Here is a 55432-nt window from a genome sequence, read left to right on the forward strand (position 1 = left end):
TTTGAGGCTCGCAGAGCCGAGTTCTGCCGATCCCCGCCAAGCCGAGCAACGCAGCGAACCCGAAGGGCCGCGTAGCCGGGTGCCCGGGGAGATCGCCAAGGGGGGCTGGGCAAGCAGCCCCCCTTGGCTCGCCGTGAAGGCGAAAGGCGGATTTAGCTGCCGCGCGATGTCGAAAGCGTCCAACTGATTGTGTTCTTCTTCACGTTGGCCCATCACAAAAACATCGAAAAGCGTCCTCCCTGAGTGTTCCTTTCAGGGATGCGTCTTTCGGTGCCCTCAACAAAGCATACTGCCAGGCTGAAATATCGAGAAACCTGTTTGGTGGGAACCAATTTTTGCGCTTTTTATCTTATCCAGTCGATGGGATTATCTCGCCCATCGCAGGTGAGGTGACTATGCAGTGGCGTAACAGCAAGGACAGATTCGGCTGGCTGGCAACGAGCCTGCACTGGGTCATGTCGGTGATGGTCGTAGGGCTTGCAGCGGTTGGTCTGTGGATGACCAGCCTCAACTATTACAGCCCCTGGTATACCAGTGCGCCGTTCTGGCACAAAAGCGTAGGGCTGGTGTTTGCGGCTCTGTTGCTGGTTCGTCTGCTTTGGCGCTGGTTGTCTCCGGCGCCGGCAGCGTTGCCCACTCACTCGCGCGTCGAGCGAATGGCAGCAGGCACTGCGCAGTGGCTGATGTACGCCGCTATGCTGATCATTGTGATCAGCGGCTATCTGATTTCGACCGCCAAGGGTAGCGGCGTCAGCCTGTTTGGCTGGTTCGACGTGCCGGCGCTGATCAGCGGCTTGCCGGAGCAGGCCGATCGGGCAGGTGCCGTGCACTACTGGCTGGCGCTCGGGTTGCTGGGGCTCGCCGGGCTGCATGCGCTGGGCGCGCTCAAGCATCACCTGATCGACAAGGACAATACTCTGCGGCGCATGCTCGGCATGCGGCTGCGCAACTCGACGGAGAATGGCAAATGAAGAAACTGATGGTTGCAGCCACCCTCGGTGGTTTGATGATGGCAGGTGGCCTGGCGCAGGCCGCGGACTACCAGATCGACAAGCAGGGGCAGCACGCCTCGGTCAACTTCAAGATCAGCCACCTGGGCTACAGCTGGATCTACGGCCGCTTCAACGACTTCGACGGCACCTTCAGCTGGGACGCTTCCAAGCCCGAGGCGAGCAGCGTCAACGTCACCCTGAGCACCGCCAGCGTCGACACCAACCACGCCGAGCGTGACAAGCATATCCGCAGCGCCGACTTCCTCAATGTCGAAGAACACGGCACTGCCACCTTTGCTTCCACCGGCATCGAGATGACTGGCGAAAATACCGCCAAGGTCACCGGCGATCTGACCCTCAACGGTGTCACCAAACCGGTGGTGCTGGACGCGCGCTTCATCGGCGAAGGTGACGACCCGTGGGGCGGCTATCGCGCCGGCTTTGATGCGACCACCACACTGAAGCTGGCCGATTTCGGTATCACTTACAACCTCGGGCCGGCGTCTGAAACCGTCGACCTGATCATTACTGTCGAAGGTATTCGCCAGTAATCGCGGTAACTAGTTCATGTGTGCTTCAGGGGCCTTCGGGCCCCTTTTTTTGAGCTTCAAGCTGCAAGCTGCAAGCAAAACCCGTGCGGGGTCCCATCGCGGGGGATTATTCAGGCGGAGGTAGCTGCTCGACGCTACGGACACTCTCAGGACGCCGCCGCCCATCCGGTTCTGCTTGCAGCTTGCCGCTAACAACTTACATCTTGAGGCTTGCCGCCTCCTTAACCCAGGCGTGCGCCTGCTGCAGAATCCAGTCGCGGAACGCCAGCAGCGCAGCCGATTCGGCCTTGCGCTCGGGGATCACCAGGTAGTAACCGTTGTCGGTTTCGAAGCTGCGTGGGCAGGGGCTGATCAGGCGGCCGTCTGCCAGTTCCTGGCGGATCAGAAATGGCGGGATCAGGGCGATACCCATGCCGTGCATCGCGGCTTGCGCGAGCATTGAGAACAGTTCCAGTCGGGTACCGTTGAGGTCGTGCTCGACGCGCATGTCGGCGGCGGCGAACCACTGGCGCCAGGCGTAGGGGCGGGTGGTCTGCTGCAGCAGTGGCAGTTGGGCGATGTCCTCGGGCGTCAGCTCGCGGGCAGGAGCGATCAGCGCCGGGCTGCACACCGGAATTGGCGCCTCGGGCATCAGGTAGTGGGTTTGGGTGCCAGACCAGTCACCATCGCCGAAGTAGATCGCGGCATCGAATTCGGTATCGGCGAACAGGAACGGCCGCGTACGGTTGGTCATATTGACGGTGATCTGCGGATGCTGGCGCAGAAAGTGACTGAGCCGCGGCAGCAGCCACTGGGTACCGAAGGTGGGGACCAGGGCCAACTCCAGCGTGGCGGTGCCCTGATTACCCATCACCGACAGGGTGTCGCGCTCGACAGCATCCAGCCGGCTGGCGATTCGACGGCTGTATATCTGTCCGGCGTCAGTCAGTTTCACACCGCGGCGGGTACGGCGAAACAGTTGAATATCAAGGAATGCTTCGAGGTTGGCGATCTGGCGACACACCGCGCTCTGGGTCAGCGAGAGTTCCTCGGCAGCCTTGGTGAAGCTCTCATGGCGAGCGGACGACTCGAAGCAGATCAGGGCCTGGGTCGGGGGGATCTTGCGGCGCATGGGGCGGGCTCCTTCGGAGCAGCGATAAGCTATAAGTATCAAGCGGCAAGCTGTCCGTGCGCTGAGCCGGGGTTGCTTGCAGCTTGCGGCTTGTCGCTATGCAATTGTTCGGAGTTCCAATTTAGCACAGGTATCTGCATAAAAGACGCTTGTTTGCTGGTTTCTCTGTGCGTAGAGTCACTGACACATTATGGTTCCCCAGTGGAACCCCATCACCCGTAAAACGAATATCGGAGAGCTCATGGCCGCATCCAAGGCAAGTTTCAACTGGGAAGATCCGCTGCTGCTGGATCAGCAACTGACTGAAGAAGAGCGCATGGTGCGTGACAGTGCACGCCAGTACTGCCAGGACAAACTCATGCCGCGGGTGCTGAACTCGTTCCGTAACGAGCAGACCGACGTGGAAATTTTCCGCGAAATGGGCGAGCTGGGCCTGCTGGGCGCAACCATTCCGACCGAGTACGGCGGAAGCGGCTTGAACTATGTCTGCTACGGTCTTATCGCCCGTGAAGTCGAGCGCGTTGATTCCGGTTACCGTTCGATGATGAGCGTCCAGTCCTCGCTGGTGATGGTGCCGATCAACGAATTTGGCAGTGAAGAGCAGAAGCAGAAGTATCTACCCAAGCTGGCCAGTGGTGAGTTCATCGGCTGCTTCGGCCTGACCGAGCCGAACCACGGCTCCGATCCGGGCTCCATGGTCACCCGTGCACGCAAGACCGAGGGCGGTTACCTGCTCAAGGGTGCCAAGATGTGGATCACCAACAGCCCCATTGCTGACGTGTTCGTGGTCTGGGCAAAAACCGACGACGACGTCATCCGTGGCTTCATTCTGGAGAAGGGCTGGAAAGGTCTGAGCGCGCCGGCGATCAAGGGCAAGGTTGGCCTGCGTACCTCCATTACCGGTGAGATCGTGATGGAAGACGTGTTCGTTCCGGAAGAAAACATGCTGCCGCACGTGACCGGTCTGAAAGGTCCGTTCACCTGCCTGAACTCTGCCCGTTACGGCATCTCCTGGGGTGCGCTGGGTGCGGCCGAGTTCTGCTGGCACACCGCTCGTCAGTACACCCTGGACCGTCTGCAGTTTGGTCGTCCGCTGGCGCAGACTCAGCTGGTACAGAAGAAGCTGGCTGACATGCAGACCGAAATCACCCTGGCTCTGCAAGGCTGCCTGCGTCTGGGCCGCATGAAGGACGAAGGTACTGCCGCGGTGGAAATCACCTCGATCATGAAGCGCAACTCCTGCGGCAAGTCGCTGGACATCGCCCGCGTTGCCCGCGACATGCTGGGTGGCAACGGTATCTCCGACGAGTACGGTGTGATCCGTCACGTGGTCAACCTGGAAGTGGTCAACACCTACGAAGGTACCCACGACGTCCACGCGCTGATCCTCGGCCGTGCGCAGACCGGCCTTCAGGCGTTTTTCTAACGCCTGAAGGCAGCTGCAAGCTTTAAGCTGCAAGCGACAAGCCGTTCTGAGTTGGTTCGGCTTGTCGCGTTCTCCTCACGCTGCATTGGCGTACCGCTAGTACCCTTATCTTCGTATCCCGCACGGCCAGCTTGTGGCTTGAAGCTTGCCGCTTGAAGCTTGGAGCTAAAGACATGAGTGCATTATCCGGTTTGCGCGTCCTCGACCTGTCCCGCGTGCTGGCTGGCCCATGGGCCGGGCAGATGCTGGCGGATCTGGGCGCGGATGTGGTCAAGGTCGAAAGGCCGGGGGCGGGTGACGATACCCGTGCCTGGGGGCCGCCGTATCTGCGTGATGCCGATGGTCGCGATACCTCCGAGGCGGCGTACTTTCTGTCGGCCAACCGCAACAAGCGCTCGATTACCATCGACTTTACCCAGCCCGAGGGGCAGCAACGGGTGCGTGAGCTGGTGCAGCGCGCAGATGTGCTGATCGAGAACTTCAAGGTTGGCGGGCTGGCGGCCTATGGGCTGGATTACCAGAGCCTGCAGGCGCTCAATCCGCGCCTTATCTACTGCTCGGTGACCGGCTTCGGCCAGCAGGGTCCTTACGCCAAACGCGCAGGCTATGACTTCATGATTCAGGCCATGGGTGGCCTGATGAGCATCACCGGCAAGGCCGATGGGGAAGAGGGGGCAGGGCCGGTCAAGGTCGGCGTGGCGCTGACCGATATTCTCACCGGGCTCTACGCCAGCAATGCCATTCTCGCCGCACTGGCTGAGCGTGAGCGAAGCGGTCAGGGCCAGTACATCGATCTGGCGCTGCTGGATGTGCAAATCGCCTGTCTCGGCAATCAGGCGCTGAACTATCTCACCACGGGCGTGCCGCCCAAGCGGCTGGGCAACGCTCATCCGAACATCGTTCCGTATCAGGATTTCCCGACCGCCGATGGTGATTTCATCCTGACGGTGGGTAACGACGGCCAGTTCCGCAAGTTCTGCGAGGTGGCGGGGCACCCGGAGTGGGCGACTGATCCGCGCTTTGTCAGCAACGCCTCACGGGTTGCCAACCGCGCCGAGCTGATTCCGTTGATCCGCCAGGTGACGGTATTTCGCACCACCGCCGAATGGATTGCAGCGCTGGAGCAGGCGGGTGTGCCCTGCGGGCCGATCAATGATCTGGCGCAGGTGTTTGCCGATCCGCAGGTGCAGGCGCGGGGTACGCGCATTCGCATGGCCCACCCGCTGGCCGGTGAGGTGGACCTGGTCGCCAACCCGATCAGACTGTCGCGCACGCCGGTTGACTACCGGCGCCCGCCGCCGCTGCTGGGTGAGCACAACAGCGAGGTGTTCGCTGACTGGCTCAGCGACTGATCGGCCGCTCGCGTCTCTGCGCGCGGGCCAGCCGTCTGCTTTCCTCCTCCCGCTCTTCCAGCACGTCCTGCACGTAGCTGATGTGCTCGCCGGCGATGCGTCTGGCATCGTCGGCGCGGCCCTGCATGATGGCGTCGAACAGCGCCTGATGCTGCCCGACCAGCATCCGCCGGGTTTCGCTGCGCAGCGCATACATGCCGCCGATATTGGTTACCACATTGCGTTTGAGCAGGTCGAACAGGCCGCGAATGGTGTGCAGCAGCACCAGGTTGTGGCTGGCTTCGGCAATTGCCAGGTGAAAGCGCGCGTCGGCGGCGCCTTCCTCGGCGCGTGACGCCTTGCCCTCGCGGGCGTAGCAGGCCTGCAGGGCGTCAAAGGCGCTCTGCAGGTGCTGGCGGTCCAGATCGGTAGCGCGCAGCGCGGCGTAATAGGCGCAGTCGGCTTCCAGCGTGTGGCGGAACTCCAGCAGGTCTCGGTGCGCTTCCGGATGACCTTCGAGCAGGCTGAGCAGGGGATCGCTGAAGCTTGAACCGAGTGAATCGCTGACATAGTTGCCGCCGCCCTGGCGGCTGATCAGCAAGCCCTTGGCGACCAGTTTCTGTACTGCCTCGCGCAGCGACGGGCGGGACACGCCGAACTGCTCGGCCAGCGCGCGCTCGGCCGGCAGGCGCTGCCCCGGCTGCAGCGTGCCTTCAAGAATCATGGTTTCCAGTTGCTCAACGATGTTGTCCGACAGTCTGCGCTGTCGAATCTGACCTACTTCCATTGTTGTTCCTTTGGTCTGACCAATCGCCTGTAGAGGGTAACCAGCATGACCTTTACAGGCAACCCGTCAGGATTGATCTATACCAAAGTCTAGCGTTATGGGTTTGACATGGCTCTGGTGCTTTTTTAATCTGGTCATTCATTTTTGTAAATTGGTCTTACCAATTGGTGCTCGACCGCCAATAACAACTACAGGAGCGCTCCATGTCTTCCGGTTTCCTTGCCCTCATGGCTTTTGCCCCGATCCTGCTTGCAGGTGTATTGCTGATCGGTCTGCGCTGGCCGGCGCGTCGCGCCATGCCGCTGGTGTATCTGCTCAGCGCCGGGATCGCGCTGTTTGTCTGGGATATGAGTTTCAACCGGGTGCTGGCGTCGACCCTGCAGGGCCTGGTCGTCACCGTGGGGGTGCTGTGGATCATTTTTGGCGCGATACTGCTGCTGAACACCCTCAAGCATTCGGGCGGTATCACCGCGATTCGTGCCGGGTTTACCACCATCAGCCCTGACCGCCGCATTCAGGCGATTATCATCGCCTGGCTGTTTGGCTGCTTCATCGAAGGTGCGTCCGGTTTCGGCACCCCGGCGGCGATTGCCGCGCCGCTGCTGGTGGCGATCGGTTTCCCGGCGATGGCTGCGGTACTGATGGGCATGCTGGTGCAAAGCACGCCGGTGTCCTTTGGTGCGGTCGGTACGCCGATCATTGTCGGGGTCAACACCGGGCTGGATCACGCCGCGATCAGCGAGCAGCTGGCCGCTAACGGCTCAAGCTGGGACGCCTACCTGCAGCTGATCACCAGCCAGGTAGCCATCGTGCATGCGCTGGTCGGTACGGTCATGCCGCTGGTTATGGTCATCATGCTGGTGCGCTTCTTCGGCAAGGACAAGAGCTGGCGCGCGGTATTCGAGGTGCTGCCGTTTGCTCTGTTTGCCGGCCTGTCGATGACCATTCCCTATCTCATCAGCGGCCTGCTGCTCGGCCCCGAGTTCCCGTCGTTGATCGGTGGTCTGGTCGGTCTGGCAGTGGTGACCAGCGCCGCGCGTTTCGGTTTTCTGGTACCCAAGCGTCAGTGGGACTTTGCGCCCCGCGACAGCTGGCCGGAGGCCTGGATGGGTACCGTCGAGATGAAGCTGGAAGAGCTGACTGCGCGCCCCATGAGCAGCTTCCGTGCCTGGCTGCCCTACCTGCTGGTTGGTGTGCTGCTGGTGATCAGCCGGGTGTTCCCCGAGGTCAGCACCGCGTTCAAGTCGGTGGCCATCAACTTTACCGATATTCTTGGTGAGACCGGTGTCAGCGGTGGGGTTCAGCCGCTCTATCTGCCGGGCGGCATTCTGGTGATGGTGGTGATTGCGACCTTCTTCCTGCATCGCATGAAGGTCCGTGAGCTGGGCAAGGCGCTTGGCGAGTCCGGTGGGGTGCTGCTGAGTGCCGGCTTCGTATTGCTGTTTACCGTGCCAATGGTCCGCATCCTGATCAACTCCGGAGTGAACGCGGCAGACTTGCCAAGCATGCCGATTCTGATGGCCCGTTATGTAGCCGACAGCGTCGGTGGCATCTACCCGTTGCTGGCGCCGACCATCGGCGCACTGGGCGCGTTCCTCGCGGGCTCCAATACCGTCTCGAACATGATGTTCAGCCAGTTTCAGTTTGGCGTGGCCAGCAACCTTGGTCTGTCGACCGCGTTGATCGTGGCGGTGCAGGCCGTGGGGGCTGCTGCCGGCAACATGGTGGCGATCCACAACGTGGTGGCTGCCTCAGCAACTGTGGGGCTGCTCGGCCGTGAGGGGACCACCCTGCGCCGGACTGTCTGGCCGACTCTGTACTATGTGCTGATGACTGGTCTGATTGCGCTGTTTGCTGCCTATGTGCTGGGTGTCAGCGATCCGCTGATGGCTGGCTGATGTGTTGACTGCTCGCGCCCCGGCCCTGGCTGCCGGGGCGTTGCCCGTTGAAGAACCGATGAGAGTTTGCTGATGATCATTTCTGCCTCGACCGATTACCGCGCCGCCGCCCAGCGCCGACTGCCTCCCTTTCTGTTTCACTATATCGACGGTGGGGCCTACGCCGAGCACACGTTGAAGAAGAACGTCGAGGATCTGGCCGGTATTGCCCTGCGCCAGCGGGTGCTGAAGAACATGTCGGAGCTGAGCCTGGAAACCCGTCTGTTCGATGAAACCCTGAGCATGCCGGTAGCGCTGTCACCGGTTGGCCTGACCGGCATGTACGCCCGCCGCGGTGAAGTTCAGGCGGCGCGCGCAGCGGCTGACAAGGGCATTCCCTTTACCCTGTCGACCGTCTCGGTCTGTCCGATTGAAGAAGTCGCACCGGCGATCAGTCGCCCGATGTGGTTCCAGCTCTATGTGTTGAAGGATCGCGGATTCATGAAGAATGCGCTGGAGCGCGCCAAGGCCGCCGGCGTGACCACCCTGGTGTTCACCGTCGACATGCCGGTGCCCGGTGCGCGCTATCGTGACGCGCACTCGGGCATGAGCGGCCCGAACGCCGCGATGCGTCGTTACCTTCAAGCTGTGACCCATCCGCGCTGGGCCTTTGATGTGGGGCTGCTTGGCAAACCGCACGACCTGGGCAATATCTCCGCCTACCGAGGTAACCCGACAGGCCTGGAAGATTACATGGGGTGGTTGGGTGCCAACTTCGATGCGTCCATCTCCTGGAAAGATCTGCAGTGGATTCGTGACTTCTGGGACGGCCCGATGGTGATCAAGGGCATTCTCGATCCGGAAGACGCCCGCGATGCGCTGCGCTTTGGTGCCGACGGCATCGTGGTATCCAACCACGGCGGCCGTCAGCTCGATGGCGTACTGTCTAGCGCGCGCGCGTTGCCGGCGATTGCCGATGCGGTTAAAGGTGACCTGAAGATTCTGGTCGACTCGGGTATTCGCACAGGTCTGGACGTCGTCCGTATGCTGGCGCTCGGCGCCGACTGCACCATGCTCGGCCGCGCCTTTATCTACGCGCTGGCGGCTGATGGTGAGGCGGGCGTGAGCAATCTGCTGGAGCTGATCGAAAAAGAGATGCGGGTGGCGATGGTACTGACCGGTGCCAAATCCATCAGTGAGATCAACGCCGATCTGCTGGTGCGTGAACTGCAGCATTTGAGCAAGTAATACGGAGATAGCATGAGCCTGCCTGCCGATTTTCTGACCGGCGCCCGTCGCCTGATTCCGCCCGAGCGGCTGTTCGACGATCCGCTGTCGACTCTGGCGTTTGGCACCGACGCCAGCTTTTATCGGCTGATTCCCAAACTGGTGGTGCGGGTCGAGTCGGAGGCGGAGGTGGTGCGTCTGTTGCATCTGGCCACCCGGCATAAGGTGCCGGTCACTTTCCGTGCGGCCGGCACCAGTCTGTCCGGGCAGGCGATCAGTGACTCGGTACTGATCGTGCTGGGTGATTACTGGAACGGCCGCGAGATTCGCGACGGTGGTAATCAGATTCGCCTTCAGCCCGGCGTAATCGGCGCGCAGGCCAACGCGGTACTGGCGCCGCTGGGGCGCAAGATCGGGCCGGACCCGGCTTCGATCAACGCCTGCAAGATCGGCGGCATCGTCGCCAACAACGCCAGTGGCATGTGCTGCGGCACGGCGCAGAACAGCTACCAGACGCTGGCTGGTATGCGTCTGGTGCTGGCCGATGGCACCGTGCTGGACAGCGAAGACGAACGCGGTGTGGCGGCCTTCCGCCAAAGTCACGGCGCGCTGCTTGAGCAACTGGCCGAGCTGGGCCGCGAAACCCGCGCCAATACCGCGCTGGCCGAGCGGATTCGCCACAAGTATCGGCTGAAGAACACCACCGGTTTGTCGCTTAACGCGCTGGTCGATTTTGACGATCCGCTGGATATCCTCACCCACCTGATGGTCGGCTCTGAAGGCACCCTCGGTTTTATCAGCTCGGTGACCTACAACACCGTGCCCGAATACCCGCACAAGGCCAGTGCGCTGATCGTGTTTCCGGATGTGGACACCTGCTGCCGCGCGGTACCGGTGCTCAAGCAGCAGCCGGTGGCTGCGGTGGAGCTGCTGGATCGCCGCAGTCTGCGCTCGGTGCAGAACCAGCCGGGCCTGCCGGACTGGGTCGCCGCGCTGTCGGACGGCGCCTGCGCGCTGCTGATCGAGTCGCGCGCCGCCAGCCAGTCGCTGCTGCACGAGCAACTGGCGCAGATCCGCGCGGCGCTGGCCCCGTTCCCGATCGAGCAGCAGGTCGATTTCACCGAAGATCCGGCGGTCTCCGGCCAGCTGTGGGCGATCCGCAAGGGCACCTTCCCGGCGGTCGGTGCGGTGCGCGCGACCGGGACCACCGTGATCATCGAAGACGTTACGTTCCCGGTGGAGCAATTGGCTGCGGGCGTGCACCGGTTGATCGCGCTGTTCGAGAAGCACGGCTACGACGAGGCGATCATCTTTGGCCACGCGCTGGAGGGCAACCTGCACTTTGTGTTTACCCAAGGGTTCGAGGACCCGGCCCAAGTCGCCCGTTATGAAGCCTTCATGGGCGATGTGGCCGAGCTGGTCGCGGTCGAATTCGGCGGCTCACTGAAGGCCGAGCATGGCACCGGCCGCAATATGGCACCGTTCGTCGAGCAGGAGTGGGGCAGCGACGCCTATCAGTTGATGTGGCGAATCAAGCGGCTGCTCGACCCGCAGGGCATTCTCAACCCGGACGTGGTGCTGTCCGATGACCCGCAGATTCACCTGAAAAACCTCAAGCCGCTGCCGGCCGCGCACGACATCGTCGACAAGTGCATCGAGTGCGGGTTTTGTGAGCCAGTCTGCCCGAGCAATGGCCTGACCCTGACGCCACGCCAGCGCATCGTCATCTGGCGCGACATACAGGCGAAAAAGCGCGCGGGTATCGATACCCGTGAGCTGGAAGCGGCTTACCAATACCAGGGCATCGACAGCTGCGCCGCGACCGGCCTGTGCGCCGAGCGCTGCCCGGTGGGCATTAACACCGGTGATCTGGTGCGCGAGCTGCGCGCCTCGCAGGCCAACCGCCCTGACAGCGCCGCGTGGCTGGCCAAACACTTTGCTGGCGCGCTCCGCGGTGTGCGCTTCACCTTGCGCGCTGCAGACCTGGCCCACCGTCTGCTCGGTGCGCCGCGTCTGCAGCGCTGGAGCGAGGGTGTGCGCAAGCTGTCTGGCGAGCGCCTGCCGAGCTGGACGCCGGCGCTGCCGCAGCCGGTCAAACTGATTCCGCCGCTCGAGCAATGGCAAAGCGGCAAGCCGCGGGTGGTTTACCTGCCGGCCTGTATCTCGCGCAGCATGGGGCCGGCGCGCAGCGACAGCGAGCAGATGCCGCTTATCGACAAGACCCGGGCGCTGCTGGAAAAGGCGGGCTATGAAGTGGTACTGCCGGCGCAGCTCGATGGCTTGTGCTGCGGCCAGCCGTTTGCCTCCAAGGGCTATCCCGAGCAGGCCGAGGCCAAGCGCAACGAGCTGCTTGCAGCGCTGCGCGAGGCTAGCCGCAACGGTCAGGATCCGATCTACTGCGACACCAGCCCCTGTACGCTGAGTCTGATCAATGGCAAGGCCGATGGGTTGGATATCTTTGATCCGGTGCGCTTTATCCGAACCCATCTGTTCCAGCGACTGGAGTTCACTCCCCAGGCCGGGGCGGTCGCGGTGCACGTAACCTGCAGTACCCAGCATCTGGGCGAGGGGCAGGCGCTGATCGAGATTGCCCGGCGCTGCAGTACCAACGTCGTGGTGCCGGAAGGGATTCACTGCTGCGGCTTTGCCGGCGACAAGGGCTTCAACCTGCCCGAGCTGAATGATCATGCACTGCGGACGCTCAAGCCGGTGGTGCAGCATTGCAGCGAGGGGGTATCAACCAGCCGTACCTGCGAGATCGGGCTGTCCAGCCATAGCGGCGTGGACTATCACAGTCTGGTCTATCTGGTGGATCGGGTGACCAAGCCCGTCGCGCTCTAGCGGCTCACGGGTGGCAGGGCGGTGCGCCGCTGCCACCGTGGACGCGGCTTACTCATCCTCCCAGCGCGCATCCCGTTTGGTGATGCACTGAGCCAGCAGGCCTTCCAGCGAGGTCTGCAAGTCCTGCATGAACGCGTTGCTGTCGTCACCCGGCAGCAGTGCTTCACCAATCACCACATCGGCGTTGAACGGCACGATCATCGAGCCGCCCTTGGGCAGTGCGCGCCCCAGGCCGTGCATGGCAATGGGGACGACCTGAGTGCCGGCGTGGCTGCGTGCCAGGTGGTAGACGCCCTTGCGCAGCGGCTGCAGCTGCTCCGGGTCGCCGCGGCTGCCCTCGGGGAACAGCAGCAGAATCTGCCCATCGGCCAGCGCCTGCTGGCACTGCTCGAAGACCTGATCCTTGTCGACCTGGCCCTGCCGGTCGAGCGGGATGATGCCAATCAGATTCAGCGACAGCCAACTGGTGAAGCGGTTGCGCAGGAAGTAATCCGCTGCCGCCACCGGGCGTACCCGGTGCAGCTCGCCGAGCGGATACAGGGCCATCAATACAAGGGTGTCCAGGTGGCTGTTGTGGTTGGCGGCCAGAATCGCCGGGCCGTGGCTGGGCAGGCGTTGCTTGTTGTAGATGTTCAGGCCAAGCAGCAGGTACACCACCGGCTTGACGATCAGCAGAAAGAACAGCTGTTTGGGCAGGCGCTTGATCACGGACATGGCGGCCTCAGTAGGTGGTGTAAACGAGGAAGTGGAAGAACAGCGGCGCGGTATACATCAGGCTGTCGATACGGTCGAGGATGCCGCCGTGGCCCGGAATCAGCTGGCTGGTGTCCTTGATGCGCAGGTCACGCTTGACCGCGGAAACGGTCAGATCGCCGATGAAGCCGGCCAGGCCGATCAGCAGGCCCGCGGCCAGACCGAGACCCCAGCCGAGCGGCGTCAGCCAGGGAGCCAGCACGGCGCCGAGCACGGTGGTGGTGGCGACGCCACCGAGAAAACCGGCCCAGGTCTTGTTCGGGCTGATTGCCGGGACAATCTTGCGGTTGCCGAACTTCTTGCCCCAGATGTACTGGGCCACGTCGTTGAACTGGGTCAGGAACACCAGATACAGCACCAGACCAACGCCGCCGCCCGCCGGGTTTTCATCGGCGGGCAGCATCAGCAGATAGGCGACGTGGCTGATGGCGAACACCGTGGTCATGGTTGCCCACTGATAGGAGCCGACCGCGCGAATGAAGCCCTTGGTTTCACCCAGCATCAAGAGGCCGAAGGGAATCAGCAGGAACAGGTAGACCGGAATGAAGACGATAAACATCCCGTACCAGCCCAGTCCAACCCAGTAGTACTGCAGCGGTACGGCCAGATACAGCGCGAGAATCAGCCGGCGGTCGGTCACGCGTACCGGCAGAATCGAGAAGAACTCACGTAGGGCGATAAAGCTCAGGATGGTGAAGAAGACCAGCGAGGCGGTGGGGCCAATCATCAGTGCGGTAAACACCACGCCGACCATTACCCACCAGGAGTTGATGCGCTGTTTCAGCTCCAGATAGCCGTCGTCGCTCAGGCGCGGGCGCAGGATCAGTTGGGTGATGCTGGCGATCACCAGCATGGCGACCACCACCATCATGGCGTTCAGCGTATTAGGTGTGAGGTCGAGCATAAAGGGCAGGCCGATATCCATTATTCAATCCCCCGGCGTTGCAGGCGCAGATAGGCGCCGATCAGACGGCGCAAAACCGTCAGGCCGCTGCCGACGGCGATGATAATCAGGCTGACCCAAAGGATCAGCCCCGGGTGCTGCCAAAGCGGATCGAATACCGACAGTACGCAGGCGCCGGTCAGCAGGGCCATGCGTTGCTGCTTGGCCATCGGCCCGCGGAAGTCGGCTGGCAGCCCGAGCGAGACACCGAGTACGCGTACATAGGCGGTCATCACGGCCAGCAGTGCGCCGAGCCAGGCCAGCCACTGGGCCGACTCGAAACCGGGCAGGGCAAAGCCGCAGGCGACGATCAGCAGCGGATCGGCGATGCGATCCGGGACATCGTTGAACAGCTCGCCTGCCGGTGTCTGCTTGCCGCCCTCCATCGCCACCATGCCGTCGAACAGGTTGCATAACAGGCGCAGCTGAATGCACAGGGCGGCGACGATCAGCCAGATGGAGCGCTCGCCCCCCGCCTGCTGGCCGGACCAGACCAGCGCGGCCGCGCCGGCCAGTGCGCAGACCACGCTGAGTACGGAAATCTGATTGGGGGTAACGCTGCGCTGGCTGAGCCAGGCGGCGAAGCGGTTCATGATCCGCTGATCGCGGATCTTCAGTGGGCGGCGATTGCTGGTCATGGTGTCTCGTTGTTGAGGGTGAGGGTGAGGGCGCGGGCCTGGCGATGCAGGCGCACGCTCAGAAACAGGCAGTAGGCGAAGGCCATGCTGCTCGGAGGAATGATGGTCTGCCAGAGCGCGGGTGTCTGATGCCAGCTGTGCAGCAGGTAGAGCAGGGTGAAGCTGACGCCGACGATCAGTAGTGCCGGCAGCAGCATGCGCAGCGGGTTGTCCGGCAGGCGGCGAAACAGTGTGGTGACGGCCATGGCCATCAGCAGGGTGAGAACGGCGCTGAAGGTGCCTTGCAGCAGGCCGGCCATCAGCGCATGTGACGTATCGTTGTGCCAATTGGCAAACAGGGCCCATGCGCCCCAGATCAGGAAGGCGAGCAGCGCTGCGACCAGGCGGCCGCGCCAACTGTTGGCGTTATCCGGGGTTGTTGCAGACATGTACGCTCCCTGTCACTGCACGACGCCGGCACAGGCCGGGTGGGGGAGAATAACCCGATGACGTCAGGCAGGCGAGCCCTGCGCTGCACTGATGTGAAGCAGCGCAAGACTCTTTGTGGCGGGCACGGTTGACGCAGCTCAGTAGGGCGGGGCGTTGCCGCAATCGCTGGATTGCCAGCGGCTGATCTGCCGATGAGACAGGGTTACCTCGCCATCGCCGGGGTCGGCATCCGGGCCGAGTAAGCCGGCCGGCAGCGCATAGGCGCCCTGGCCATTGAAAGTAGAGCGCATTTCAGTGCTGGAGAGCATTTCAATTGTGCCGCTCATGTCGCCGGTGAACCCGTCAGGATCGTTGCAGCGACCGGTGAATTCCAGGGCGTCAGCGCTGGACTGGCTGATCTTGAAGTCGCATTTGGGCATGTTCTCCCGTGCATCGCGCAGCAGGGCTTGCGGGTCGGTCAGGGTTTTTGCAATGTCGGCTGTAATGCATTGGCGTTCCCCAACCTGTTCTTCAGTACCGAGCATTTCCTCGGCCATGGCCCGTTGCTCCGGAGGGAGGCTGTTGAGCATGTTGGTGCGCATTTCGCGCATACGCGCCTGCATATCGACACCGTTGATCAGGGTGGTACTTTCGCTGATCCACAGGCCCGGCTTTGGCGAGGTGTCGAGCTGCTGGGCGCAGAGCAGGGCAGGAGCAAAGGCGAGGGTGGAGAGCAGTGCAAGCCGTGGCAGAGTCATGAAACGGTCCTTGTGACGTAAATACCTTCAAGGACTATAGCCGCTGATGAAGCTGCTGTGCAGCGTTGATGATGCGGGGCGTGATCGTTGCACAAAAAAACGGGGGCGCATGGCCCCCGTTTCGTTTTCGACCTCAGCGTGGGCCGAGCAATGCCGGCTTTTCGCGCTGCGGGCGGCCACCCGGTTTGCCTTTGGCCGGTTTACGCTCCTCGACCTCCGGCTCAATGCGGTTGCCGAGTGCCTGACGGCGGCGTTCAATCGCAACCGGATCTTCCGGCGCGTGAATGCCGGGCATGACGCGTGGCTGGCCGGCTGCGCGCTGTCGTTGCTGATGCGGACGTTGCTCGCCGCGCTGGCGGTCGTCGCGACGCTGGCCGCGTGGCTGGCCGTTTCCGCCGTTACCCTTGCCGCCGTTGCCGGCATTCCCGCCGTTCGCGCGGGCGCCCTGGCCTTGGCCTTGGCCTTGCGATTGGCCTTGGCCTTGGCTGGTGCGTTTGGCGGCCTGGCCACCCTGGCCGCGGTTGTTGCGCGCACCGCCATTGCTGTTGCTGCGCGCGTTCTGGCCACGCGGGCGCTCGCTGCGTTCGCCACGCTCACGCTCCGGGCGATCACTGTTCAGCTCAGCCTGGGCGGGCGGCTCGAATCCTTCCAGTGTGCCTTCTTCAATACGTTGCCTGGTCATGCGCTCGATCGCGCGCAGCAGCTTGTCTTCGTCCGGGCTGACCAGCGACACCGCTTCGCCGCTGCGGCCGGCGCGGCCGGTGCGGCCGATGCGGTGGACGTAGTCTTCCGAGACGTTGGGCAGCTCGAAGTTGATCACGTGGGGCAGCTGATCAATGTCGAGGCCGCGGGCGGCGATATCGGTAGCTACCAGAATGCGCAGGGTGTTGGCCTTGAAGTCGGCCAGTGCCTTGGTGCGTGCGCTCTGGCTCTTGTTGCCATGAATCGCCGCCGCCGGCAGACCGTTCTTGACCAGGTACTCGGCCAGACGGTTGGCTCCGTGTTTGGTGCGGGTAAAGATCAGCACCTGTTCCCAGGCGCCCTGGGTGATCAGATGGGCGACCAGCGCACGCTTGTGGCCGGCAGCAACGCGGTAGACCTTTTGATTGATGCGCTCGACGGTGGTATTCGGCGGCGTGACTTCGATACGCGCCGGGTTGTCGAGCAGCTTGTTGGCCAGATCGGTGATGTCTTTCGAGAAGGTCGCGGAGAACAGCAGGTTCTGACGCTTGGCCGGCAGCTTGGCGATGACCTTCTTCACGTCATGGACAAAGCCCATGTCGAGCATGCGGTCGGCTTCGTCCAGCACCAGTACCTCTACCTGCGACAGATCGACAGCCTTCTGACCGACCAGGTCAAGAAGGCGGCCCGGGCAGGCAACCAGAATATCGAGGCCGGGAGCGATGGCTTTCATCTGCGGGTTGGCGCCAACGCCACCAAAGATGCAGGTGGACTTGAGCGGCAGCTCGGTAGCATAGGCGCGAATGCTGTCGTGCACCTGAGCTGCCAGCTCGCGGGTCGGGGTAAGTACCAGCACGCGAACCTGTTTGGCGCCCGGGCGCTTGCCGGCGGGCTCGCCAGCGGGGAACAGACGTTCGATAACCGGAAGTGCAAAACCGGCGGTCTTGCCGGTGCCGGTCTGTGCCGCAACCATCAGGTCGCGGCCTTCGAGAACAGCCGGAATCGCTTGCAGCTGAACCGGGGTGGGCTTGGTGTAACCAGTGGCTGCCACGGCGCGTACCAACGCGTCCGACAGGCCCAAGGAGGCAAAGGACATTCAGAATAACCCTGTGATGGCCGTTGCGAACGTGCAGAGGGCAGCGGGCAGGTGTCTGGCACCGTGCGGCTGCCGCGTGTCCGTGCGGCCTGGAATGAAAGAAAGCAGTGTGTGACGTCGCACGCGCGCTACCAGGGCTCAGCGACACCGGCGCTTGGCAATGGCGTACGGGAAATGCCCCGGACAGACCGTGCCGAACAGTCGATTGGTGCTTGAGCGCTCGCCCTGAGTGACTGTCGCGGTCAACCGCTCTCTGCGTGGCGGTGGTGCGACGGGTCCTGGCATGTCTTCGATAGTGCGCCTGATGCGCAGTTGATCGGAAGGCCAGAGAGCATGCGGAGTTGTTCAGTGCTTCCTGAAGCCCGGCGAGTATAACAGAAAGGGAGCCGCCGCATAGTGCCGACTGGCAGGCGCTGCCTGACTATTGCAGACCATAGCGATACAGCAGGTGCAGGTAGTCGTCCGACTGCTTGAATTGCTGCAATGCCTCGCTGAAGCGCTTTGCGAGGTCGGCCAGCGCCGGCGTTCGCGCGAATGCCAGGTAGAGCTCGCCGCTGCTCAGTTGAGTGTCATGGTGGGCGATCCGATCATTCAGTCCGAGTTGTCTGATGGTGTACAGGCCGACCCTGCGGTTGATCGGCAGCATGTCGACGCGACCATGCTCCAGCATCAGCAGACAGGCTTCGATTGCAGGACAGGGCCAGCGCTCGAAGTAGTTGGCGGCCTTGAACTCATCGTTTCCGTAACTGTAACCGGCAGAGATACCGATACGCAGACCGCGCAGGTCTTCGATTCGGGTGAACGGAAATGGCTGGCTCTTGCGATAGAACAGCACTGTCTCGCTGTGGGAAAGCGGCTCGCTGGGGTAGTGGTACGTCTGGCGGCGCTGGTCGTTGATGCCTATATCGAGAATGGCGTCGGCATTGCCCTCGCGCACCTCATGCTGGGCCCGCTTCCAGGGCATCATTCGCCATTTGGGGTCATAGCCCAGCTCACGCAGCAGCCTGTCGCTGACCTCGTAGTCGATGCCACGGATAGTGTTGTTCTCTTCAAATACGTAGGGTGGCCATGGCTCGCTGACAATGGTCAGCTGTTCGGCTTTGAGTGGGCTGGCTGACAGTGCCAGGGCGACGGCCAGAAGGCCATGAAATCGGTTCATGGCCGCAGTCTAGCGTGCTTTTGCGGTGCTCGCATGTTCGGGCTGCCGGGGGCGCCGGTAGCCCGTCCGGCTCAGCGATCGCCCTGCAGATTGCGCACAACGGCAAGGCTGGGTTCGGCCTGGTTGAGGGTGTAAAAGTGCAGGCCGGGCGCACCGCCATCGAGCAGGCGCTCGCACAGCTGACTGATCACCTCGGTACCGAAGGCGCTGATGCTGTCGCTGTCGTCACCGTAGGCTTCCAGCTGCTTGCGGATCCAGCGCGGAATCTCGGCGCCGCAGGCGTCGGAGAAGCGTGCCAGCTTGGTGTAGTTGGTGATCGGCATGATGCCTGGAATGATCGGGATGTCGATCCCTGCCTGGCGCACCCGGTCCACGAAGTGGAAGTAGCAGTCGGCGTTGAAGAAGTACTGGGTGATCGCGCTGTCGGCACCGGCGCGGGCCTTGCGGATGAAGTTCTGCAGATCGGTTTCAAAGTTTGGCGCCTGCGGGTGCGACTCCGGGTAGGCGGCGACCTCGATGGTGAAGTGATCGCCGGTCTCGGCGCGGATGAACTCGACCAGCTCGTTGGCGTAGCGCAGCTCGCCGCTGGCATGCCCCATACCGGAGGGCAGGTCGCCGCGCAGGGCGACGATGCGCTGGATGCCGTTGGCGCGGTAGTCGTTGATCAGGGAGCGCAGGTCGTCGCGCGAGTCGCCGACGCAGGACAGGTGCGGCGCGGTCGGAACCTTTACCTCGCCGTCCAGTTGCAGCACGGTGCGGCGGGTGCCGTCACGGGTGGAGCCGCCGGCACCGTAGGTGACGGAAAAGAATTCAGGGCCTGCCGCAGCCAGGGTCCGGGCAGTGGCGAGCAGTTTTTCGTGGCCGGCTTCGGTCTTGGTCGGGAAGAACTCGAAGCTGATGGGGGCGTTGGTCGTCATTATCTCTCTACTCTTGGAAGGGCGTCAGCTTCAAGCCTCAAGCTACAAGCGGCAAGCAACCCCGGAAACCTTTGCCCGCCGGCGGGGCGGGCAGGGTTCTTGAGGCTTGCCGCTTGCGGCTGACAGCTATCAGTAGCGATAGCTGTCGGGCTTGAACGGGCCTTCGACGGTAACGCCGATGTAGTCTGCCTGGGTCTTGGTCAGCTGGGTGACGACGCCACCGAAGCCCTTGACCATTTCCAGTGCGACCTCTTCGTCCAGCTTCTTCGGCAGTACCTCAACGGTCAGCGCAGCGGCTTTGCCTTCGGCAGACAGATCGGCGAACTTGCGCTCGAACAGGTGGATCTGGGCCAGCACCTGGTTGGCGAAGGAGCCGTCCATGATCCGCGAGGGGTGGCCGGTAGCGTTACCCAGGTTCACCAAGCGGCCTTCGGCCAGCAGGATCAGGTAGTCGTCATTGGTGGCGTCAATGATCTTGCCGGTGCGGTGGATCTTGTGCACCTGCGGCTTGACCTCTTCCCAGCCCCAGTTGGCGCGCATGAAGGCGGTATCGATCTCGTTGTCGAAGTGACCGATGTTGCAGACCACGGCGCGCTTTTTCAGGGCCTTGAGCATGCCGGCGTCACAGACGTTGGCGTTGCCGGTGGTGGTGACGATCAGGTCGATCTTGCCGAGCAGGGCCGCGTCGACGCAGGCGTCGGTGCCGTCGTTGATGCCGTTGTGGTACGGGGACACGACTTCGAAACCGTCCATGCAGGCCTGCATGGCGCAGATCGGGTCGATTTCGGTGACCTTGACGATCATGCCTTCCTGACGCAGCGACTGTGCAGAGCCCTTGCCCACGTCACCGTAACCGATGACCAGCGCCTGCTTGCCGGACAGCAGGTGGTCGGTGCCGCGCTTGATGGCGTCGTTCAGGCTGTGGCGGCAGCCGTACTTGTTGTCGTTCTTGCTCTTGGTGACCGAGTCGTTGACGTTGATCGCCGGGACTTTCAGGGTGCCCGCCTTGAGCATGTCGAGCAGGCGGTGTACGCCGGTGGTGGTCTCTTCGGTGATGCCGTGGATCTTGTCCAGCATCGCCGGGTATTTCTTGTGCAGGATTTCGGTCAGGTCGCCGCCGTCGTCCAGCACCATGTTGGCGTCCCAGGGCTGACCGTCCTTGAGGATGGTCTGCTCGATGCACCATTCGTACTCTTCTTCGGTCTCACCCTTCCAGGCAAATACCGGGATGCCGGCGGCAGCGATCGCAGCAGCGGCCTGATCCTGGGTTGAGAAGATGTTGCAGGAAGACCAGCGTACTTCGGCGCCCAGGGCAGTCAGGGTTTCGATCAGCACGGCAGTCTGGATGGTCATGTGGATACAGCCCAGAATCTTGGCACCCTTGAGCGGCTGCTCGCCGGCGTACTTGCGGCGCAAGCCCATCAGCGCGGGCATTTCCGACTCGGCGATGATGATCTCGCGGCGGCCCCAGTCGGCCAGGCTGATGTCGGCGACCTTGTAGTCGGTAAAGGCGTTATTGATCACGGCACTCATCTGATTTCTCCATTCGTGGTTGCGAATGGGCGCGGTTAAATGTCGCACGCCCCGGACGAGCCTGGCAGCGGCTGGAGCCGCTGCTGCAGCGCCCCTCGTCCGGAGCTGAAGTTACCCGGTCAGGCTGTTCGCACAGGAACACGCCTTGGCCGGAATCGGTTCAGAGGCGATACTGTCGCCCCTCCTGTATGTCGTCTGGATGAAACATGATCGCTGTTCCATACCGAAAACTCGTTGTCGCCCTGTTGCTCGGCGCGGCCCTGGCTGGCTGCAACAATGAACCTGACCCCAACTCGCACGAAGGCAAGCGCCAGGCGCTGTTCAAGCAGATGCTGCGCCAGACCGAGCCGATGAGCGGCATGCTGACCGGTCGCGTAACCCCCAGCATGGGCGAGTTCATGAACAAGGCCGATACCCTGGCCCAGCTCGCCGATCAGCCCTGGGAGCACTTCCCGACCCCGGGCGATGACCCTGAGCCGAACCGCACCAAGGACACCGTCTGGTCCGATCCCGAAGGCTTTGCCCTGGCCATTGATGACTTCAAGGCCAAGGTCGCCGACCTGCATGCCGTTACCTCTGTCGGCATCAAATCTCTGGACCAGGCAGCTGATGAGCTGCGTGCGGTCCAGCAGTCCTGCAAAAGCTGTCATGACAGCTATCGCCGCTGAGCGGCGATAGCTGCAGCTGCAAGCCTCAAGCTGCAAGTAAAACCCGCGCGGTTGCGAATCGTGCGGGTTTTCTTTTGGCTGAGAGAGTAACTGGATCTCAGCAGAAACACCTGGGGTCATCGCTCAACCGAGCCTGCTTGTAGCTTGTAGCTTGCCGCTACGCCGTCAGGCGTCCGCGCGCAGCGCGTCTGCCTTGTCTGTTTTCTCCCACGGGAAGGCCGTGAAGGTGTCACCCTTGACGGTCATCTCGAACGGGTTGCGGCCGAAGTGGCCGTACGCGGCGGTTGCGCGGTACATCGGGTGCAGCAGGTCGAGCATGCGGGTGATCGCGTACGGGCGCAGGTCGAAGTGCTGACGCACCAGCTGGATGATCTTTTCGTCGCTGATCTTGCCGGTGCCGAAGGTATTGATCGATACCGAGGTCGGCTGCGCCACGCCGATGGCGTAGGAAACCTGAATCTCGCACTTGTCGGCCAGGCCGGCAGCGACGATGTTCTTGGCGACGTAGCGGCCGGCGTAGGCGGCGCTGCGGTCAACCTTGGACGGATCCTTGCCGGAGAACGCGCCGCCACCGTGGCGAGCCATGCCGCCGTAGGTGTCGACGATGATCTTGCGACCGGTCAGACCGCAGTCGCCCACCGGGCCGCCGATGACGAACTTGCCGGTCGGGTTGATGTGGTACTGGGTGGCGGCGTGCAGCAGTTCGGCCGGGATCACCTTTTTGACGATCTCTTCCATCACCGCTTCGCGCAGGTCCGCCTGGCTGATGTCCGGGTTGTGCTGGGTCGACAGCACGATGGCGTCGATACCGGTGACGATGCCGTTCTCGTAGCGGCAGGTGACCTGCGACTTGGCGTCCGGGCGCAGCCAGCCGAGGCTGCCGTCCTTGCGCGCTTCAGCCTGACGCTCGACCAGACGGTGAGCGAAGGTAATCGGGGCCGGCATCAGCACGTCGGTTTCGTTGCTGGCGTAGCCGAACATCAGGCCCTGGTCACCGGCGCCCTGATCTTCCGGCTTCTGGCGGTCAACGCCCTGGGCGATGTCCGGCGACTGCTTGCCGATGATGTTGATCACGCCGCAGGTGGCGCCGTCGTAGCCGACGTCCGAGGAGGTGTAGCCGATGTCGCAGATGACGCCGCGCACCAGGTCTTCGAGGTCGACCCAGGCGCTGGTGGTGATTTCACCGCCGACGATGGCAACACCGGTCTTGACCATGGTTTCACAGGCGACCCGGGCAAATTTGTCTTCGCTCAGGATGGCGTCCAGAACGGCGTCGGAAATCTGGTCAGCCAGTTTGTCCGGATGGCCTTCGGACACGGATTCGGAGGTGAAAATCGAGTAATCGCTCATGGGTCTTTCCTGTCCTCGGGAGAAGGGGATTCGGGTTTGGCCAGCTGCAGCAGTTGCAGCTGAAAGCCGTTACGCAGGCCGATGTACTGGCTGTTGCCCGGACGCAGTCCGGCAGCTTCGGCCCAGCGCGCAATATCATCCTGGTCAAAGCCTAGCCACAGATCGCCGCAGCTGTCGCGTACCCAGCTCTGGTCGTGGCTGCACAGCTCGGTCAGCACCAGGCTGCCACCGGGTTTGAGCAGTGCGGCAAAGCGCTTGAGCGCTTCAGCCGGCGCCGGCATGTGGTGCAGCACCATGTTGCAGACCACGCAGTCAGCCAGCGGCAATTGCTGCGGCAGCAGGGCGTCGGCGAGCAGGCAGTCCACGTTGTCGAGGCCCGCGTCCTGACACTGCTGGCGCGCGCGCTCAAGCATGGCCTCGGCGTTGTCGAGTCCGACCACGCGCTCGAAGCGGCTGGCCAGGCTGGGCAGAAAGCCGCCTTCGCCCGGACCAATCTCGATGGCCAGTTGCCGGGCCGGCAGCGGCAGGGCGTCGATCAGGGTCAGCAGCGGCTCGCGGTAGATGCCAAAGTGGGCGATCAGGTCCTGCTGCGCCGGGGTGCCATCGGCAAAACGGGCAAAGAACTGGCGTGACAGCTCGGCACGCTGGGCGTGCACTGCAGCAATGGCTTGCTGCAGTTGGGCGTCATCCGGCTGGCTGTCGAGTTCGTTCAGCAGTTGGCTGTGCAGCCGATGCCAGGGCTGTTCAGTGACCGGCAGGCTGCGACGGTAAAAGATCGAGTTGCCTTCGCGGCGCGTGCTCACCAGCCCTGCGTTTGCCAGCACCTTGAGGTGGTGGCTCATGCCGGACTGGCGCATGCCGAAGATCTGCGCCAGTTCCAGCACGCCGAACGAGTCGCTGCGCAGCACCCGCAGGATATCCAGCCGCAACACATCGCCAGCGGCCTTGCAAAAGGCGGCCAGGTCGTCGGTCTGACTGGGGGTGGCGGGAAGGTGCGCAATCTGGTTCATGCGGCGCAGTTTAGTTTTGATCGGGCGTCGCCGCAACGGCTATATCAAAAAACTTTGATATAGAGCCCTCCGTTCGTCCGGCGAGCGAACGATAACCGCACTCGGAACGGTGTTTTCATTGCCCGAAACGGCCGTTTGCGCGAAAATGCCCGCCTTCTTTTCCCGGCCAGCCGCGTGTTGCGGCAAACGCCCATGCCTTGCCAACCACAGGAGTTGTTCATGCCCAGTCGTCGTGACCGTGCCAATGCCATTCGTGCCCTCAGCATGGATGCCGTGCAGAAAGCCAACAGCGGCCACCCCGGTGCGCCCATGGGTATGGCGGATATCGCCGAAGTGCTGTGGCGCGACTATCTGAAGCACAACCCGGCCAACCCGAATTTCGCCGACCGCGACCGCTTCGTGCTGTCCAACGGTCACGGCTCGATGCTGATCTACTCGCTGCTGCACCTGACTGGTTACGACGTCAGCATTGACGACATCAAGAACTTCCGTCAGCTGCACAGCAAAACGCCGGGCCACCCGGAATACGGCTACACCCCGGGCGTTGAAACCACCACCGGCCCGCTGGGGCAGGGCATTGCCAATGCCGTGGGCATGGCGATCGCCGAGAAGGTGCTGGCTGCGCAGTTCAACCGTGAAGGTCACGAGGTTGTCGACCACAACACCTACGTGTTCCTCGGCGACGGCTGCATGATGGAAGGCATCTCCCACGAAGTCTGTTCACTGGCCGGCACCCTGGGTCTGGGCAAGCTGGTTGCCTTCTACGACGACAACGGCATCTCCATCGACGGTGAAGTCGAAGGCTGGTTTACCGACGACACGCCCAAGCGTTTCGAGGCTTACGGCTGGCAGGTGATCCGCAATGTCGACGGCCACGATGCCGACGAGATCAAGACCGCCATTGAGACCGCACGCAAGAATACCGAGCAGCCGACCCTGATCTGCTGCAAGACCATCATCGGTTTCGGTTCGCCGAACAAGCAGGGCAAGGAAGAGTGCCACGGCGCAGCACTGGGCGAGGCGGAAATCGCTGCTACCCGTGAAGCGCTGAACTGGCCGCACGCCCCGTTCGAAATTCCGGCTGACATCAAGGCCGAGTGGGACGCCCACGAGGCCGGCGCCAAGGCCGAAGCCGCCTGGAACGACAAGTTTGCCGCCTATCAGGCTGCCTTCCCGGAACTGGCTGCCGAGCTGCAGCGTCGTCTGGCTGGCGATCTGCCGGCTGACTTCAGCGCCAAGGCCGATGCCTACATCGCCGAGGTGGTTGCCAAGGGTGAAACCATCGCCAGCCGCAAGGCCAGCCAGAACACCCTGAACGCCTTTGGCCCGCTGCTGCCGGAAATGCTCGGTGGCTCCGCCGACCTGGCCGGCTCCAACCTGACTCTGTGGAAGGGCTGCAAGGGCGTGGAGTCTGCAGACGCGTCCGGCAACTACCTGTTCTACGGTGTGCGCGAATTCGGCATGACCGCGATCATGAACGGTATCGCCCTGCACGGCGGCTTCGTGCCCTACGGCGCTACCTTCCTGATCTTCATGGAATACGCCCGCAACGCGGTGCGCATGTCGGCGCTGATGAAGCAGCGCGTGATCCACGTCTACACCCACGACTCCATCGGTCTGGGTGAAGACGGCCCGACCCACCAGCCGATCGAACAGCTGGCCAGCCTGCGCGGTACGCCGAATCTGGACACCTGGCGTCCGGCTGACGCGGTTGAGTCGGCGATTGCCTGGAAGTACGCGCTGGAGCGAGCTGACGGCCCGAGCGCGCTGATCTTCTCGCGTCAGAATCTGCCGCACCAGGAGCGCGATGCCGAGCAACTGGCCAACGTTACCCGCGGCGGTTACGTACTGAAGGACTGCGACGGCGAGCCTGAACTGATCCTGATCTCGACCGGTTCCGAAGTCGGTCTGGCGGTCAACGCCTGGACCGCCTTGACCGAACAGGGCCGCAAGGTTCGCGTGGTGTCTATGCCGTCGACCAGCGTGTTCGACCAGCAGGACGCCGCCTACAAACAGTCGGTCCTGCCGCTGGAAGTGGGTGCTCGTATCGCCATCGAAGCCTCCCACGCCGACTTCTGGTACAAGTACGTCGGCCTCGACGGCCGCATCATCGGCATGCAGAGCTTCGGCGAATCCGCTCCGGCTGCGGCGCTGTTCGAGGAGTTCGGTTTCACCCTCGACAACGTGCTGGCAGCGGCTGAAGAGCTGTTGGAAGACTAAACCAGCGGCAAGCCTCAAGCCTCAAGCTACAAGCGGCGCTCTGCCTGCTTGCAGCTTGCAGCTTGCAGCTTGCAGCCAGGCGGAGCCTGCTGTTATGTCCCACCCGCGTCCCTATAAAATTGCCCTGAACGGCTACGGCCGGATCGGTCGCTGCGTGCTGCGCGCGTTGCACGAGCGTGGTGATCTGGACGTGCGGGTGGTGGCGCTGAATGATCTGGCCGACCGCGACAGTATTGAATACCTGACCCGTTTTGACTCCACGCACGGCCGCTTTCCGGGCGAGGTGCGGGTCAGCGGTGACTGCTTGCAGATCAACGGGCAGGCGATTCAGGTATTGCGCGAGGCGGAGCCGGAAGGGGTTGACTGGCGCGGGCTGGATATCGATCTGCTGCTGGAGTGTTCCGGCCAGTACACCACCCGTGATCAGGGGTTGCGCTTTGTTCACGCCGGGGTGCCGCGGGTGCTGTTTTCGCAGCCGATGGCAAGCGAAGAGGCGGTGGATGCAACGCTGGTGTATGGCGTCAATCACGCCAGCCTGCCGCGCGACGCCCGTCTGGTGTCCAACGCCTCCTGCACCACCAATTGCAGCGTGCCGCTGCTCAAGTTGCTGAACGAAGTGATCGGGCTGGAGTACGTTTCCATCACCACCATTCATTCGGCAATGAACGATCAGCCGGTGATCGACGCTTACCATCACGCTGACCTGCGCCGCACCCGTTCGGCATTCCAGTCGGTGATTCCGGTCTCGACCGGTTTGGCACGCGGCATCGAGCGGCTGCTGCCGGAGCTGGCCGGGCGCATCCAGGCCAAGGCGATTCGGGTACCGACGGTAAATGTGTCGGCGCTGGATATCACCCTGCAGACCGCGCGCGACACCAGCGCTGCTGAAGTCAATGCGCTGCTGCGCGCGGCGGCGGAAGGTGACTATGCGGGGCTGCTCGATTATACCGAGCTGCCCCACGCCAGCTGCGACTTCAACCACGACCCGCACTCGGCGATTGTCGATGGCAGCCAGACCCGCGTCTCCGGCCCGCGGTTGGTGAATCTGCTGGTCTGGTTTGATAACGAATGGGGTTTTGCCAACCGCATGCTGGATGTTGCCCAGTACTGGCTGGCGCAACCTGTCGAATGACTTGAGCGCGGCCAACGGCGGCGCAACTGATTAACCCTTATTGAACGAAGGAGCGGGCTATGACCGTACTGACCATGAATGAGCTGGACCTGAACGGCCAGCGTGTACTGATTCGTGAAGACCTCAACGTGCCGGTCAAGAACGGCAAGGTCGCCAGCGATGCGCGCATTGTTGCCTCGCTGCCCACCATCAAGCTGGCGCTGGAGAAGGGTGCTGCGGTCATGGTTTGCTCGCATCTGGGCCGTCCGGAAGAGGGCGTGTTCAGCGAAGAGAACAGCCTGGCACCGGTCGCCGCTTACCTGAGCGAAGCGCTGGGCCGTGAAGTGCCGCTGGTGCGCGACTATCTCGGCGGTGTCGAGGTCAAGCCGGGCGAGCTGGTGCTGCTGGAAAACGTCCGCTTCAACAAGGGCGAGAAGAAGAACACCGACGAGCTGGCCCAGCAGTACGCGGCGCTGTGCGATGTGTTCGTGATGGACGCCTTCGGTACCGCCCACCGCGCCCAGGGTTCGACCCACGGTGTTGCCAAGTTTGCCAAGATCGCCTGCGCCGGTCCGCTGCTGGCCGCCGAGCTGGACGCGCTGGCCAAGGCGCTGGACAAGCCGGCCCGCCCGATGGTGGCGATTGTTGCCGGCTCCAAGGTTTCGACCAAACTGGATGTGCTCACCGCGCTGTCGGACAAGTGCGACCAGCTGATCGTTGGCGGCGGCATCGCCAACACCTTCCTCGCGGCCGCCGGTTACAAGGTTGGCAAGTCGCTGTACGAAGCCGACCTCGTTGATACCGCCAAGTCCATTGCCGCCAAGGTCAGTGTGCCGCTGCCGGTTGACGTGGTGGTTGCCAAGGAATTTGCCGAGTCCGCCACTGCCACTGTCAAGGCCGTCGCTGACGTGGCTGACGATGACATGATTCTCGACATCGGCCCGCAGACTGCAGCGCAGTTTGGCGAGATGCTCAAAGCCTCCGGCACCATCCTCTGGAACGGCCCGGTTGGTGTCTTCGAGTTCGACCAGTTCGGCGAAGGCACCAAGGCGCTGGCGCATGCCATCGCTGCCAGTGAGGGCTTCTCGATCGCCGGTGGTGGTGACACCCTGGCTGCCATCGACAAGTACGGTGTTGCCGAACAGATTTCCTACATCTCCACCGGTGGTGGCGCCTTCCTCGAGTTCGTCGAGGGCAAGGTACTGCCGGCTGTCGAGATTCTGGAGCAGCGTGCGCGCTAAGCATAGCTGCAAGCCTCAAGCTGCAAGGGGTGACCAGCCTCAGGTCAGGCGGGTAGACTGTCGGGATCGCCCGGACAGCTTGCCGCTTGGGGCTTGTCGCTTGCCGCAACGACTTTTTTAACGGAGAGATTGATTATGGCTCTTATCAGCCTGCGCCAGATGCTCGACCACGCCGCCGAATACGGTTACGGCGTGCCCGCTTTCAACGTCAACAACCTGGAGCAGATGCGCGCCATTATGGAAGCGGCCGACAAGACCGATTCCCCGGTGATCGTGCAGGCCTCTGCCGGCGCCCGCAAGTACGCTGGTGCGCCCTTCCTGCGTCACCTGATCCTGGCTGCCATCGAGGAGTTTCCGCATATTCCGGTGTGCATGCACCAGGATCACGGTACCAGCCCGGACGTGTGCCAGCGCTCGATTCAACTGGGCTTCAGCTCGGTGATGATGGACGGCTCGCTGAAGGAAGACGGCAAGACCCCGGCCGACTACGACTACAACGTCCGCGTGACCCAGCAGACCGTGGCGTTCGCCCACGCCTGCGGTGTGTCCGTGGAAGGCGAGCTGGGTTGCCTGGGCAGTCTGGAAACCGGCATGGCGGGTGAGGAAGACGGCGTTGGCGCCGAGGGCGTGCTGGATCACAGCCAGCTGCTGACCGACCCGGAAGAAGCCGCGGCCTTCGTCAAGGCCACTCAGGTTGATGCGCTGGCGATCGCCATCGGCACCAGCCACGGCGCCTACAAGTTCACCAAGCCGCCGACGGGCGATGTGCTGTCAATCGAGCGCATCAAGGAAATCCACAAGCGCATTCCCAACACCCACCTGGTGATGCACGGCTCCTCCTCGGTTCCGCAGGAGTGGCTGAAGGTGATCAACGAGTTCGGCGGCGACATCAAGGAAACCTATGGTGTGCCGGTCGAGGAAATCGTCGAGGGCATCAAGCACGGTGTACGCAAGGTCAACATCGACACCGACCTGCGTCTGGCGTCTACTGGTGCCATGCGCCGCATGATGGCCGAGCACCCGAGCGAGTTCGACCCGCGCAAGTTCTTCGCCAAGACCATCGACGCCATGCGCGACATCTGTATCGCCCGCTACGAAGCCTTTGGCACCGCCGGTAACGCCTCGAAGATCAAGCCGATCTCCCTGGAAGGCATGTTCCAGCGTTACGCCAGTGGCGAGCTGGAAGCCAAGGTTAACTGAGCACTGAAGGGGCGGCGCAAGCCGCCCTTTTTGCAACAGGACAGAGATATGAGCAATCAGGACGAACAGGACGACGAGTCCTTCGCCGAGGCCCGCCTGATAGAAGCGATCGAGAATCAGCTGGCTGCCGGTGAGCCACCTGCTGCGCAGGCGACCATGAACAAGCTGACGCTGGTCGGTTATGCGCGCGAGGATATTCTCGAGCTGATGGCGCAGGTTCTGGCCCACAGCATCAACCAGATGCTGGAGCAGGACGCTGCCTTTGATACTCCCGCCTACGAGCAGGCCTTGCGCAATCTGCCGACCCTGCCCGATGGTACTGACGCGAGCTGAGTGCTCGCACTGCGTAACAGGATAACGACAATGAAATTGATGACCGTACTGCGGATCGTCTTCCTCTATCTGCTGGCCGTGCTGGTGGCGACCCTGCTGGGCTCGCTGGTCCAGACCCAGTTCAATCTGGCCGCACTGCAGGCCATGGACGTGCCGGTTGATCTGGCGACCCGTGCGCAGAGCAGTCTGCATGACCTGCTGACCTTTACCCCGATTTTCGTCGTCATGGTTGCGGCGACCCTGCTGCTGGCGCTGCCGCTGGCCGAGGCACTGGGGCGCATCTTCAAGCCTTGGCGCTGGCTGCTGTATTTTCTGGGTGGGTTTGTCGGCATCTGGGCGGCCTTCACCCTGGCAAACACGCTGCTGCCGATGCCGACCTTTATCGCGGCGACTCGCGAAACATCCGGCCTGTTGAGCATGATGGCGGCAGTCGGTCTGGGCAGTGCGCTGTTCGGCCGTTTGACCAAACCCAAGGCGCGGCGCGGGCTGCGTGTGCTCGGTTAATCCTGCAAGGAGACAGTTAATGAACAGGTTCACTCTGGTCGGCGCCGCCCTGGCGCTCTGTGCAGGCCCGGTTGCGGCGGCGGGCTATCAGATCGAAACGGTCGCCGAGGGACTGAGCAATCCGTGGTCACTGGCGTTTCTGCCGGATGGCGGCATGCTGGTCACCGAGCGTGCCGGCCACCTGCGCCTGATTGGCGCTGACGGCACGCTGCGTGCCGAACCGGTAGCCGGTGTGCCCGAGGCCTTCGTCAACAGTCAGGCGGGTCTGATGGATGTGGCGCTGGCGCCTGATTTCGCTGAATCTGGCGAGCTGTTCCTCAGCTACAGCTGCGGCACGCTGGAAGCCAACCATACCTGTCTGGCGGCGGCGACCTTCAATGGTACGGCGCTGGAGAATACCCACGAGATCTTTCGTGTTCAGCCAGCCAAGCGCGGCAGCGCGCATTATGGTGGTCGCATCGCCTTTCTGCCGGACAATACCCTGCTGCTGACGCTTGGGGACGGCTTTGATTACCGCGAGCAGGCGCAGAACACCGGCAATCACCTGGGTAGCATCGTGCGCCTCAATCGTGATGGCTCGGCGCCGGCTGACAATCCCTTTGTGGCGCAGCAGGGTACATTGCCCGAGCTGTACAGTATCGGCCACCGCAATGTGCAGGGGATCGTAGTGGACGGCGAAGGTCGCGTGTTCAGCCACGAACACGGCCCGCGCGGCGGTGATGAGCTGAACCTGATTCGGGCCGGTCACAACTACGGTTGGCCGAAGATCACCTACGGTGTCGACTACAACGGCTCGCAGATCTCGCCCTACACCGAATTGCCCGGGCTGGAGCAGCCGCTGACCTACTGGGTACCGTCGATTGCGCCGTCCGGGATGGCGCTGTATCAGGGGGATCTGTTCCCTGAATGGCAGGGCAACCTGCTGATCTCGGCGCTGGCGGGCAGGGAAGTCCGCCGGGTGGTGCTGGATGGCGATACGGTCAGCGCGCAGGAGTCCCTGTTCACCGAGTTGGGCCAGCGCTTTCGTGATGTGCGCAGCGGTCCGGACGGTGCTGTCTATCTGCTGACCGACAGCCCCGCTGGCAAGGTGCTGCGGGTAGTGCCGGCCAACTGACGCCCTAGCGGGTTGCCTGGCTGTGCTGCCGGTAGGCGCGCGGCGGGCAACCCAGCCAGCGCCGGAAGGTGCGGCTGAAATTGCTGGTGTCCTGATAGCCGAGCCGCTCGGCAATCAGCTCCACGCTCAAGTCCGTGTGTTCCAGCAGCCAGCAGGCCTGCTCGCTGCGTACCTCATCCAATAGTTGCTGATAACGCACGCCCTCGTTGCCCAGGTGGCGAATCAGGGTGCGCGCAGTCATATGCTCCTGCGCAGCCATTTGGGCCAGGGTTGGGTAGTGGTACTCGCAACCGAGCAGGCGTTTCTTGATCCTCTCACTCAGGTCGCCGCCCCGGAGCTGATGCTGCAGTTGGTGTTCGCAGTCGCGCAGAGCCTGACGATGGGCATCCGGATCGGCTCCAAGGCACGCCTGGGCAAACAATCCTGCCGGCAGATGGAGGCGCAACGCATCGCTGCCGAATATCCATTTCCCGGCATGGCCGGCCACCTGATCGGCCCAGTCCGGCCGCGGTAGCGGCCATTCAAGGGTAACCTCCTGCTGCAGTGGCAAGCCGCTGACCGTTTCCAGCAGTCGCAGCATGCCGGTAGCAAAGTGCCCCAGCAGGTATTCGCGAACCTGCGACGGGGTCTGCTCTTCATCCAGGCGCAGCACCGGCGGCTCGACCTGTTCGATGACGAAATGGCCCAGATGCTGACGCAGGCTGGAGTAGTGTTCAACCACTTCGACGGCGGCCCTGATGGTTGGTGCGGTGACGGCGGCATAGCCACCGGGACCATGGGCCGAGACGTCGGTGTGCATGCCGACCGCGAATCCCAGGCCGGGATGGCCGGTCAGGGCGATGGCGCTATCAAGCAGTTTGGTCAGGGTTTCCAGACTGAGGAACTGACTGTCCTGCTGGAGGATGTCCCAGTCGACGTCGCTGGCACTGCGAATGGCGTCGGGGCTGAAGCCGAGGCGGCGCAGCTCGGCATGGACCAGACGGGCGTAGACGGTATGTGCAGCTGGACTCAGCCAGGACTGATCGGGGGGCATGGTCGGCCTTGCTGTTGTTGTTGGTAGGGTCGCGTCCAATGGCTGTCACAATATGACGGTTTATTGCCGCTTGCAACGGGTGGCCGTCGATGACCGCAGGCGCATGATGTGTCGAGGCATTTGCCGGCTGCTGTTGCCTGTGCCGCAATCCATGCCGGTGCCGTATCCCTGAGAACACAACAACAAGAGGGTAAAAGCATGACGTCTACCGCTTCTGCTCCAAGCGGCCTGGCTGGCTATGTTGATCGCAAGCGCCGGCTCTGGCTGTTTTCCCTGGGCGTGCCGATGCTGGCACTCGTTGGGCCGCTGCTTTATGTGCTGGTTTCGCCGCAGGTCATCTGGCTGTGGGTTTCGACCATCTTTGCCTACATTGTCATTCCCGCGCTGGACGCTGTGCTCGGTGAAGACCTGAGCAATCCGCCGGAAGAGGCGGTACCCGCACTGGAAGCTGACCCCTACTACCGTTACGTAACCTATGCGCTGGTGCCAATTCTGTGGGTCAGCTTTCTGGTCAATATTATCTTCCTCGGCTACTACGACTTGCCCTGGTACGGCACCCTGGCGGTGATCATTTCAACCGGCGGCAGTCTGGGGTTCGGCCTTAATCTGGGCCATGAAATGGGTCACAAGAAGACCGAGCTGGAGCGCTGGCTGGCCAAGATCACCCTGGCCCTGGGCTTTTACGGTCACTTCTTTGTCGAGCACAACCGCGGCCACCACCGTGACGTGGCAACCCCGGAAGATCCTGCGTCATCGCGCATGGGGGAGAGCATCTACCGGTTTGTATTCCGCGAGATGCCCGGCGCCTTCTTCCGCGCCTGGGATCTGGAGGCGCAGCGCCTTGAACGCTGCGGCAAGTCGGTCTGGAGTCTGGATAACGAGGTGCTGCAACCGGCGCTGATCAGCGCGGTGCTGTATGGCGGCCTGATTGCCTGGCTGGGTATCGAGATCCTGCCGGTGATGTTGCTGATTGCCTTCTGGGGCGCGTTCCAGCTGACGCTCGCCAATTACATCGAGCATTACGGCTTGCTGCGGCGCAAGGAACCAAGTGGGCGTTACGAGCGCTGCCAGCCGCATCATTCATGGAACAGCAATCATCTGTTCTCGAACTGGGCGCTGTTCCATTTGCAGCGTCACTCTGATCACCACGCCCATCCGACTCGGCGCTATCAGTCGCTGCGGGACTTTCCGGATCTGCCGCGGCTGCCAAGCGGCTACTTCGGCATGTATCTGCTGACCTACTTCCCGCCGCTGTGGTTCAAGGTGATGGACAAGCGCCTGCTGGATGCAGTCGGCCGTGACCCGTCGCGCATCAACTTTCTGCCGGCCAAGCGCGAGCTGCTGATGCGTCGTTACGGGCTGGTCGATGCGGCAGCGCCGGAGGGTGGGGAGGTGGCCGCATGAGTCGCTATCAATGCCCCGAGTGTGGCTATGAGTATGACGAGGCGGCGGGTGACCCGCATCAGGGTTATCCGGCCGGCACGCGCTGGGAGGCGTTGCCGGACAGTTTTACCTGCCCGGATTGTGCCGTGCGTTACAAGGAAGACTTCAAGCCGGTTGAAGAGTGATGACGTGGCCGCCTACAGCGGCCATACCCACAGCAGCATGGGAATGCCGATGGCGACTACCAGCAGTTCCATCGGCAGCCCCAGGCGCCAGTAATCGCCAAAGCGGAAGCCGCCGGGGCCAAGAATCAGAGTGTTGTTCTGATGACCGATCGGTGTCAGGAAGGCGCAGGAGGCGCCGATGGCGACCGCCATCAGAAAGCTGTCCGGATTGACCCCCAGCTGACTGGCAATGCTCAGTGCAATCGGACACATCACCGCCGCGGTGGCGGCGTTGTTCATGAAGTCGGACAGCGTCATGGTGACCACCAGCATCAACGTCAGCGCAATGACCGGATTGCCCTGGGCAACATGCTCCAGCAGGGTGCGCGCCAGTACGTCGGCGGCGCCGGTCTCGGCCATCGCCGCCGCCAGCGGCATCAACGCGCCGAGCAGAATGATGATGGGCCAGTCGATCGCCTCGTAGATGCGCCGCAGCGGAATCACGCGGGTCAGCATGTAACCCAGTACGCCGGCGGTGAATGCCACGGCGGCGGGCAGCACGCCGAACGCGGCGAGTGCCACGGCGGCAATCATGATCGCGACGGCGGTGATCGCTCGGCGACGGTCGGGAATCAGGATGCTGCGCTGGGCCAGCGGCACGCAACCGTACTCGGCGGCAAAGCCGGCGATGGATTCGGCGTCGCCCTGCATCAGCAGCACGTCGCCGGCTTCGATTTCGGTCCAGCGCAGGCGGCGAATGGAGCGGTGGCCCTGGCGCGAAATCGCCAGCAGGTTGATGCCGAAGCGGGTGCGCAGGGCAATGTCCGATGCACTGCGCCCGAGAATCGCGGCGCCGGGCTGGGCGACCAGTTCCTGCAGGGCGATATCGTCGCTGTGGCGGGCGGCCGGTTTTTCCTGCTCCTGCTCGGACGGCGCCGCGACTTCGGCGGCGCTGTCCGACTCGGATTCGTCTGCTTCATCCTTGCTGCCCTTGTCCGGCTCGACCGCTTCTTCCAGTTTCAGCCCCAGGCGGGTCAGCGAGGTGCCCAGCGCGTCGGGATCGGCCTCGATGACCAGTATGTCGCCGGCGTGCAGCCTGCGGCCGGGTTGCGGCGCGATGACGCGAAAATCGTTGCGGACCATGCCAACAATCTGGGCGTCGCCGTCGTCCAGCATTTGTTCGACTTCGCGCAGCTGTTTGCCGTCGGCCTTGCTGTCGGCATCAATGTGGACCTCGGTCAGATAGGTGCCGGTGTCGAAGTTGCTGGCATCCGTCTGCGGGCGGTTCGGCACCAGCCAGCGCCCGGCGATGACCGCAAGCAGCACGCCACCGATGGCGACAGCGAGGCCAACCGGCGTGAAGTCGAACATGCCGTAGGCGCCCAGCTCGGTCTGCGCGCGGAAGCCGGAGACGATCAGGTTGGGCGGCGTACCGATCAGCGTGGTCATGCCGCCAAGAATGGTGCCGAAGGCCAGCGGCATGAGCACCTTGCCGGGCGGGATATTGTTACGACTGGCCAGCTGCAGGGCGATCGGCATCAGCAGTGCCATGGCGCCCACGTTGTTCATAAAGGCGGAGAGGGTGGCGCCCAGCAGGGTCAGCACGCCGAGGCCGAGCAACATGCCGCCGCGCTGGGGCAGCGCGCGCTGTGCCAGCGCTTCGACGGCGCCGGTGGTCTGCAGCCCCTTGCTGAGGATCAGTACCGCGGCCACGGTGATGACCGCCGGGTGACCGAAACCGACAAAGGCCTCGGTGGTCGGTGTCAGGCCGGACACGACGCAGGCCATCAGCGCCGCCAGCGCGACCACATCGTGGCGCCGGCGGCCCCAGAGGAACAGCCCGACGGTACAGGCGAGGATCAGCAGAATCAGTTGCTGGCTGGCGTCCATGCGTGGGCGGGCCTCTCGGTTTGGTTGTTCAGATCAGCCGCACCTTGAAGCGGCGCCCCTTGATCTTGCCGTCTTCCAGGCGCTGCAGTGCCAGTTTGGCCTGATCACGGCGGATGGCGACGAGGGCCTGATAGTCGCTGATGCTGATCTTGCCGATCGCATCACCAGTCAGGCCGGCCTCGCCGGTCAGGGCGCCGAGCAGATCGCCGGGGCGCAGTTTGTCCTTGCGGCCACCGGCTACTGCCAGTGTACGCATGGGGGCAATCAGCGGCCGGTCCGGGCGCTCCGGCAGGCGTTCGATGTCCTGCCAGTTTAGCTCGCCGCAGGCTTCCTCAATCGGCTTCAGACGCTTGAGTTCGCGCGGGGCGACCAGACTCAACGCCAGACCGGATTGGCCGGCACGACCGCTGCGACCGATGCGGTGAACATGGGCGGCCGGGTCGGCAGCCAGCTCGACATTGATGACTGCCGCGACGCCGGCGATGTCGATGCCGCGTGCGGCGACGTCGGTGGCGGTCAGCACGCTGCAGCTCTGGTTGGCGAACAGCGCCAGTACCTGATCGCGCTCGCGCTGCTCCATGTCGCCGTGCAGGGCCTGGGCGCTGATACCTTCCTTGTTCAGATAATCGGCCAGTTCCTGACACTGCTGGCGCGTATGACAGAAGGCGATGCAGGGTTGCGGGCGGTTGGCTGCGAGCAGGCGCAAGACTGATGCGAAGCGCTGCTCCGGCTGAATTTCATAGAAGCGCTGTTCGATCGGGTTTTCCGGCGCGGACTGCTCAATCCGCACCTGCGCCGGATTGCGCTGAAACTCGCCGGTCAACTGCTCCAGACTCTCGGGGTAGGTAGCCGAAAACAGCAGGGTCTGGCGGCGGCTCGGGGTCTGCTGGATGATCTCGCGAATGGCATCGACAAAGCCCATGTCGAGCATGCGGTCGGCCTCATCAAGCACCAGGCAGTTCAGCTTGTCGAGGCTCAGGGTGCCACGTTTGAGGTGGTCCTGCACGCGCCCCGGCGTGCCGACGATGACGTGGGCGCCCTGTTCCAGTGACGCTGCCTGCGGGCCGAAGGGAACGCCACCGCTGAGTGTCACGATCTTGATATTGCCCATGCCGCGGGCCAGCTTGCGCAGCTCATCGGTGATCTGGCCCGCCAGTTCGCGGGTCGGGCTGAGTACCAGTGCCTGACACCCGAAAAAGCGCGGGTTCAGCGGCGTCAGCAGGCCGATGCCGAACGCAGCAGTTTTGCCGCTGCCGGTGGGCGACTGGGCGATCAGGTCCTGACCGGCCAGAATGGGTGGCAGTGCCTGTGCCTGAATCGGCGTCATGCGCTCGTAGCCAAGCTGGGTAAGTGTCGCCAGCATGCTTTGCGGCAGTGGCAGGGTATTGAACTGATCGGAAGTCACGGCAGGCGCCCTTTGGACCGGGCGCTGCAGTGTAGCAGAGATGACTGGTACTCAGCGACGGATGCGGGTCTTGCGAAAGCCGCCGTGGCTGGGAAAGGTGCCGGTGTCGCCGGTCAGCCAGAATCGCGTCGCCCGGTAGGCCGCTTGCAGTTTGCCGGTGTGATAGCTGCGGGCCTTGGCATAGGCCCAGCGCCAGCCGCGTTTTCGATCTTCCATGGTCGTTGGCCAGTATCGTACTGTGCAAAACGGAACTGTTTTGCAGGATTAATGGTAATCAGGCCCGGCTCTGTCATGCCTAGGCTGCCGGAGAATAACGGTATTTTGATATCACTGACAACCGCTGTTGTCAGTCATTGGCTGCTATGCCTGAGGAGCCAGTGTGACCCGGTTTCGCCCTTGCTCCTTGGAGGCATACAGCGCCTTGTCGGCACGTTCCAGCAGCACCTGGTAGTTGGGCATGTCATCACCGATGGTAGCGACACCGAGGCTGATGGTGTAGCTCAGCGGTGAGCCCTGATAGTCGAGTACCTGCTGCTCAACCGCCTGACGCAAGCGTTCGGCGAACTGGGCTGCGCCTTCCAGATGGGTGCCCGGCAGCAAGACGACAAACTCCTCGCCGCCGTAGCGTCCGGCGAAGTCGGTTTCGCGGGCCAGCCGGGAAGTGATTTCGGCCACCGAGCGGATGACTTCGTCGCCGGTCTGATGGCCATAGGTATCGTTGACCCGTTTGAAGTGATCGATATCGAAGATGACCAGGCTCACCGGGTTGTCGTAACGCTGGTGACGGGCGAACTCCCGCTCCAGGCAGCTCTCCCAGTAGCGTCGGTTGAGCAGTCCGGTCAGTCCGTCGCGCAACGCCAGCTCCTGCAGCTTGGTATTGGCGGACTCGAGCTGGCGCTTGTTTACGGCAACGCCGGTCACATCGTAGATGATCAGACAGACATGGTCGGTTTTGCCGGTGGCACTGCGCAGTGGCAGGATGGTGACGTTCTGGTACATTTCATCGGCCAGGCCGGTAATCGGCTGGTAGCTCTTGAAATGCACCAGACTGGGGCGTTGCTCCCAGATGGTAAAGGCGCGAGTGCCGAGCATCACGGCCGTTTCAACCTTGTGGGTGAACCAGCTCTGGTCGATCTCCGGAAACAACTCGAACAGCGAGTGGCGCGAAGCCTGCTCGGCGCTGACACCGGAGTGGTTCTCCATAAAGCTGTTCCAGACTTCGACGTTGTAGTCGCGGTCGAGTACGACCACGCCGACGTCGATGCTCTGGACGATATCGAGCAGCCAGTGAAGTTCATTGATATCGAAAGTGTCGGCCATGTGCTGCGTCTTCTTCCTTGATCAGTCGATCATGTAGTCGAGCCGCTCCCGCAACTTGGGTACCGAATCTTCGGTAAACAGCAGCAGCAGATCGAAATGAATGTCCAGGTTCTCGAGACCGTAGCTGATTTCGACAGCCAGCGTGCGTTTCCAGCGGCGCTGATTGATACGAATCAGGTCTTCGATCGGGCAGTGCTGGCCGAGCACCAGTGGATGCCCCTGCGACAGCGTAATGTTGAGCTGTTCGGACAGACCGTTGAGGCAGGCGCCGATGATGATACTGGCCAGGTCCAGCAGCATTTCAAGCTGGGCACCCTCATCGCGCTGGGTGTTCAGCAGTCGGGCAACATCATCGATCTCCGAGTCGTGGAAGATCAGCAGTGCCTCGCCGGCAATACCTCCACCAATATAGCCTTGGCAGATGGCGGACAGGCGGGCGTCGCGCTGGGCGTCTGCCAGGGCCATGTGCAACTCGCCCACCTCGAGAATGTTGACGTTGGGGATCGGCAGTTTGATGAAGACACCCAGCACGCGTGCGAGCAACTCGGCGGCGCGGCCCATGGCGACGTTGGATACCTCGCGGAAGGCGTCGCGGAACGAGACATTGGGCAGCGTGCGGTAGACATCTTCTTCTGTCGTCGGTGCTGTCGCCATGGGGACGTCAACGCCGAGTGTGTTCAGTGCCTCAGCCAGTTGCATCGGGTCAGCAGGCTTTTTGATGAAGGCGCGTGCACCGAGTGCCTTGGCCCGGCGTACTGCTTCATCCTGTACGTCGCCGGAAACTACGATGACTTCAGGCGTCAGGCCTTCCTCGCGTAATGCCGCCAGCACGCCAAAGCCATCCAGCTCCGGCATGGTCAGGTCAAGCAGTACGATCTGTCCATTGCCCTGGCGGATAGCCTCAAGCCCCTCGACCCCGTTGGCGGCCTGGCTGATGCGGAACGGCCAGTTGGCCGGCAGCGCACGGATGAGCTGCTTCCGAGCCATGTTCGAGTCGTCGCATACAAGCAGAGGAATGGCACTCACGGCATGATCCTTGTTGCTAAGCTGTCCGGCAGAGTTCAGTTGAGGGCAGGGTGGCCGATAGAAGGCAGATAGCCATCAATAAGTCTATCGGCCAAGCATGACAACTTATTGACCTGTTGAGAAGGGATATCAGGGTATATGTTTCGGGTTTTTCCGCGAGAATTCGGGTATTTTGCTGACCATGTCCGGCAAACAGGGATTACAGGATGATCCGCTACCTGGAGTGGTCCGTTGGCTGTGGTGTTCAAACGGTGATCTGGCATGACTGACAGTCTCGAGCGCAATCTGCAGCATCGGCGGCGGGTGCTGCGGGCGCTGTTGTGGATGACCCTGATCGCGGGGGCCAGCTTTGCCCTGATCAACATCAAGCGCGAGCTTTATCTGCTGGCGTCGCTGGAGCTGATCTACGCCGCCTTCGCCGCTTTCATGCTGCGCTTTGTTGATACGACACCCCATCTCAAAGCCTGGACCCTCGCTTTTCTTGTGCCGTTTTTCTGCATCATGGTAACTGCCCTGCTGTTGCCGCAGAGCTCGTATACGATCTTTGCCTGGATTCAGTCCATCCCGATCATTTCCTACCTGCTGCTGGGCAAGCGCGGAGGCTTCTGGATGGCGCTGATCTTCATCAGCCTTGGTGTGCTGGCCTTCAACGTGCGCTATGTGACCGAGTTGAGCCTGGTAAATCTGGCGGTGATGGCGAACGTGGGCTTCAGTGCTCTGGCGGTGATGCTGTTTTCGCATATCTACGAGCGCAGCCGTGACGATAACGAGCAGCGGCTGATCGAACTGGCCGGCACGGACAGCCTGACCGGGCTGGCCAATCGCATGCGCTTGTCGGAGGCCTTTCGTGCGATGCGCAGTCAGGCGGACCGAAGCAATACCCCGTTGTCGCTGGTGGTGCTGGATCTGGACCATTTCAAGCAGGTCAATGACCGCTATGGTCATGAGGTTGGCGATAGCGTCTTGCTGCACACCGCGCAGTTGCTCAAGCGCCGGCTGCGAGACTCTGATCTGCCCTGTCGGCTGGGGGGAGAGGAGTTCGCCATGCTGCTGCCGGGTGCAACGCTGGAGCAGGCCGCTGATCTGGCCGACGCTGTCCGTGTGCTGCTGGCTCAGAGCCCGGTTACAGTCGGCCGGGAAAGACTGAATGTAACCTTCAGTGCCGGGGTTGCCACCCTTGGTGAGGACGGAGACAGCCTGAGCGAGCTGCTCAGGATCGCTGACCGACGAATGTACGAGGCCAAGGGCGGTGGACGTAATCAGGTGGTTGCCGCCGGGCAGCGCTATGCGCTGGCAAAGCCGGACTGCACCTCTGATACGTGTTCTGAATAAAGAACAAATCGTTCAGATTAATTGCCGATGACGTGGGCTCTTCTACACTGTTCACAGAGGTTGATTAACGGACGGGAGAGCGAGCCATGCGTATCGGCGTACCACGAGAAATCAAGAATCATGAATACCGGGTCGGACTGACTCCTGCATCGGTGCAGGAGCTGGTCGGTCACGGACACGTGGTGCTGGTCGAGTCAGGTGCCGGTGACGCGATTGGCTACGATGACGCGTCATACCGGCAGGCTGGCGCCCAGCTGGTTGCCTGTGAGCAGGTTTTCAGTGACAGCGACCTGATCGTCAAGGTCAAGGAGCCGCAGGCCGAGGAGCGGCAACGCCTGCGTCCAGGGCAGACGCTGTTTACCTATCTGCATCTGGCGCCGGATCCGGCGCAGACCCGGGACCTGCTTGCATCCGGGGCAACCTGCATTGCCTATGAAACCGTGACGGATGCGGCCGGCCGTTTGCCGCTGCTGGCGCCCATGTCTGAGGTTGCCGGCCGTATGGCCATTCAGGCCGGTGCCAGCTGCCTGGAAAAGGCCCATGGCGGCCGCGGCGTTCTGCTGGGTGGCGTTCCGGGCGTGCCACAGGGGCGAGTAGTCATCCTCGGAGGTGGTGTTGTTGGCAGTAATGCGCTGGCGATGGCGGTCGGACTGGGGGCGCAGGTCCAGGTTCTCGACAAGAGTGCCGACGTGCTGCGTCGTCTTGATGACCGGTATGGCAACCGGATTCAAACCTTGTATGCGACCAATAGCGCAATCGAGGAAGCATTGTTGCAAGCCGATCTGGTGGTGGGGGCGGTGCTGGTACCGGGTGCGGCTGCGCCAAAGCTGATCACTGCCGAGATGGTTGCCAGGATGCCGTCGGGCAGTGTGCTGGTGGATGTTGCCATCGATCAGGGCGGCTGCGCCGAGACCTCTCATGCCACGACCCATGCAGATCCGACCTATATTGTTGATGGCGTGGTGCACTACTGCGTTGCCAACATGCCGGGCGCGGTCGCCCGCACGGCGACGCAGGCGCTGAATAATGCGACATTGCCCTTTGTGCTGGCACTGGCGGAGCAGGGTGTGGCGGCTGCGTTGCGCTCCAATCAGCACCTGGCCAACGGCCTGAATGTCAGTCGGGGGGCGTTGTGCAATCGCGAAGTCGGTGCGGCGCTCGGCTTGCCGGTGCAGTCTCTGCAGGAGGCCTTGAGCGCGATGGCCTAGCATGGCTGGCCAGCCAAGGGGTAACGACAACAACGCTTGTAAACCGATGGGGGCTCTATAACGTGGACAACCAGACTGCCGCGGCAAACCTGCGGACCCTGTACGACGAATATGCCCGGCGCCTTGATGCGCTGGAGCGCGACCTGCGTAGCAGCCATTCCACCGACTGGGCCGAGCAGGCCCAGGAGCGCGAGAATGACGATGTGATGCGGGGGCTCAAGCTGGAGGCCGAAGCGGCGCTGCGCGAGGTGGAAGCAGCGCTGCAACGTCTGCGTGAAGGGTATTACGGGCAATGTCAGCGCTGTGGTGAGCAGATCGCGCCCGCGCGTCTTGAAGCCTTGCCAGCGACGCCCTGGTGTGCCGGCTGCGCCGATCAGGTCTGATCGGTCTCGCTGCGCAACTGGTCGATACGCTGATCCTTGCGTTGCCACAGATCTGAGACCCAGCGCTGAAAGTGCTCCCGGTAGTGCGGATCGCCGCTGTAGTCGCCCTCTAGCAGGGCCTCTGGCAGCTCGCATTCGTGAATGTCGACGATCACATGCGGGACCTGACCGCTGACCAGCGCCCAGAATCCCGGAGGTCGTGCACCGGGGTAGACGATGGTGACATCCAGAACGGTGTGCATCTGTTTGCCCAGCGCGGCGATGACGAAGGCAATACCACCGGATTTGGGTTTCAGCAGGTTACGGTAGGGCGACTGCTGCTGAGCGTGTTTGGCCGGGGTGAAGCGCGTGCCTTCCAGATAGTTGACCACGGTCACCGGCAGCCCCTGAAACTTCTCGCAGGCACGTTGGGTTATTTCCAGGTCCTTGCCCTGATCCTCCGGATGTTTCGCCAGGTGGGCCTTGCTGTAGCGCTTCATGAAGGGGTAGTCGAGCGCCCAGAAGGCGAGGCCGAGAAACGGCACCCAGATCAGCTCGCGTTTGAGGAAAAACTTGAAGTAGGGGGTCTTGCGGTTGAAGGCCTTGACCAGCGCCGGGATGTCGACCCAGGACTGATGATTGCTGATAACCAGATAGGAGTGCTGCTGGCTGAGATTGGCATCGCAACGGATGTCCCAACGGGTCGGCGTCAGCAGTGCGAAGATCGCCTTGTTGCCCTCTGCCCAGGTTTCGGCGATCCACATGACGGCGGCGGAGCAGAGCCGTTGCAACGGTGGCCATGGCAGCAGCTTGACTATGCCGATCAGCAGCATCGGGCCGATTCCTGTCAGCGTGTTGAGCAATATGAGCAGGCAGGTAAGGATACCTGTGATCCAGTGCGGCATGGCATGTCCCTTGGGTAATTCAGCTCCAAGCATAGCGAGTTTTCTGCGGCCGCGACCAGTCCATGTTCACCCGTAAGGGTGATGTGCAGGCGCCCGGGGCGCTTCTATCGTCGGGGGCCTGACGGGGTTACGTTGCAGCCTGGGAGTGGGCATGGGTTCTGCCGGCAAGCTGGATATCTGTTTTCTCTACCGTCGGGCAGCGGGGGTGCCGATAGTGCGTCGACGTGGTCAGCAGGTTTTGCTTGCCATGCTGTCCGGCGTACTGCTGTGCCTGCCCTGGGTCGATGGCAGTCTCTACTGGACCGCCTGGTTTGGCTGGCTTCCGCTGCTCTGTGCCCTGCAGGGCGTGTCGCCGCTTCGTGCGGCGCTGCTGGGATGGCTGACCGGCAGCCTGTTCTATCTGGGCACAGCCTATTGGATGGTCCACTTTGCCATTCACCTCAAGGGCTTGTCACTGCCGCTCAGCGTGCTTCTGGCAGCGCTGTTCTGGATCTATTGCGGGGCTGCCATCGGCCTCGGTTGCCTGCTCTATCGCTGGTTGGCTCGGCGTCTGCCGCAACTGGTATTGCTTAGCTTTCCGCTGTCCATCGTCGGCGTCTGCGCCCTGTTTCCCGGGTTGTTCGATATCCGTTTCAGTGAGACTCAGGCAGCGTTCCTGATCGCGATTCAGGGTGCTGATGTGGTCGGCGCTCAGGGCATGGATTTGCTGATCCTGCTGGTCAATGGACTGCTGTTTCAGCTGCTTGCGGGTGTGCGCGGTCGGGTGGCGTCGGCACTGGCGGCAACGGGCGCGGTGCTTGTGCTGGTCTGGTTTGTTTACGGTTGGCAGGCGCTGGCCCACTGGGATGCCGAGGTTGCCAACTGGCAGCGTATGCGTGTCGGGCTGGTGCAGCCCAATGACGCGCCAACTCGGCGGATCCCCGCGCCGCCCGCGGGATATTCCCGGCAATATCCCGAGGAGATGGAAGCGAGCCGTCGCCTGGCCGCGGCCGGCGCGCGCTGGGTTGTCTGGCCGGAGGCCCGTTACAAGGGTTACTTTGATCACCAGAGTGTCCGTCAGGCCTACGCCGACCAGGTGCTGGCGATGGGCGCCGATCTGTTATTCCATGATGTGGAGACCCGCAATCGCCACGCCGAGCCGATCAGCTACAACACGATGGGCTGGCTGCGCCGCGACGGCGAGCTGGCAGAGCGATACCGCAAGATGCTGCGCGTGCCCTTTGGTGAGTACCTGCCGGCGTTCTGGCAACTGCCCGGCATCAGCACCCTGACCCACGCCGTGCTGGGGGACTATCTCCGGCCCGTAGGGGCGGGGGACGCGCATACCCGTTTTGCGATCGACGGGATGCAGGTGGTACCGAAAATTTGCTACGAGACGGCCTTCCCCGAGTTTATTGCCGACGCGATCGGGGATGAGGTGAGCGGTGCTGTGCTGCTGTTTGTCTCCCAGGACAACTGGTTTGGCGAGACCTCGCAACCCTTTCAGCACCGGGCCATATCGATCATGCGAGCGGTTGAAAATCGGGTTCCCATGGTGCACCTGATCAACAATGGCCCTTCGGTTGTGGCGGCACCCAGTGGTCGGCCGCTGGCTGGCACGCCGGCCTTTTCGCGGGCCGAGTTGCTGGTTGATCTGCCCTATTCCGTCAGTGCGCAGGCCAGCTTCTATGGCCGTCATGCACATTTGCTGGGGTGGCTGTGGCTGGCGATGCTGGCAGCGCTGATACTGCTGGCAATCCTGCTGGTCCGGCGGCAGGAGCGTGACGCCGGCACTGCAGAGGTTCACGGCACTCGCTAACCTGCACGCGGCGTATGCAGCTCAGCGCGTCAGCTACCTGGCAGCTTCTCGCTGCGGTAGAGGGGTTGTCCTTCCTTAATGGTCTCCAGCACCCGGAGCGAGAGCAGGTCTTCTTTAGCCACGGTGGTCGGGTCACGATCCAGGATGATCAGGTCTGCCAGCTTGCCGCTGCTGATCGAGCCCTTGCTGTCCCCTTCAGAATGCTGCCAGGCGGGCCAGAGGGTCATTGCCTTGAGGGCAGTTTCCACATCCAGCCGCTGGTCCGGGCCAAGCACATAGCCGCTGCGGGTAACGCGGTTGACCGCGCTGTGCAGCAAACGCATCGAGTCGGGGAAGATAACCGGCGCATCGGAGTGGATGCTGAAGGTCATTCCAGCCTGCTGAACCGCGCGGGTGGGAGAGATGAAAGCGGCCCGCTCCGGTCCGGCAACCGAGGTGCGGTGCCAGTCGCCCCAGTAGAATGTATGCATCGGATACAGTGAGGGGAAGATACCCAGCGCCTTGAGCTGCGGTATCTGGTCGGCTCGCAGATACTGTCCGTGGATCATCACCGTATGCGGTCCGGACGAGGGCGGGTTGCCGGGCTGAGCCATGCGAACCAGCCGGATCATCTGATCGATGGCGGCGTCACCGTTGGTGTGAATCAGTACCTGCCAGCCGTGGGCGTAGGCCTTGCGCATCATCGCCAGCGGTACGGCGTCGTCGGCAAAGATCGGACGGCCGCGGTAACCGGCCTGTTCATGTTCAGGGGGCTGGACATAGGGCTGGGTGAACCAGGCAGTCTTGCCCTGCGGAGAGCCGTCAAAGGTGAGCTTTACACCGCCCAGACGCAGGTGACTCCGGTAGTCGTGCGACATCAGCGGGCCGGTGAGTACCGGGCTGTCGAGGGTTTGCTCCAGGTCCGGATAGATCACCAGGTCCAGCTTGAGCAGACCGGTCTCGGCGGCCTGTTGCATGCCGACCACGGTATCGGCGGAGGCGCGGCCTTCCTGCACGGTAGTGAAGCCGTTGGCCAGATAAATCTGTTGGGCCCGGTTGAGCATGTCGGCGTGCTGAGCCGCAGTGAAACGGGGTATCAGCCTGATCAGGGTGGCGATATGCGCGTTCTCTTCCATGACGCCATTGGGCGTGACACCGTCCGCCTCCCGGATAATGACGCCGCCTTCGGGATTGACGGTGGTCGCATCGATACCGGCCTGCTTCAGCGCCAGGCTGTTGTAGACCCCCAGGTGCCCCGACTGGTGGATGGCAACAATCGGAATGTCGGTGGCAACTGCATCGAGCTCCTGGCGAGTTGGATGGCGTTTTTCCGCCAGTTGCGAGTTGTCGTAATTGAAGCCGATCAACAGGTTCATCTCGCGGACCTCGGGATGGGCTGCGAGGTGCTCCCGAAGCGCAGTCTGCAGCTCGGCGATTGAGCTTCCCGGACCATCGGGCGGCGGCAGCAGGTTGGCCGAGATGGCCTGCAGGCCAACCATGCTGAAATGGCTGTGCGCATCGAAGAACGCGGGCAGCAACGCGTGACCTTGCAGGTCATGCAGTGCAGTCTGTGCCGCCCGGTGGGCACGTTCGATCTCGGCACGCGCGCCGACGCCGATAATTTTTCCATCGGTAACGGCAACCGCTTCGGCGCGCGGCTGCTGGTCATCCATGGTCAGAATCGGACCGCCCAGGTAAATGCTGTCGGCGACTTGCCCAGTGGCAGCGGTTGTCGGGATGCTGGCAAAAAGCGCCAGGGCAAGGGCTGTGTAACGTGTGCTCATGGCGTGTCTCGCTCCGTTTGGTTGGCCGTCTCAATAGGGCAGCACCGAGGGTGATCAGTTGGAGTGTAGACGGCTCTGCGGCAAGGATACCGGGACGGGTTATGTTTGCCGTCGCCCCTGGGCCATGGATCGATTCAGGCGAATTGGCCCGCGGTGTAGCCGGATGACCAGGCCCACTGGAAGTTGAAGCCGCCGAGATGGCCGCTGACGTCGAGCACCTCGCCTATGAAGAACAGCCCGGGACAGTGTTTGGCTTCCATGGTCTTGGAGCTGACGTCGTCGGTGCTGACGCCACCGAGGGTAACCTCGGCGGTGCGATAGCCTTCTGTGCCGGAGGGCTTGAGCTGCCAGCTGTTGAGCTGCGCCCCGATCTCGCGCAGCTGTCGATCCGGCATTTCGGCCAGCGCTGTATCGTCGTCGGCCGACCACCAGAGCGCCTGCAATTCGGCTACCAGCGACTTGGCCAGATGGATGGTCAGGCGGGTTTTCAGCCGGCTGCGCGGTTGCTGCTGTTTTTCCTCGAGCAGCCAGGCTGTGGCATCGAGGCCGGGCAGCAGGTCGATGCTGAGGGTGTCGCCCGCCTGCCAGTAGTTGGATATCTGCAGCATGGCCGGGCCACTCAGGCCGCGATGGGTAAACAGCATGGCTTCGCTGAAGTGCTGGCCGTTGCAGCTGACCTCGACATCCAGCGCCAGCCCGGCCAAGCGCTCGCAGATCGGCTTGAGCTGATCGCTGAAGGTGAAGGGCACCAGCCCGGCGTGGCGCGGGACCAGTTTGAGGCCGAACTGCTCGGCCAGCTGATAGCCAATGCCGCTGCCGCCGAGCGTCGGGATCGACAGGCCACCGGTGGCCACCACCAGCGACTGGCAGCGCAGTGTGCCGGGGCGGCCCTGCTGTTCGACGCTGAGGACGAAGCCGCCATCCTCTGCCCGGGCTACGGTGCTCAACTCGCAGTGGGTACGAATTTCCACGCCGGCCTGCAGACACTCGTTTTCCAGCATGTCGAGAATCGGCTTGGCCGAGTCGCGGCAGAACAGCTGCTGGTGTTTGCGTTCTTCATAGTCGATGGCGTAGCGGCCGACCATCGAGATGAAGTCCCACTGGTTGTAGCGCTTGAGGGCCGACTTGCAGAAGTGCGGGTTGGCGGAGATGAAGTTGTCCGCCTCGACACTGTAGTTGGTGAAGTTGCAGCGCCCGCCACCGGACATCAGGATTTTCTTGCCGATGCGGTTGGCGCGCTCGATTACCAGCACCCGGCGGCCACGCTGGCCGGCGGTGGCGGCGCACATCAGGCCCGAGGCACCGGCGCCGAGTACGATTACGTCAAAGTCGAAAGCGGGCTGGGGCACGTTGAACTATCCGCAAGGGCAGTGTGGCTGGAAACGGCGAATTCTAGCATTGTTGGGGTGTCTGCGCCGGGCTGGCGTAGAATGGCGGTTTATCCCGTTATCGAGGCTTGTCGCATGTCTTCCAGTGTCCCGCCGGACCACCGCAATGCTGATCCGCTGCACGGCGTTACCCTCAAGGTGCTGCTGCAGTGGCTGGTTGATCGCTATGGCTGGGACGAGTTGGGGCGGCGGATACCGATCAACTGCTTTGTGCACGAGCCCAGTCTGAACTCCAGTCTGAAATTTCTGCGGCGTACCCCATGGGCGCGCGAGAAGGTGGAGGCGCTGTATATTGCTAGTCTGCCAGCCAGCCGAGGGTAACGCCTGCCAGAATCAGGTAACGCCCGCCCTTGGCGACCAGTACGATAAGGGTGAAGCGCCAGAGCGGTTCGCGCATGACCCCGGCGACGATGGTCAAGGGGTCGCCGATGAAGGGCGCCCAGCTCAGCAGCAGTGACCAGAAGCCCCAGCGATGATAGGCCTGCTGGGTGCGATGCAGACGCTCGGGTGTCAGCGGGAACCAGCGCCGTTTCTGGAAGTGTTCGATATAACGCCCCAGCCACCAGTTGATCATGGCGCCCAGCAGATTGCCGGCGGTCGCCACCATCAGCGTCAGGGTCAGGTCGTAGCGCTCGGTCAGCAGCATGCCGACCAGCACCACCTCGGACTGCAACGGCAGCAGGGTGGCGGCACCCAGTGCAGCCAGGAATAGCCCTGCATACCCGCTAAGTTCCCACATCTATTCGTCTCGACTGCGGTGTTGGCCTGCATGATAACCCGCGTAGCCGATATTGCTTGAGTTGACCTGAATTTCAGCGCTTTGTTCTGAATTTCCAGAAAAGCCGAAGTATGCCTTCACGCGCCTGGGCAAAACGTGAATAATTCCCCGCCCCGATCGTCTGCCGTGCTGGAGTTTCCTTGTCAGAGCTGTCTGCCGACCTGTCGTCGGCGTCTTCAGATACCCCCCATCGCCCCCTTTCCTGGCTGGTACTGCTTGCCCTGGCTGTCGGAGGCTTCGGTATTGGTACCGGTGAATTTGTGATCATGGGCCTGATGCCGACCATGGCCGCGGATCTGGGTGTCAGCGAGCCGCAGGTCGGGCACGTCATCAGTGCCTACGCTCTGGGCGTGGTCGTCGGTGCACCTATTCTGGCGGTGCTGGGTGCTCGCCTGTACCGGCGACACCTGCTTTTGCTGCTCATGGGGTTCTTTGCCCTCGGTAATGCCGCGACGGCGCTGGCGCCGGGGTATCACTCGCTGATACTTGCCCGTTTCGTTACCGGCCTTCCGCACGGCGCCTATTTCGGAGTCGCGGCGCTGGTGGCCGCGTCAATGGTGCCATCGCACAAGCGTGCGGCGGCGGTCAGCCAGGTAATGCTCGGGCTGACCATCGCGATTCTGATCGGCAATCCTCTGGCAACTCTGATGGGCCAGTCGATTGACTGGCGTTATGCCTTTGTCGCTGTGGCGCTCATTGCGCTGCTGACCATGCTGCTGGTTGCCTGGGTTCTGCCGCTGGATCGCAGCGAACATCGCAGCAACCCATTGACCGAGCTGCAGGCGTTTCGGCGCATTCAGGTCTGGTACGCGCTGGGTATCGGTGCAATCGGTTTTGCCGGCATGTTCTGCGTATTCAGTTATCTTGCGGTAACCCTGCTGGAGGTCACTCGGGTATCGCCGCTGGTGGTACCGGTAGCGGTGGCGACCTTCGGTGCTGGCACCCTGGCCGGCAATCTGCTGGGCGGCTGGCTGTTCGAGCGTCTTCAGTTTGGCGCTGTAGGCGTTGTGCTGATCTGGAGTGTGCTGGTGCTGCTGTTCTTTCCGTTCGCTGTACAGACGCTCTGGAGCGCGCTGCTGGCGGCCTTTCTGGTCGGCACCATGGTCGCCCTGTCGCCGCCCCTGCAGACTCGGTTGATGGATGTGGCGGCCGATGCCCAGACCCTGGCAGCGGCCTCTCACCATGCGGCGTTCAATGTGGCCAATGCCCTTGGCCCCTGGCTGGGTGGCGTGGCGATCAGCGCCGGTCTGGGCTGGACGGTGACCGGTTATGTCGGTGCCGTGACGGCAGCGCTGGGCATGCTGCTGTTTCTGCTTGCCTGGCGGCACCAGCGCCAGCACCCGGAGGACATGCGTCCCGGGAGCTGATCTCAGGCCTCGCCGATGTTTGCGTCGTTGAAGGCGTTGGCGCGCTCTGCTGCCGGTCGCGCAAAGGCGGCGGCAACGTAGTCGGCAAAGCCGGGGCGTTCGGGGACGATCCCCTCCTGCATGGCCCAGCCCAGCTGGGATGACAGATACAGATCGGCGGCGGTGAAGTTGTCGCCGCACAGCCAGGGGCCGCCGAGCATCGCCTGTTGCAGGGTATCGAGGGTGTCTTCGAAGCTGCCGAAGCCGACCATGCGCGCGCGCTCCGGTGGAACTTCCCAACCCAGCTTGCGGGCGGTAATGGCCTGTTCCAGCGGGCCGGCTGCAAAAAAGAACCAGCGCAGGTAGGCGGCACGGCGCGGATCGTCAACCGGCGGCGCCAGCCGGTGCCGCGGGAAACGGTCGGCAAGGTAGGCGCAAATAGCCGGGCACTCGGTAATCAGCAGGTCGCCGTGCATTAGGGCGGGTACCTTGCCCATCGGGTTAATCAAGCGATAGGCGTCGCCTTTCATCTCGTTGCCGTAGCGAATCCAGACCGTTTCGTAGGACACCTGCAGCTCCTCGAGCATCCAGTGCACCATCCGGCCGCGTGACTGCGGATTGCTGTAAAGGGTGAGTCCATGCATGGGTATTTCTCCATTACCGCTCATTCAGTGTCTTGCAAGCATAGTCGCTGTTTGACGGGTCACCAGTCCAGCAGAACCTTGAGCAGGCCGATGCTGCTGACGGCCAGCAGGGTCAGGCCCAGTACGCGGAAGAAGCGGCCGCTGCTGTCTGCCAGCATGCGGTTGTGGAAACGCAGACCAATCAGGTGGCCGACAGTTACACAGGGCAGCAGCCAGAGATGATGAGTCAGTTGCAGATCTACCCCGGCCCAGACGAAGGCGGCCATCTTGATGGCGACCAGTACGAACCAGAGTACGAACAGGGTGTCGCGCAGCTTTTCCCGGGCAACATGCTGCGCCGCAACGGCGATGATCAGGGGCGCGCCGATCAGCGATGTGCCGCTGATATAGCCACCCAGCATCAGAAACAGAGTGTCAACCAACCGGCTGTTACTGCGAAACGGCCGGTTAAAAATGTAGGAGATCGCGTAGCCGGAGACGATGACGAAGATGATCATGCTCATCACGTCGGCCGGCAGGGTCAGCAGGCCGAACACGCCGATCAGCTTGGGCACCATCATCACTGCCAGCATGTGGCCGAGATAGCGCCAGTCGACCGTGCCGCCGCCAGCCGGGCGCGACGCCGCGCGGTTGTTGAGAAAGACCGTGAGCGATGAGAACAGCAGCAGATGTGCGGCGATCAGCGGCAGGAATACCAGCGGATCGTCGTGTACCAGCAGCAGAAACGGCAGTGACAGTACGGCCCCGCCGAAGCCCAGCCCTGACCGGACAAAGCCACTCCAGACAAAGATCAGGCCGATCAGCAGATACTGCGTCAGGGTCAGATCGGTCATGGCAGCGTCTCCGGGTCAGTGTGGCGCGTTAGTGTACCCGAGCGCGCTGGCGCGGTGGTTCAGGGATTGCGGTCGAGCGTCAGATCGGTGTGGCTGTAGAGGCGAAAATCGCGGCTGGTCTCGGCATAGTCCCAGCGTTCGACGGCGCAGCGGTGAAACAGGCCGTCAGTACTGTATTCGATCAGGTTGACCGAGTTGGGTATGTTGCCCCGCACCCGGGACGATAGGGCGGTGCCGGCCTGGGCGGTCCAGGCCTGCCGCTGACCATGACCGTTCAGTGGGCGCACATAGGGCAGGTGAATGTGGCCGGCCAGGAGCAGGTCCATCCCGGCATCAATCCAGCGCGGAACGATCCGCTCGTGATTGATCAGCAGATTGGCCTTGTCCGACGCTTCAATGGCTCGTACCGGATGGTGCTGGATAACGATGCGCAACTGGTCGCTGCGCGCACTTCGCAGCAGGCGTGAGACCCGCTCGATCTGACGGTCGCTGAGTTCACCGTTCTTGTGGCGCTGCGGGCGGGTGGAGTTGACGCCGATGACCAGCAGTCGACTGCTCTCGTACACCGGCTCCAGTTCATTGCTGATATGGGTGCGGTAGTGACCGTAGGGGTTGAACAGTCGGCCAACCAGATTGAACAGCGGCAGATCATGGTTGCCCGGCACCGATAGCACCGGGGCCGGCAGTTGATCGGCAAAGGCGCGGGCGCGGCGGAACTGATCGGCGCGCGCGCGCTGGGTGATGTCGCCGGTCAGCAGTGTCAGGTCCGGCCGGCGTTCTGCCGCGAAGGCGAGCAGGGCGGCCATGACCTCTGGCTGCTCGGTGCCGAAATGCGGGTCGGACAGGTGCAGTAACCGGATCATGCGTACTCCCGCAGATGCTGATCGCGGGGCACCAGCAGCGGCAGTCGATGGCCTGCTACCTGGAATAACAGCGGCGAATGCATCCAGCTGATCTCGCCGTCCATGGCTACCTTGACCCGACGACCCCGCTTACCAAGGCGCACGCGCATCTGCCGGAAGCCGAAGCTGCTGACTTGCTCTGCATCACCGAGCCGGCTGAGCAGACCACGCAACAGCAGGCCGTAAAGCGCCGGCGTCCCCATTGGTCTGGCGGTCATGGCGACCAGATTGCCGTTGTCGAGCGCTTCACGCTGGGCAATGCCGACGTGCTCAAGCTGCAGCGCGTTGTTGCCGACCACGATGGTCTGGGTGCGGAAGCGTTTCAGCTGGCCCGCGGTCTCCAGTTGTACGCTGAACTGGCGATGAGCCCTGAGCAGGGTTGCCAGAGCGGACCAGAATGCGACCAGGCGGCTGCGACCGTAGCGTTGCTTCCAGGCCTCGCGATCCTCGAGTAATGCGGGGTAGAGGCCAAGGCTGGCATTGACCAAAAATACCTGGCCGTTGAGCAGGCCGACCTGGACCGGCTCGATTATCGCGTCCAGCAGGCAGCGGCAGGCCTGCTCGGTATTCTGTGGAATGCCATAGCGGCGACCGAAGTAGTTGAATGTGCCTTGCGGCAGGATGCCGAACGGGACATCGCTGCCCAGCACCGCGTTGCTGACGGCGTTGAGCGTGCCATCGCCTCCTGCTGCGATCACCGCGCCCTGGTGTCGGCGTGCCTGTTCCAGTGCGATTCGGGTCTTGTCGGCCAGCTCGCTGCCTTTGCCTGCCTCGAACAGGGTAAAGGTGCGGCCTGCCTGAGTAAGGACGCGTTCTATGGTCTGACGCACGGTCTCGCCGTCGTGGCGACCGGAACTGGCGTTGAGCACGATGAACAGCGGCGCTTCGGCGGGCAGGGGCTGTCCGGCGGATAGGGGCATGCGGTACCTCGCGGCTGCGTGTGTATCGGATACAGGTTACGCAGATCCTGGCTGGTTTCGGTTTTAGTCAGGCGGTTGTCGCCGAAGGTTCCATCCGTGTTGATCGCACCGTGCGCTGGGTCGCTGTTCTTAAGGCTGGATTAAGACTTGCTGCATAAACTGTAACTACTCTCCATTCTTGCTCAGGGATTTGTGATCATGTCGGCGTCTACCCAGCGGTACCACTCACTCAACGTATCATTGCACTGGCTCATGCTGCTGCTGATTGCAGCGGTGTATGCATGCATTGAACTTCGTACCAATTTTCCCAAGGGCAGCGATCCGCGCGAGCTGCTCAAGCACTGGCACTTCGCCCTCGGCATGGCGGTGTTTGTGCTGGTCTGGTTGCGCCTGATCGGGCGGTGGCTGTTTCCTGCCCCGACCATTACGCCAACGCCTCCGGCCTGGCAGCGTGCGCTGGCGAGTGCCATGCACTGGGCGTTGTACGGTTTGATGATCGGCCTGCCGTTGATTGGCTGGCTTATTCTCAGTGCCGGCGACAAGACCCAGATTTTCAGCTGGTTGACCTTGCCGTCACTGGTCGCGCCTGACCGTGCGCTGGCAGGGCAGCTGAAGGAGGTGCATGAATGGCTGGGCGTCGCCGGCTACTGGCTGATCGGTCTGCACGCCGCCGCTGGGATTGCCCATCACTACGTGCTGCGCGACAACACGCTGGTGCGCATGCTGCCGGGGCGCCGCGCCAACTGAGTGCCGCAACTGGTTGTTGAAAGGGTGTCAGGCGCCGGGGCTCGCGAGCCCCGGCGTCGGTGTTCACGCCGGCTGGCGACAGCCTGGCAGCCGGCTCAACAGCAGCGGTAACGCCAGCCCTGCGCAGGCTCCGGCCAAGACATCGCTTGGCCAGTGCACGCCCAGGGTCAGCCGCGAAAACCCGACCAGCAGCAGCCAGCTCAGGCCGAGCGTCACCCATAGCTGGCGCTGTCGGGGGTGCCGGCGAGTCAGCACAATGACCAGCGCGCCGGCGCAGGCGGCGGTGCCCAGTGTGTGGCCGCTGGGAAAGCTGTAGGTGCTTAATGCCGCGGTGTCCCACAGCTCCGGCCGCGGGCGGGCAATCAGCAGTTTGCTGATGACCACCAGCAGGGCGCCGCCCAGTCCGGACAGCGCCAGCAGCAGGGCATTGTCAAGGTCGCGCCGGACCAGCATGCCGATCACCCAGCAGCTGATCAGTACCGTCAGGAACGGTGCCGAACCGGTG

The 55432-nt window shown here is 62.7% G+C and carries 52 protein-coding genes and 1 riboswitch (1 of these 53 only partly in view); of the genes, 24 read left to right on the forward strand and 28 right to left on the reverse strand.

From position 1 onward, the window contains the following. Positions 1-395: 395 nt before the first annotated feature. Together B7O88_RS06305 and B7O88_RS06310 are read left to right on the forward strand one after the other, a co-directional pair. On the forward strand, positions 396-971 hold the full coding sequence (locus B7O88_RS06305; RefSeq protein ID WP_088274383.1) for a cytochrome b: 576 nt from the start codon (positions 396-398) through the stop codon (positions 969-971). Further along, positions 968-1543 carry a YceI family protein gene (locus tag B7O88_RS06310; protein WP_088274385.1) on the forward strand — a complete coding sequence of 192 codons (576 nt, stop codon included), beginning with the start codon at positions 968-970 and terminating at the stop codon, positions 1541-1543. The genes B7O88_RS06305 and B7O88_RS06310 overlap by 4 nt, the downstream gene beginning before the upstream one ends. A gap of 196 nt (positions 1544-1739) precedes the next feature. Here B7O88_RS06310 and B7O88_RS06315 read toward each other — a convergent pair whose 3' ends face one another. Next, positions 1740-2654 carry a LysR family transcriptional regulator gene (locus B7O88_RS06315; RefSeq protein WP_088274387.1) on the reverse strand — a complete coding sequence of 305 codons (915 nt, stop codon included), beginning with the start codon at positions 2652-2654 and terminating at the stop codon, positions 1740-1742. 241 nt (positions 2655-2895) lie between these two features. On the opposite strand from B7O88_RS06315, the gene B7O88_RS06320 reads away from it, so the two are divergent. Further along, positions 2896-4080 (forward strand): acyl-CoA dehydrogenase, encoded by a 1185-nt coding sequence (locus B7O88_RS06320; protein ID WP_088274389.1) that lies wholly within the window; start codon positions 2896-2898, stop codon positions 4078-4080. Positions 4081-4253: 173 nt separating this feature from the next. Beyond that, positions 4254-5432, forward strand: a complete 1179-nt coding sequence (locus tag B7O88_RS06325) for a CaiB/BaiF CoA transferase family protein (RefSeq protein WP_088274390.1) — start codon at positions 4254-4256, stop codon at positions 5430-5432. On the opposite strand, the gene B7O88_RS06330 is transcribed toward B7O88_RS06325, so the two are convergent. Continuing rightward, a complete protein-coding gene (locus B7O88_RS06330; protein ID WP_088274392.1) occupies positions 5422-6198 on the reverse strand; it encodes a GntR family transcriptional regulator in 777 nt (258 codons plus the stop codon). The two genes, B7O88_RS06325 and B7O88_RS06330, sit on opposite strands and share 11 nt — an antisense overlap. Positions 6199-6401: 203 nt before the next feature. Between B7O88_RS06330 and B7O88_RS06335 the strand changes: the two genes are divergently transcribed. From B7O88_RS06335 to B7O88_RS06345, 3 genes are all read left to right on the forward strand, one after another. Then, positions 6402-8096 carry an L-lactate permease gene (locus tag B7O88_RS06335; RefSeq protein WP_088274394.1) on the forward strand — a complete coding sequence of 565 codons (1695 nt, stop codon included), beginning with the start codon at positions 6402-6404 and terminating at the stop codon, positions 8094-8096. Between the two features lie 72 nt (positions 8097-8168). Continuing rightward, the gene (lldD, locus tag B7O88_RS06340; RefSeq protein ID WP_088274395.1) at positions 8169-9323 is read left to right on the forward strand and encodes an FMN-dependent L-lactate dehydrogenase LldD; all 1155 of its coding nucleotides are present in this window, start codon (positions 8169-8171) and stop codon (positions 9321-9323) included. Between the two features lie 12 nt (positions 9324-9335). Further along, positions 9336-12143 (forward strand): FAD-binding and (Fe-S)-binding domain-containing protein, encoded by a 2808-nt coding sequence (locus B7O88_RS06345; RefSeq protein WP_088274397.1) that lies wholly within the window; start codon positions 9336-9338, stop codon positions 12141-12143. 48 nt (positions 12144-12191) lie between these two features. On the opposite strand, the gene B7O88_RS06350 is transcribed toward B7O88_RS06345, so the two are convergent. From B7O88_RS06350 to ahcY, 9 genes are all read right to left on the reverse strand, one after another. Then, a complete protein-coding gene (locus B7O88_RS06350) occupies positions 12192-12857 on the reverse strand; it encodes a lysophospholipid acyltransferase family protein (RefSeq protein ID WP_200818436.1) in 666 nt (221 codons plus the stop codon). Between the two features lie 7 nt (positions 12858-12864). Next, a complete protein-coding gene (locus tag B7O88_RS06355; RefSeq protein WP_200818435.1) occupies positions 12865-13821 on the reverse strand; it encodes a phosphatidate cytidylyltransferase in 957 nt (318 codons plus the stop codon). After that, complete coding sequence (locus B7O88_RS06360) at positions 13821-14477, reverse strand: CDP-alcohol phosphatidyltransferase family protein (protein WP_088274399.1); 657 nt, start codon at positions 14475-14477, stop codon at positions 13821-13823. The genes B7O88_RS06355 and B7O88_RS06360 overlap by 1 nt, the downstream gene beginning before the upstream one ends. Continuing rightward, entirely contained in the window at positions 14474-14905 is a 432-nt protein-coding gene (locus B7O88_RS06365; RefSeq protein ID WP_088274401.1) for a hypothetical protein, read from the reverse strand. Before B7O88_RS06365 ends, B7O88_RS06360 begins: the two co-directional genes overlap by 4 nt. A 138-nt stretch (positions 14906-15043) precedes the next feature. Continuing rightward, positions 15044-15643, reverse strand: coding sequence for a DUF3617 family protein (locus B7O88_RS06370; RefSeq protein ID WP_088274403.1), 600 nt, complete (start codon positions 15641-15643; stop codon positions 15044-15046). Between the two features lie 133 nt (positions 15644-15776). After that, entirely contained in the window at positions 15777-17420 is a 1644-nt protein-coding gene (locus B7O88_RS06375; RefSeq protein ID WP_088274405.1) for a DEAD/DEAH box helicase, read from the reverse strand. 421 nt (positions 17421-17841) lie between these two features. Further along, complete coding sequence (locus tag B7O88_RS06380; RefSeq protein WP_088274407.1) at positions 17842-18579, reverse strand: substrate-binding periplasmic protein; 738 nt, start codon at positions 18577-18579, stop codon at positions 17842-17844. Positions 18580-18650: 71 nt separating this feature from the next. Beyond that, positions 18651-19496 (reverse strand): methylenetetrahydrofolate reductase [NAD(P)H], encoded by an 846-nt coding sequence (gene metF / locus B7O88_RS06385; RefSeq protein ID WP_088274409.1) that lies wholly within the window; start codon positions 19494-19496, stop codon positions 18651-18653. Between the two features lie 129 nt (positions 19497-19625). Next, on the reverse strand, positions 19626-21029 hold the full coding sequence (gene ahcY / locus B7O88_RS06390) for an adenosylhomocysteinase (RefSeq protein WP_088274411.1): 1404 nt from the start codon (positions 21027-21029) through the stop codon (positions 19626-19628). Between the two features lie 20 nt (positions 21030-21049). Beyond that, positions 21050-21132: riboswitch (S-adenosyl-L-homocysteine riboswitch) on the reverse strand. A 103-nt stretch (positions 21133-21235) separates the two neighbouring features. On the opposite strand from ahcY, the gene B7O88_RS06395 reads away from it, so the two are divergent. Continuing rightward, the gene (locus B7O88_RS06395) at positions 21236-21697 is read left to right on the forward strand and encodes a c-type cytochrome (RefSeq protein WP_088274413.1); all 462 of its coding nucleotides are present in this window, start codon (positions 21236-21238) and stop codon (positions 21695-21697) included. 165 nt (positions 21698-21862) lie between these two features. On the opposite strand, the gene metK is transcribed toward B7O88_RS06395, so the two are convergent. Further along, positions 21863-23047 (reverse strand): methionine adenosyltransferase, encoded by a 1185-nt coding sequence (metK, locus tag B7O88_RS06400; RefSeq protein ID WP_088274415.1) that lies wholly within the window; start codon positions 23045-23047, stop codon positions 21863-21865. Continuing rightward, positions 23044-24057, reverse strand: coding sequence for an ArsR/SmtB family transcription factor (locus B7O88_RS06405; RefSeq protein WP_088274417.1), 1014 nt, complete (start codon positions 24055-24057; stop codon positions 23044-23046). Before B7O88_RS06405 ends, metK begins: the two co-directional genes overlap by 4 nt. A gap of 219 nt (positions 24058-24276) precedes the next feature. Between B7O88_RS06405 and tkt the strand changes: the two genes are divergently transcribed. The 7 genes from tkt (at position 24277) to B7O88_RS06440 (ending at position 31780) form a co-directional block, all read left to right on the forward strand. Further along, positions 24277-26277 carry a transketolase gene (gene tkt / locus B7O88_RS06410; protein WP_088274419.1) on the forward strand — a complete coding sequence of 667 codons (2001 nt, stop codon included), beginning with the start codon at positions 24277-24279 and terminating at the stop codon, positions 26275-26277. A 94-nt stretch (positions 26278-26371) separates the two neighbouring features. Continuing rightward, the gene (gene epd / locus B7O88_RS06415) at positions 26372-27409 is read left to right on the forward strand and encodes an erythrose-4-phosphate dehydrogenase (RefSeq protein WP_088274421.1); all 1038 of its coding nucleotides are present in this window, start codon (positions 26372-26374) and stop codon (positions 27407-27409) included. A 59-nt stretch (positions 27410-27468) separates the two neighbouring features. Then, complete coding sequence (locus B7O88_RS06420) at positions 27469-28629, forward strand: phosphoglycerate kinase (RefSeq protein ID WP_088274423.1); 1161 nt, start codon at positions 27469-27471, stop codon at positions 28627-28629. 135 nt (positions 28630-28764) lie between these two features. Next, positions 28765-29829 (forward strand): class II fructose-bisphosphate aldolase, encoded by a 1065-nt coding sequence (gene fba, locus B7O88_RS06425; RefSeq protein WP_088274425.1) that lies wholly within the window; start codon positions 28765-28767, stop codon positions 29827-29829. Between the two features lie 48 nt (positions 29830-29877). After that, positions 29878-30162 carry a hypothetical protein gene (locus B7O88_RS06430; protein WP_088274427.1) on the forward strand — a complete coding sequence of 95 codons (285 nt, stop codon included), beginning with the start codon at positions 29878-29880 and terminating at the stop codon, positions 30160-30162. Positions 30163-30192: 30 nt separating this feature from the next. Continuing rightward, entirely contained in the window at positions 30193-30666 is a 474-nt protein-coding gene (locus tag B7O88_RS06435) for a hypothetical protein (protein ID WP_088274429.1), read from the forward strand. A gap of 19 nt (positions 30667-30685) precedes the next feature. Then, positions 30686-31780 (forward strand): PQQ-dependent sugar dehydrogenase, encoded by a 1095-nt coding sequence (locus B7O88_RS06440; RefSeq protein WP_088274431.1) that lies wholly within the window; start codon positions 30686-30688, stop codon positions 31778-31780. A 4-nt stretch (positions 31781-31784) separates the two neighbouring features. Here B7O88_RS06440 and B7O88_RS06445 read toward each other — a convergent pair whose 3' ends face one another. Next, the gene (locus B7O88_RS06445) at positions 31785-32813 is read right to left on the reverse strand and encodes a helix-turn-helix transcriptional regulator (RefSeq protein ID WP_088274433.1); all 1029 of its coding nucleotides are present in this window, start codon (positions 32811-32813) and stop codon (positions 31785-31787) included. 198 nt (positions 32814-33011) lie between these two features. Between B7O88_RS06445 and B7O88_RS06450 the strand changes: the two genes are divergently transcribed. Next, positions 33012-34217, forward strand: a complete 1206-nt coding sequence (locus B7O88_RS06450) for an alkane 1-monooxygenase (protein WP_088274435.1) — start codon at positions 33012-33014, stop codon at positions 34215-34217. Beyond that, entirely contained in the window at positions 34214-34381 is a 168-nt protein-coding gene (locus B7O88_RS06455; protein ID WP_088274437.1) for a rubredoxin, read from the forward strand. The genes B7O88_RS06450 and B7O88_RS06455 overlap by 4 nt, the downstream gene beginning before the upstream one ends. Before the next feature lie 12 nt (positions 34382-34393). On the opposite strand, the gene B7O88_RS06460 is transcribed toward B7O88_RS06455, so the two are convergent. From B7O88_RS06460 to B7O88_RS06475, 5 genes are all read right to left on the reverse strand, one after another. Beyond that, on the reverse strand, positions 34394-36250 hold the full coding sequence (locus B7O88_RS06460; RefSeq protein WP_088274439.1) for an SLC13 family permease: 1857 nt from the start codon (positions 36248-36250) through the stop codon (positions 34394-34396). Between the two features lie 28 nt (positions 36251-36278). Then, entirely contained in the window at positions 36279-37655 is a 1377-nt protein-coding gene (dbpA, locus tag B7O88_RS06465) for an ATP-dependent RNA helicase DbpA (protein ID WP_088274441.1), read from the reverse strand. Positions 37656-37706: 51 nt separating this feature from the next. Further along, the gene (locus B7O88_RS17940) at positions 37707-37871 is read right to left on the reverse strand and encodes a hypothetical protein (RefSeq protein ID WP_172409645.1); all 165 of its coding nucleotides are present in this window, start codon (positions 37869-37871) and stop codon (positions 37707-37709) included. A gap of 144 nt (positions 37872-38015) precedes the next feature. Further along, the gene (locus tag B7O88_RS06470; protein WP_088274443.1) at positions 38016-38975 is read right to left on the reverse strand and encodes a sensor domain-containing diguanylate cyclase; all 960 of its coding nucleotides are present in this window, start codon (positions 38973-38975) and stop codon (positions 38016-38018) included. Between the two features lie 21 nt (positions 38976-38996). Continuing rightward, positions 38997-40001, reverse strand: coding sequence for a response regulator (locus B7O88_RS06475; protein WP_088274445.1), 1005 nt, complete (start codon positions 39999-40001; stop codon positions 38997-38999). Between the two features lie 261 nt (positions 40002-40262). On the opposite strand from B7O88_RS06475, the gene B7O88_RS06480 reads away from it, so the two are divergent. The 3 genes from B7O88_RS06480 (at position 40263) to B7O88_RS06490 (ending at position 42924) form a co-directional block, all read left to right on the forward strand. After that, positions 40263-41333, forward strand: coding sequence for a GGDEF domain-containing protein (locus tag B7O88_RS06480; RefSeq protein ID WP_088274447.1), 1071 nt, complete (start codon positions 40263-40265; stop codon positions 41331-41333). 86 nt (positions 41334-41419) lie between these two features. Next, a complete protein-coding gene (gene ald / locus B7O88_RS06485; RefSeq protein WP_088274449.1) occupies positions 41420-42541 on the forward strand; it encodes an alanine dehydrogenase in 1122 nt (373 codons plus the stop codon). A gap of 62 nt (positions 42542-42603) precedes the next feature. Beyond that, entirely contained in the window at positions 42604-42924 is a 321-nt protein-coding gene (locus B7O88_RS06490) for a TraR/DksA family transcriptional regulator (RefSeq protein ID WP_088274451.1), read from the forward strand. On the opposite strand, the gene B7O88_RS06495 is transcribed toward B7O88_RS06490, so the two are convergent. Beyond that, a complete protein-coding gene (locus B7O88_RS06495) occupies positions 42915-43808 on the reverse strand; it encodes an acyltransferase (protein ID WP_088274453.1) in 894 nt (297 codons plus the stop codon). The two genes, B7O88_RS06490 and B7O88_RS06495, sit on opposite strands and share 10 nt — an antisense overlap. A gap of 151 nt (positions 43809-43959) precedes the next feature. Here B7O88_RS06495 and lnt point away from each other — a divergent pair, with 151 nt between their 5' ends. Then, the gene (gene lnt, locus B7O88_RS06500) at positions 43960-45606 is read left to right on the forward strand and encodes an apolipoprotein N-acyltransferase (RefSeq protein ID WP_088274455.1); all 1647 of its coding nucleotides are present in this window, start codon (positions 43960-43962) and stop codon (positions 45604-45606) included. 29 nt (positions 45607-45635) lie between these two features. On the opposite strand, the gene B7O88_RS06505 is transcribed toward lnt, so the two are convergent. Beyond that, complete coding sequence (locus tag B7O88_RS06505; RefSeq protein ID WP_088274457.1) at positions 45636-47369, reverse strand: amidohydrolase; 1734 nt, start codon at positions 47367-47369, stop codon at positions 45636-45638. A gap of 134 nt (positions 47370-47503) precedes the next feature. Continuing rightward, on the reverse strand, positions 47504-48718 hold the full coding sequence (locus tag B7O88_RS06510; protein WP_268806994.1) for a BaiN/RdsA family NAD(P)/FAD-dependent oxidoreductase: 1215 nt from the start codon (positions 48716-48718) through the stop codon (positions 47504-47506). A gap of 114 nt (positions 48719-48832) precedes the next feature. On the opposite strand from B7O88_RS06510, the gene B7O88_RS06515 reads away from it, so the two are divergent. Next, positions 48833-49078, forward strand: coding sequence for a VF530 family protein (locus B7O88_RS06515; protein WP_088274459.1), 246 nt, complete (start codon positions 48833-48835; stop codon positions 49076-49078). Here B7O88_RS06515 and B7O88_RS06520 read toward each other — a convergent pair. Beyond that, complete coding sequence (locus B7O88_RS06520) at positions 49053-49496, reverse strand: YqaA family protein (protein WP_088274461.1); 444 nt, start codon at positions 49494-49496, stop codon at positions 49053-49055. The genes B7O88_RS06515 and B7O88_RS06520 overlap by 26 nt on opposite strands. 188 nt (positions 49497-49684) lie before the next feature. On the opposite strand from B7O88_RS06520, the gene B7O88_RS06525 reads away from it, so the two are divergent. Further along, entirely contained in the window at positions 49685-50902 is a 1218-nt protein-coding gene (locus B7O88_RS06525) for an MFS transporter (RefSeq protein ID WP_235005765.1), read from the forward strand. A gap of 2 nt (positions 50903-50904) precedes the next feature. On the opposite strand, the gene B7O88_RS06530 is transcribed toward B7O88_RS06525, so the two are convergent. The 4 genes from B7O88_RS06530 to B7O88_RS06545 are packed head-to-tail and all read right to left on the reverse strand — an operon-like array spanning position 50905 to position 54180. Continuing rightward, entirely contained in the window at positions 50905-51525 is a 621-nt protein-coding gene (locus B7O88_RS06530; RefSeq protein ID WP_088274463.1) for a glutathione S-transferase family protein, read from the reverse strand. Between the two features lie 59 nt (positions 51526-51584). After that, positions 51585-52358: a sulfite exporter TauE/SafE family protein gene (locus B7O88_RS06535; RefSeq protein WP_088274465.1), complete on the reverse strand. Its 774-nt coding sequence runs from the start codon at positions 52356-52358 to the stop codon at positions 51585-51587. A 59-nt stretch (positions 52359-52417) separates the two neighbouring features. After that, positions 52418-53221: a metallophosphoesterase family protein gene (locus B7O88_RS06540; RefSeq protein WP_088274467.1), complete on the reverse strand. Its 804-nt coding sequence runs from the start codon at positions 53219-53221 to the stop codon at positions 52418-52420. After that, positions 53218-54180 (reverse strand): diacylglycerol/lipid kinase family protein, encoded by a 963-nt coding sequence (locus B7O88_RS06545; RefSeq protein WP_088274469.1) that lies wholly within the window; start codon positions 54178-54180, stop codon positions 53218-53220. The genes B7O88_RS06540 and B7O88_RS06545 overlap by 4 nt, the downstream gene beginning before the upstream one ends. A 198-nt stretch (positions 54181-54378) precedes the next feature. Between B7O88_RS06545 and B7O88_RS06550 the strand changes: the two genes are divergently transcribed. Then, a complete protein-coding gene (locus B7O88_RS06550; RefSeq protein WP_088274471.1) occupies positions 54379-54927 on the forward strand; it encodes a cytochrome b in 549 nt (182 codons plus the stop codon). Positions 54928-54990: 63 nt separating this feature from the next. On the opposite strand, the gene B7O88_RS06555 is transcribed toward B7O88_RS06550, so the two are convergent. Next, positions 54991-55432: the 3' portion of a phosphatase PAP2 family protein gene (locus tag B7O88_RS06555; protein ID WP_088274473.1), read on the reverse strand. 254 nt of this gene lie beyond the right edge of the window; the window shows 442 of its 696 coding nt (coding positions 255-696); its start codon lies beyond the right edge, outside the window — the gene reads right to left on this strand; the stop codon is at positions 54991-54993.

This window comes from Halopseudomonas aestusnigri (assembly GCF_002197985.1).
GTDB lineage: Bacteria > Pseudomonadota > Gammaproteobacteria > Pseudomonadales > Pseudomonadaceae > Halopseudomonas > Halopseudomonas aestusnigri.

Bases quoted from the DNA above. Each gene is read 5' to 3' on its own strand.
- B7O88_RS06305 (WP_088274383.1), top strand. From the start codon at position 396: ATGCAGTGGCGTAACAGCAAGGACAGATTCGGCTGGCTGGCAACGAGC.
- B7O88_RS06310 (WP_088274385.1), top strand. From the start codon at position 968: ATGAAGAAACTGATGGTTGCAGCCACCCTCGGTGGTTTGATGATGGCA.
- B7O88_RS06315 (WP_088274387.1), bottom strand. From the start codon at position 2,654: ATGCGCCGCAAGATCCCCCCGACCCAGGCCCTGATCTGCTTCGAGTCG.
- B7O88_RS06320 (WP_088274389.1), top strand. From the start codon at position 2,896: ATGGCCGCATCCAAGGCAAGTTTCAACTGGGAAGATCCGCTGCTGCTG.
- B7O88_RS06325 (WP_088274390.1), top strand. From the start codon at position 4,254: ATGAGTGCATTATCCGGTTTGCGCGTCCTCGACCTGTCCCGCGTGCTG.
- B7O88_RS06330 (WP_088274392.1), bottom strand. From the start codon at position 6,198: ATGGAAGTAGGTCAGATTCGACAGCGCAGACTGTCGGACAACATCGTT.
- B7O88_RS06335 (WP_088274394.1), top strand. From the start codon at position 6,402: ATGTCTTCCGGTTTCCTTGCCCTCATGGCTTTTGCCCCGATCCTGCTT.
- lldD (WP_088274395.1), top strand. From the start codon at position 8,169: ATGATCATTTCTGCCTCGACCGATTACCGCGCCGCCGCCCAGCGCCGA.
- B7O88_RS06345 (WP_088274397.1), top strand. From the start codon at position 9,336: ATGAGCCTGCCTGCCGATTTTCTGACCGGCGCCCGTCGCCTGATTCCG.
- B7O88_RS06350 (WP_200818436.1), bottom strand. From the start codon at position 12,857: ATGTCCGTGATCAAGCGCCTGCCCAAACAGCTGTTCTTTCTGCTGATC.
- B7O88_RS06355 (WP_200818435.1), bottom strand. From the start codon at position 13,821: ATGGATATCGGCCTGCCCTTTATGCTCGACCTCACACCTAATACGCTG.
- B7O88_RS06360 (WP_088274399.1), bottom strand. From the start codon at position 14,477: ATGACCAGCAATCGCCGCCCACTGAAGATCCGCGATCAGCGGATCATG.
- B7O88_RS06365 (WP_088274401.1), bottom strand. From the start codon at position 14,905: ATGTCTGCAACAACCCCGGATAACGCCAACAGTTGGCGCGGCCGCCTG.
- B7O88_RS06370 (WP_088274403.1), bottom strand. From the start codon at position 15,643: ATGACTCTGCCACGGCTTGCACTGCTCTCCACCCTCGCCTTTGCTCCT.
- B7O88_RS06375 (WP_088274405.1), bottom strand. From the start codon at position 17,420: ATGTCCTTTGCCTCCTTGGGCCTGTCGGACGCGTTGGTACGCGCCGTG.
- B7O88_RS06380 (WP_088274407.1), bottom strand. From the start codon at position 18,579: ATGAACCGATTTCATGGCCTTCTGGCCGTCGCCCTGGCACTGTCAGCC.
- metF (WP_088274409.1), bottom strand. From the start codon at position 19,496: ATGACGACCAACGCCCCCATCAGCTTCGAGTTCTTCCCGACCAAGACC.
- ahcY (WP_088274411.1), bottom strand. From the start codon at position 21,029: ATGAGTGCCGTGATCAATAACGCCTTTACCGACTACAAGGTCGCCGAC.
- B7O88_RS06395 (WP_088274413.1), top strand. From the start codon at position 21,236: ATGATCGCTGTTCCATACCGAAAACTCGTTGTCGCCCTGTTGCTCGGC.
- metK (WP_088274415.1), bottom strand. From the start codon at position 23,047: ATGAGCGATTACTCGATTTTCACCTCCGAATCCGTGTCCGAAGGCCAT.
- B7O88_RS06405 (WP_088274417.1), bottom strand. From the start codon at position 24,057: ATGAACCAGATTGCGCACCTTCCCGCCACCCCCAGTCAGACCGACGAC.
- tkt (WP_088274419.1), top strand. From the start codon at position 24,277: ATGCCCAGTCGTCGTGACCGTGCCAATGCCATTCGTGCCCTCAGCATG.
- epd (WP_088274421.1), top strand. From the start codon at position 26,372: ATGTCCCACCCGCGTCCCTATAAAATTGCCCTGAACGGCTACGGCCGG.
- B7O88_RS06420 (WP_088274423.1), top strand. From the start codon at position 27,469: ATGACCGTACTGACCATGAATGAGCTGGACCTGAACGGCCAGCGTGTA.
- fba (WP_088274425.1), top strand. From the start codon at position 28,765: ATGGCTCTTATCAGCCTGCGCCAGATGCTCGACCACGCCGCCGAATAC.
- B7O88_RS06430 (WP_088274427.1), top strand. From the start codon at position 29,878: ATGAGCAATCAGGACGAACAGGACGACGAGTCCTTCGCCGAGGCCCGC.
- B7O88_RS06435 (WP_088274429.1), top strand. From the start codon at position 30,193: ATGAAATTGATGACCGTACTGCGGATCGTCTTCCTCTATCTGCTGGCC.
- B7O88_RS06440 (WP_088274431.1), top strand. From the start codon at position 30,686: ATGAACAGGTTCACTCTGGTCGGCGCCGCCCTGGCGCTCTGTGCAGGC.
- B7O88_RS06445 (WP_088274433.1), bottom strand. From the start codon at position 32,813: ATGCCCCCCGATCAGTCCTGGCTGAGTCCAGCTGCACATACCGTCTAC.
- B7O88_RS06450 (WP_088274435.1), top strand. From the start codon at position 33,012: ATGACGTCTACCGCTTCTGCTCCAAGCGGCCTGGCTGGCTATGTTGAT.
- B7O88_RS06455 (WP_088274437.1), top strand. From the start codon at position 34,214: ATGAGTCGCTATCAATGCCCCGAGTGTGGCTATGAGTATGACGAGGCG.
- B7O88_RS06460 (WP_088274439.1), bottom strand. From the start codon at position 36,250: ATGGACGCCAGCCAGCAACTGATTCTGCTGATCCTCGCCTGTACCGTC.
- B7O88_RS17940 (WP_172409645.1), bottom strand. From the start codon at position 37,871: ATGGAAGATCGAAAACGCGGCTGGCGCTGGGCCTATGCCAAGGCCCGC.
- B7O88_RS06470 (WP_088274443.1), bottom strand. From the start codon at position 38,975: ATGGCCGACACTTTCGATATCAATGAACTTCACTGGCTGCTCGATATC.
- B7O88_RS06480 (WP_088274447.1), top strand. From the start codon at position 40,263: ATGACTGACAGTCTCGAGCGCAATCTGCAGCATCGGCGGCGGGTGCTG.
- ald (WP_088274449.1), top strand. From the start codon at position 41,420: ATGCGTATCGGCGTACCACGAGAAATCAAGAATCATGAATACCGGGTC.
- B7O88_RS06495 (WP_088274453.1), bottom strand. From the start codon at position 43,808: ATGCCGCACTGGATCACAGGTATCCTTACCTGCCTGCTCATATTGCTC.
- lnt (WP_088274455.1), top strand. From the start codon at position 43,960: ATGGGTTCTGCCGGCAAGCTGGATATCTGTTTTCTCTACCGTCGGGCA.
- B7O88_RS06505 (WP_088274457.1), bottom strand. From the start codon at position 47,369: ATGAGCACACGTTACACAGCCCTTGCCCTGGCGCTTTTTGCCAGCATC.
- B7O88_RS06515 (WP_088274459.1), top strand. From the start codon at position 48,833: ATGTCTTCCAGTGTCCCGCCGGACCACCGCAATGCTGATCCGCTGCAC.
- B7O88_RS06520 (WP_088274461.1), bottom strand. From the start codon at position 49,496: ATGTGGGAACTTAGCGGGTATGCAGGGCTATTCCTGGCTGCACTGGGT.
- B7O88_RS06530 (WP_088274463.1), bottom strand. From the start codon at position 51,525: ATGCATGGACTCACCCTTTACAGCAATCCGCAGTCACGCGGCCGGATG.
- B7O88_RS06535 (WP_088274465.1), bottom strand. From the start codon at position 52,358: ATGACCGATCTGACCCTGACGCAGTATCTGCTGATCGGCCTGATCTTT.
- B7O88_RS06540 (WP_088274467.1), bottom strand. From the start codon at position 53,221: ATGATCCGGTTACTGCACCTGTCCGACCCGCATTTCGGCACCGAGCAG.
- B7O88_RS06545 (WP_088274469.1), bottom strand. From the start codon at position 54,180: ATGCCCCTATCCGCCGGACAGCCCCTGCCCGCCGAAGCGCCGCTGTTC.
- B7O88_RS06550 (WP_088274471.1), top strand. From the start codon at position 54,379: ATGTCGGCGTCTACCCAGCGGTACCACTCACTCAACGTATCATTGCAC.